This window comes from Streptomyces atratus, assembly GCF_014648655.1.
In the GTDB taxonomy this organism is placed as follows: Bacteria; Actinomycetota; Actinomycetes; order Streptomycetales; family Streptomycetaceae; genus Streptomyces; species Streptomyces atratus.
This window is the reverse complement of record NZ_BMRN01000013.1, coordinates 113,592-169,963: the sequence shown is the minus strand read 5'-3', so window position 1 is coordinate 169,963 and position 56,372 is coordinate 113,592. Positions and strand designations below refer to the sequence as shown.

The following is a 56,372-nucleotide window of genomic DNA, read 5'->3' as shown; positions in this document are numbered from 1 at the left end:
CCGGCGGCGATCACGATCAGAACGGGTACGGACCAGCCGCTCGCCGCGGCGACCACGACCAGCAGACAGCGCTCGGTCTTGCCGACGGGGCCGCCGTTGCGCCGGGGCGCGCCCGCCGCCGCGCCGGCCAGCGACACCCAGGACGGCAGCGTCGCCGCGAGCCCGGCCGCCGCCACCAGCCACAGCGGGGCGAGCGCCAGGAAACCGGCCAGCACGACCAGATCCGCCAGCCGGTCGCCGAGTTCGTTGAGCACCGCGCCGCGCCTGGTCGTCCGGCCCGTGTCGCGGGCCAGCGCCCCGTCCAGGTTGGCGAAGGCGAGCCGGGCCGCGAGCAGCACGGCGACCGGCAGGGCGGCGAGGCCGGTGGGCAGCCAGGCCAGTGCGGCGGCGGCACCGGCCGCCGAGACCACGCCGGCCGCGGTGAGGGTGTCGGGCGACACCTCGCGACGGACCAGCGAGGCGCGGACACCGGAGAGCCGGTCCGCGTACCAGGGCTTGAGGGCGTATAGGCCATTCATGGGCCCAACTCTCTTGCGACGCACCATTCTTCGACACGTGGCAGGTACTCAGATGGGGGCTGAGTACCTGATGGCTGCGGTGCCTGGGAGGCTGGAGTGCATGACTGAGCCGACCGAGCCGACTCTGCACACCGCGCACACCTGCCTGCTGACCCCGGCCGCCCTCGATGAGATCCGCACCTTCCTGGACACCGCCTTCGAAGGAGACTTCAGCGACGACGACTGGGACCACGGTCTCGGCGGCATCCACGCGTATGTACGGGACGGCAGCGGGCTTCTCGCCCACGGCAGCGTCGTCCAGCGCCGGGTGATCCACGAGGGCCGCTCGTACCGGATCGGCTACGTGGAGGCCGTGGCCGTCCGCGCCGACCGCCGCCGGGAAGGGCTCGGCGGGCGCGTGATGGCCATGCTGGAACAGGTCGTCGACGGGGCGTACGCCTTCGGGGCCCTGTCCGCATCGGCTGCCGGGGCCGCGCTCTACGCGGGGCGCGGCTGGCTGGTGTGGCCGGGGCGGATCGCGGTACTGGGACGGTACGGGGTGGAGCGGCTGCCGGACGAGGAGGGCAGCATCCGCATCCGCGGTGTGGCAGGCCCCGTGCTGCCGCCTGCGTCCGGGACGCTGATCTTCGACTGGCGGGACGGGGACGTGCTGTGAGCGGGCGGTGGGTGACCGGAGGACCGCAGCCGGGGGTGGGCCCTGATCCGGGAACCACTGAGGGCGGCCGTAAACCTCCGTCTCAGATAGTAGGAAGTCCGAGTAATTGTGGAGACAGACCGGCCGAGCTGTCCTAACTTTGTAGAAGCCGAACGTCTCGCTAGATCCAGCGACTGGCGGTCGTGAGTGTGCGCCCCTGTGCAGGCAACCCCTGCGGCGCCCGCTCCCCGCCCCTTCCGGCGCCTCGAAATCCTGATCTCGAAATCACGTTCACGATTTTTCGATCTCGAAATCCTCGCGATCTCAAGGAGTCGATCCACCATGGCCGAGACGACTGTCCGCCGAGTCCGTCACACCCACCGCCCGACCGAGTCGGAGCGCCAGAATGCCGCCGCCGCCCTGCAGCGGGCCCTCGACCGCAGGGACAACGGCGGCTCCACGGGCCACTGAGAACGGTCAGCCGCGGCCGATCTGGAAATGGTCGATGCGCTCGCCCGACTCGGCGAGTGCGGTGACCTTCATCCGGGCGTGCCGTCCGGGATCCGGGCGTGCCGTCCGGGCTGCAGGCGCCGGTCCAGCCGGCGCGTCTGCCTGCCGTCGCTGATCCCGAAGTTGGCCGGGATCTCGTACGAGACGTCATTGGCGTCGAGGGCGATGACCCCCACGTTGCCGTGCACGAACGAGTACGCACCGGGCTGGTTCCACCGGGTCCGGACCGTTGCCGGGCAGCGTCCAGCGGGCGTTCTGGCCGCCGTGGCCGTCCGGCGAGTACCAGGCCTCCATGTCGTGGTTGCCGGTGGTCACCATCCACGGCACGGTCTCCGTCCGGGCCAGGAACCGGTCCCAGGTGCGGGCGTCGTAGGTGAATGGATGAGCGATACACGCACAGCTCCCCATATGTCCGCATGGTGGACGTGACGTGTCATGGTGTGGGACGCGCAGTAAGGTGCGGACATGTCTCGCAGCATCAATCTCGCAGTGATCCCTGGTGACGGTATCGGCCAGGAGGTAGTGGCTCAGGGCCTCAAGGTCCTCAATGCTGTTCTCCCGCAGGATGTGAAGCTGGAGACCAAGGAGTTCGACTTCGGCGCCAAGCGCTACCACGCGACCGGTGAGACCCTCACCGACGCGGATGTCCAGGCGCTCAAGCAGCACGACGCAATCCTGCTCGGCGCGATCGGTGACCCCTCGGTTCCGTCCGGCGTCCTGGAGCGCGGCTTCCTGCTGAAGCTCCGTTTCCTCTTCGACCACCATGTGAACCTGCGGCCGTCGAAGCTCCTCCCGGGTGTCGCGACCCCGCTCAAGGGGCAGCCGGAGATCGACTTCGTGGTGGTCCGCGAGGGCACCGAGGGCCCGTACACCGGCAATGGCGGCTCGATCCGCACCGGCACCCCGCACGAGGTCGCCACCGAGGTCTCGGTCAACACCGCCTTCGGTGTCGAGCGTGTGGTCCGTGACGCCTTCGCCCGCGCCCAGGCCCGCCCGCGCAAGAAGCTGACGCTGGTCCACAAGAACAACGTGCTGACCTACGCCGGGCACCTGTGGACCAATATCTTCAACGAGGTCGCGGCCGAGTTCCCGGACGTCACCACCGACTACCTGCACGTGGACGCGGCGACGATCTTCCTCGTCACGCAGCCCGAGCGCTTCGACGTGATCGTCACCGACAACCTCTTCGGCGACATCATCACCGACCTCGCCGCGGCCGTCTCCGGCGGCATCGGCGTCGCGGCCTCGGGCAACATCAACCCGAGCGGCGAGTTCCCCTCGATGTTCGAGCCGGTCCACGGCTCCGCCCCGGACATCGCGGGCCAGGGCAAGGCCGACCCCACGGCCGCCATCCTCTCCGTCGCCCTTCTGCTGCGCCACCTCGGCTACGAGACCGAGGCCGTGCGCATCGAGGACGCCGTCTCCGCCGACCTCGCGGAGCGCGACAGCACGACGACTCGTACCACCGACCGGATCGGCGACGCGCTCGCGGTACGCGTAGCGAGCTGACCCGACGACTCCATTTTCGAAGCCGCCGGGTCGCAACCGCACCCGGCGGCTTCTCCTGCGCGGTCCCGGGTGCCACCATCGACCACTGGACCGCATTCACGTCATTTCGTGCACGGCCACCCGGGAGCGATAATCGAACGGGGCCGTGGCTCGCGGTGAAGCTCGGACGTCCTAGCACCTGTCTGACAGGAGCGGCGTGAGCGCGGTCCAACACACACAACCGGTGAAGGACACGCACACATGACGACGCCCACGATCGAGCTCAAGCCCTCCTCGAACCCGCTGTCCGACGCGGAGCGCGAGGCGATCCTGGTAAAGCCCGGATTCGGCCGCTACTTCACCGATCACATGGTGACGATCCGGTGGACCGAGGGCCGCGGCTGGCACGACGGCCAGCTCGTCCCCTACGGCCCGCTCTCCCTCGACCCCGCGACCACGGTCCTGCACTACGCGCAGGAGATCTTCGAGGGCCTCAAGGCCTACCGCCGGCCCGACGGCTCCGTCGCCACGTTCCGCCCCGAGGCGAACGCCAAGCGTTTCCAGGCATCGGCGCACCGGCTGGCCATGCCGGAACTGCCCGTCGAGACGTTCATCGAGGCGTGCGACGTGCTGGTCCAGCAGGACAAGGCATGGGTTCCGGCACACGGTGGCGAGGAGTCGCTCTACCTGCGCCCGTTCATGATCGCGACCGAGGTCGGCCTCGGTGTGAAGCCCGCCAACGAGTACCTCTTCGTCGTCATCGCCTCGCCCGCCGGTGCCTACTTCCCCGGTGGCGTCAAGCCGGTCTCCATCTGGCTCTCCGAGGACCGCGTCCGCGCCGTCCCCGGCGGCATGGGCGACGCCAAGACCGGCGGCAACTACGCGGCGTCCCTCCTCGCCCAGGCGGAGGCCGCGGCGAAGGGCTGCGACCAGGTCGCCTACCTCGACGCGGTCGAGCACAAGTGGGTCGAGGAACTCGGCGGCATGAACCTGTACTTCGTGTACGGGAACAAGATCATCACCCCGGCCCTGACCGGCTCCCTGCTCGCCGGCGTCACCCGTGACTCGCTGCTCAAGGTCGCCCGCGACCTCGGCTACGAGTCCGAGGAGGGCCGCGTCTCCATCGACCAGTGGCGGACCGACACCGCGAACGGCACCCTCACCGAGGTCTTCGCCTGCGGTACCGCAGCCGTCATCACCCCCGTCGGCACCGTCAAGTCCGCGGGCGGCGAGTGGACCCAGAGCGAGGGTGCGCCCGGCGAGGTCACGATGAAGCTGCGTGAGCGCCTGCTGGACATCCAGCGTGGCGTCGCCGAGGACACCCACGGTTGGATGCACCCGCTCGGCTGACGAGAGGCCTCAGGATCTCCTGGTCCGACCCTGTCGTATGCGCGAAGGCCGCGCCCGGTTTCTGCCGGGTGCGGCCTTTGTCGTGCTCCCGGACCGGCGGCGTGGTTGGAGCGTCGCTCAAAAGTGACGAAGTCGAGCTTTTGGTTACTGCTGATCCACGGTTAGAGTGCTGCTCTAAACAGGAGGTGTGCGGGCGTGCGACTGACCCCGACGGAACGTGACCGGCTGCTGCTCTTCGGCGCCGCCGAACTGGCCCGGGCCCGCCGCGCCCGAGGGCTGAAGCTCAATGTCCCCGAGGCGACCGCTCTGATCGCGGACACGGTCTGCGAGGCCGCCCGCGACGGGCGCAGACTCGCCGAGGCCATCGAGGCCGCACGGTCCGTGCTCGGTCCCGACGATGTCCTTCCGGGGGTCGCCGATGTGGTGACCGAAGTCCATGTGGAGGCCGTCTTCGATGACGGTTCGCGGCTCGCCGTGGTTTCCCGGCCGCTGGGCGGCGGGCTCGGCGACGACGCTCCCGGGGCCGTCGTCCCGGGTCCCGCCACGCCCGAGCCGGAACCGGCGGCGCGCCTCGCGGTCCGCAACACCGCGACCGTGCCGGTCTCAGTGACGTCGCACTTCCACTTCTTCGAGGCCAACCCGCGGCTCGACTTCGACCGGGCGGCGGCGTACGGGATGCGGCTCTGCGTCCCCGCCGGTTCCTCCGTCCGCTTCGGGCCGGGGGAGTCGGTCGAGGTGGGGCTGGTGCCCATCGGCGGAGACCGGATCGCCATCGGGTTCGCCGGGCTGGTCGACGGACCGCTCGACGCGCCCGGCGCACGCGACGAGGCCCTGCGGCGCGCGGTGGCATGCGGATACCTGGGAGCAGAGCGATGAGTATCGATCCGTACGAGTACGCCTCCGTCCACGGCCCGCGGGCCGGGGACCGGGTCAGGCTCGGTGACTCCGGGCTGACCGTCCGCGTCGAGTCGGACGCACAGCAGTACGGCGAGGAATTCCTCGCCGGATTCGGCAAGACCGCCCGCGACGGGCTGCATCTCAAGGCCGCCGCCGTCCGGGACACCTGCGATGTCGTCATCAGCAATGTGCTGGTCATCGACGCCGTGCAGGGCATCCGCAAGGTGTCGATCGGTATCCGCGAGGGCCGGATCTCGGCGATCGGGCGGGCCGGTAACCCGGACACCCTCGACGGCGTCGATGTCGTTGTCGGCACAGGGACGACGATCGTCTCCGGCGAGGGGATGATCGCGACGGCGGGCGCTGTCGACACCCATGTCCATCTGCTCTCGCCGCGGATCATGGAGGCATCGCTCGCCTCCGGTGTCACCACGATCATCGGCCAGGAGTTCGGCCCCGTCTGGGGTGTCGGCGTCAACTCGCCCTGGGCCCTGCGCCATGCGTTCAACGCGTTCGACGCCTGGCCGGTCAACATCGGCTTCCTGGGGCGCGGTTCGTCCTCCCACGAGGCGCCGTTGGTCGAGGCGCTCGCGGAGGGCGGGGCCTGCGGCTTCAAGGTCCACGAGGACATGGGCGCCCACACCCGCGCCCTGGACACCGCACTGCGGGTCGCCGAGGAACACGACGTCCAGGTCGCCCTGCACAGCGACGGGCTGAACGAGTGCCTGTCGGTCGAGGACACCCTGCGTGTCCTCGAAGGCCGCACGATCCACGCCTTCCACATCGAGGGCTGCGGCGGCGGACACGTCCCCAACGTCCTCAAGATGGCGGGCGTCGAGAACGTCATCGGCTCGTCCACCAACCCGACGCTGCCCTTCGGCAGGGACGCCGTCGCCGAGCACTACGGGATGATCGTCTCCGTACACGACCTCAAGACGGACCTGCCGGGCGACGCCGCCATGGCCCGCGACCGCATCCGCGCCGGGACGATGGGCGCCGAGGACGTCCTGCACGACCTGGGCGCCATCGGTATCACGTCCTCCGACGCGCAGGGCATGGGACGGGCCGGTGAGACGGTACGCCGCACCTTCGCGATGGCCGGGAAGATGAAGGCCGAACTCGGCCCGATGGACGGGGACGGCCCCGCGGACGACAACGCCCGGGTGCTGCGCTACATCGCCAAGCTCACCATCAACCCCGCCATCGCCCACGGCCTCGCGCACGAGATCGGCTCCATCGAGACCGGGAAGCTCGCCGACATCGTGCTGTGGCGGCCCGAGTTCTTCGGTGCGAAGCCGCAGCTCGTGCTGAAGTCCGGCTTCCCGGCGTACGGGGTCACGGGCGACCCGAACGCCGCCACCGACACCTGTGAACCCCTGGTCCTCGGACCGCAGTTCGGAGCGTACGGAGCCACCGCGGCCGATCTCTCCGTGGCCTTCGTCTCGCAGGCCGCGACCCAGCTCGGCGCGGACCTGATGCCCACGCGCCGGCGCCGTGTCGCAGTGCGCGGGACGCGCGGCATCGGCCCCGGCGACCTCGTCCACAACTCCCGTACCGGAGAAGTCGCGGTGGACGCCCACAGCGGTCTGGTCACCCTGGACGGCGACCCGCTGCGCTCCGAGCCGGCCGACTCCGTCTCCCTCAACCGCCTCTACTTCCTCTGACACCTTTCAAGGACGCTTCATGACCTTCCGCATGCCGCCCGAGTGGGCCCCGCACGAACGCACCTGGATGGCCTGGCCGGGCCCCAACCCCACCTTCGACACCGACGCCGAACTGGACGAGGCCCGCAGCGCCTGGGCCACCGTCGCCCGCGCCGTCCGCCGCTTCGAACCCGTCACGATGGTCGTCGGCCCGGGCCAGGAGGACAGCGCCCGCGCACTTCTCGGCCCGGACATCGAGCTGGCCGTCCGTCCGCTCGACGACGCCTGGATGCGCGACATCGGCCCCACCTTCGTCAGTGACGGGCGTCAACTGGCCGCCGTCGACTGGACGTTCAACGGCTGGGGCGCCCAGGGGTGGGCCCGCTGGGAGCATGACCAGCACATCGCCCGCGCCGTCGCCGGTCTCGCGGCCGTCCCCGTACACAGCTCGACGCTCGTCAACGAGGGCGGCGCCATCCATGTCGACGGCGAGGGCACCGTTCTGCTCACCGAAACCGTCCAGCTCGGCAAGGAACGCAACCCCGACTGGACCCACGAGCAGGTCGAGGCCGAGATCCACGCCAGGCTCGGCACCGAGAAGGCCATCTGGCTGCCCCGCGGACTGGCCGGTGACTACGGCACGTACGGCACCCTCGGTCATGTCGACATCGTCGCCGCCTTCGCCCGCCCCGGCACCGTCGTCGCCCATGTCCAGCCGGACCCGGCCCACCCCGACCACGAGATCACCCGTGAGACCGTCCGCATCCTGCGCGCCGCCACCGACGCCAGGGGCCGCTCCCTGAACGTGGTGGAGGTCCCCGCGCCCACCGTGCTGAAGGCCGACGGGGAGTGGGTCGACTACTCCTACATCAACCATTACCTCTGCAACGACGGCGTGGTTCTCTGCGCCTTCGACGACCCGCGCGACAAGGAGGCGGCGGCGATCTTCGGCGAGCTGTTCCCCGACCGTACGGTGACACTCGTCGACGCCCGTACGATCTTTGCCGGCGGTGGAGGCATCCACTGCATCACGCAGCAGCAGCCGAAGGTCTGAACCGTGCCCCCCGCTCCACGCCGTCGCAACACCGCCCCGCCCCGCGAGGAAGTGCTGGCCGCCGCCATGGCCACCATCGCCGAGCGGGGCCTCGACGGCCTCACCATGGCCGGGCTCGGCCGTGAGGTCGGCATGAGCAGCGGACACCTCCTCTACTACTTCCGCACCAAGGACGAGCTGCTGCTCCAGACCCTGGAGTGGAGCGAGGGCCGGCTCGGCGCACAGCGGCGCACCCTGCTGTCCGGTCGGGTGACGGTCCGCGAACGGCTCGACGCGTACATCGATCTGTACCTCCCCGACGGCCACCGCGATCCGCACTGGACGCTCTGGCTGGAGGTCTGGAACCGCTCGCAGAACGCCGACGACGACGCACGCGCCCGGCAGGCCGCGATCGAGGGCGCCTGGCACCGCGACCTGGTGGCGCTGCTGGCGGAAGGCGCCTCGCGCGGGGAGTTCCGTACCGTCGACGCCGAACGGTTCGCGACCCGGCTGCGCGCCCTGCTCGACGGGTTCAGCGTCCATGTCGCGGTCGGTATCCCCGGCACCGGCCGCTTCCAAGTCCTCGACCAGGTGCGGGAGTTCATCGACGACTCGCTTACCGCACCGGAGCGGCCCGTTCTGCCGTGAACTAAACGCACTCAAGTACGCCTGATCGTTGCCCGTTGCGGCCTTGTTGCGCTCCCGGCTGTTCGGGCACGGTGGCGGACCATGGGACGAGAGCAGTGGAAGAAAATCTGGGTCGGCTCCGCCGGCAACATGGTCGAGTGGTTCGACTGGTTCGTGTACGCGACCTTCGCGGTCTACTTCGCGGATTCGTTCTTCCCCGAAGGCAATGAGACCGCCAATCTCATGAACACCATGGGCATCTTCGCCGTCGGCTTCTTCATGCGGCCGGTCGGCGGCTGGCTGCTCGGCCGGATCGGTGACCGCAAGGGCCGCAAGGCCGCGCTCACCCTCACCGTCACCCTCATGTCGGCCTCCGCGGTCCTCATCGCCATCGCGCCGACGTACGACGTCGCGGGATACGGCGGTGTCGCCGTCCTGCTGGTGGCCCGGCTGCTGCAGGGCCTCAGCGTCGGGGGCGAGTACGCCGCCAGCGCCACCTATCTGACCGAGGCGTCCGCGCCCCACCGGCGCGGCTTCGCCTCCAGCTTCCAGTACGTGTCCATGACCGCGGGACAGCTCATCGGCCTCGGCCTCCAGATCATCCTGCAGCGCAACATGTCGGACGCGGCCCTGCACAGCTGGGGCTGGCGCATCCCGTTCATCGTCGGTGCGCTCGGTGCCGCGATCGTCTTCTATCTGCGCCGCTCGATGCTGGAGACCGAGGTGTACGCGGAGTCCGGCGCCGCCGAGCAGGAGGACCGCGGCACGCTGAAGGCGCTGTGGCAGCACAAGCGCGAGGCGTTCCTGGTGATGGCGCTGACCATGGGCGGGACCGTCGCGTACTACACGTACACGACCTATCTCACCAAGTTCCTCTCCAAGAGCGCCGGCATGGAGAAGTCCACCGCCTCGCTCGTCAGCTTCTGCGCCCTGTTCGTCTTCATGTGCATCCAGCCGCTGGCCGGACTGCTCTCCGACCGGATCGGCCGCCGCCCACTGCTGATCACCTTCGCCGTCGGCTCGACCTTCCTGACCGTGCCGATCATGACGATGCTCAAGCACGCGGGCACCTTCTGGCCCGCGTTCGGCCTGGCGCTCCTCGCACTGGTCGTCGTCACCGGCTACACCTCGATCAACGCCTGTGTGAAGGCCGAGCTCTTCCCGACCGGCATCCGCGCCCTGGGCGTCGCCCTCCCGTACGCCATCGCCAACGCGCTCTTCGGCGGAACCGCCGAGTACGTGGCGCTCTGGTTCAAGAAGTCGGGCGTCGAGTCCGGCTTCTACTGGTACGTGGCGGGCTGCGCGGCGGTTTCCCTGGTCGTCTACCTGACCATGCGCGAGACCCGCGGCATCGACCTCGGCCGGGTCGGTGCCGACCGCAGGACAGGGCAGGCGGCCCCGGCGGAGTCGTCCGGAGCGACGAGCGTCACGCCCGCATCCTGAGACGGGCCACGGCACGGAGGCAGCCCTGTGCAAGACTGCCTCCGTGCCCTCGTTCGTCATGATTATCGGCAACAGGCGCGCCGGTCCGCAGTGACCGTCCCGTACCACCATGTGCGGCACGGCCACCGTGCCCCAGACCCGCGCGCAGACCTCTCGCACCCGCGAGGGGTTTTTTCGTTTTCCGGCCCTCACCCCGGCCGGGGTGAGGTGCGCGGGATGATGGGGGCAAGTGGAGCCAGATCGTCCGGATCCACTCATCCGACAGGAGTTCAGACCAGCATGACCACCAAGGCCAAGGCCACCGACGACAGTTTCCATGTCTTCGACACCACACTGCGCGACGGGGCCCAGCGTGAAGGCATCAACCTGACGGTCGCGGACAAGCTGACCATCGCGCGGCACCTGGACAACTTCGGCGTGGGCTTCATCGAGGGCGGCTGGCCCGGCGCCAACCCCCGGGACACCGAGTTCTTCGCCCGCGCCCAGCAGGAGATCGAGTTCAAGAACGCCGAGCTGGTCGCCTTCGGCGCGACCCGCAGGGCCGGTGGCAAGGCCGCCGAGGACCACCAGGTCAAGGCGCTGCTGGACTCCGGTGCCCCCGTGATCACGCTGGTCGCCAAGTCCCACGACCGCCATGTGGAACTCGCCCTGCGCACCACCCTCGAAGAGAACCTGGAGATGGTCCGCGACACCGTCTCCTTCCTCCGTGAGCAGGGCCGCCGGGTCTTCGTGGATTGCGAGCACTTCTTCGACGGCTACCGCGCCAACCCCGAGTACGCCAAGGCCGTCGTCCGCGCCGCCTCCGAGGCCGGCGCCGATGTCGTCATCCTCTGCGACACCAACGGCGGGATGCTCCCGGCCCAGGTCCAGGCCGTCGTCTCCACCGTCCTCGCCGACACCGGCGCCCGGCTCGGCATCCACGCCCAGGACGACACCGGCTGCGCGGTCGCCAACACCCTGGCCGCCGTCGACGCGGGCGCCACCCACGTCCAGTGCACCGCCAACGGCTACGGCGAACGGGTCGGCAACGCCAACCTCTTCCCCGTCGTCGCCGCCCTGGAACTCAAGTACGGCAAGACCGTCCTGCCCGAGGGCGCACTCGCCGACATGACCCGCGTCTCGCACGCGATCGCCGAGGTCGTCAACCTGACGCCCTCCACCCACCAGCCCTATGTGGGTGTTTCCGCCTTCGCCCACAAGGCCGGACTGCACGCCTCCGCGATCAAGGTCGACCCCGACCTGTACCAGCACATCGACCCCGCGCTGGTCGGCAACACCATGCGGATGCTCGTCTCCGACATGGCGGGCCGCGCCTCCATCGAGCTCAAGGGCAAGGAGCTCGGCATCGACCTCGGAGGCGACCGCGAACTCGTCGGCCGGGTCGTCGAACGCGTCAAGGAGCGCGAGCTCAAGGGCTACACGTACGAGGCCGCCGACGCCTCCTTCGAACTGCTGTTGCGCGCCGAGGCCGAGGGCCGGGCACGCCGCTACTTCCGCACCGAGTCCTGGCGCGCCATCGTCGAGGACCGCCCCGACGGCACGCACGCCAACGAGGCGACCGTGAAGCTCTGGGCCAAGGGCGAGCGCATCGTCGCCACCGCCGAGGGCAACGGCCCGGTCAACGCACTCGACCGGGCGCTGCGCGTCGCGCTGGAGCGGATCTACCCGCAGCTCGCCAAGCTGGAACTGGTCGACTACAAGGTCCGCATCCTCGAAGGCCGCACCGGCACCGAGTCCACCACCCGCGTCCTCATCACCACGGGCGACGGCACCGGCGACTGGGCCACGGTCGGCGTCGCGGAGAACGTCATCGCGGCGTCCTGGCAGGCGCTGGAGGACGCCTACACGTACGGGCTGCTGCGTGCCGGGATCGAGCCGGCGGAGTAGTCGTCGCAGGCGGGCCCACCGCACGTTCGCCGTGGGCCCGCCGGACCGGTCGTGCCGCTCAGGCCAGAGAAGGACTACGGCATCCCGACCGTCATCACCGAGAACGGCGCCGCCTTCGACGACACCGTCCCCGAGGGGCCGGATCCACGACGCCGACCGCTGAAGGAGGCGTACCGGACCGGGTGGTGGCGCACAAGCCGCCCACCTGGGTTAGCTTCGATATATGCGGAACAGGCTGTTCCCGACCTTGTTGGCCGGCCTGCTGCTGATTCTCTCGGTGGCCGTGCTCGCCATGGCGCCCGCTGCGCCCACAGCGGTCGGTGCATCCACCATCAATGATGTCGCGCAGGCGCTGCGCAAGGGCCCGGTGTACGTCGACCCGGCCGCCGCCGACCAGCTCTCCCCGGGACAGGCGGCCGCCCTGACGAAGAAGATCAAGGACGCCGACAAGCCCGTTCTCGTGGCGGTGCTGCCGCGGACCTCGGCGTTCCCCGAGCAGAACCTGCTCACCACCCTGCGCACCGACACCGGCATCACCGGCGTCTACGCGGTCCGCCTCGGCAACGGGTTCAACGCGGGCGCCGACCCCACGGTGATGTCCACCCGGGCGGTCCAGAACCTCACCGCCGCCGTGAGGACACCCGGCACGGACACCGACGCCGCGACGCAGCTGAACGCCTTCGTCGACCGGGCCGTCGAACAGGCCCGGGGCAGCGCCCCCGCCTCCTGGGGCGGCTCCTTTGCGGGCGACGGATCATCGTCCACCGTCGGACTGATCACAGTCGGCGCGATCCTGGTGCTGGGCGCCGGCACGGCCTACACGATCTTCCGGCGCAACCGGAAGCGCAAGGAGGACGAGGAGCGGGCCGCACTCGACAAGCTCCGGGTCGTCGTGGACGAGGACATCACCGCGTACGGAGAAACCCTGGACCGGCTCGACTTCCACCCCGCCGAGGCGGGCGCCGACGACAGCATGCGCGCCGACTACGAGCGGGCACTCGACTCCTACGAGAGCGCCAAAATCCGCATGTCGAAGGCCCAGCACCCATCCGATGTGCGCGGGGTCACCCAGGCCCTGGAGGACGGCCGCTTCTCCCTCGCCGTCCTGGAGGCCCGACGCAAGGGCGGTGAACCGCCCGCCCGCCGCCCGCCGTGCTTCTTCGACCCGCGCCACGGCCCCTCGGTCGCCGACGTCCGGTGGTCCCCGTCCGGCGGAACGGCCCGTGAGGTCCCGGTCTGCGCGGCGGACGAGATCCGGCTGCGCGAGGGCGAGGAGCCGCTCGGCCGTACCGTCGACACGGGCGACGGCCGCCGCCGCCCGTACTGGGAGGCGGGCCCGGCGTACGGCCCCTGGGCGGGCGGTTACTTCGGCGGTGGTCTGCTCCCCGGCCTGCTGGTCGGCACACTGCTCGGCTCGGCGCTGTCGAGCCCGGCGTACGCGGCGGAGTACGGCGGCGGTGACTTCGACTCCGGCGGTGACTGGAGCGGCGGGGACTTCTCCGGCTCCGACTTCGACTCGTCGGGCTTCGACGGCGGCGGCTTCGGCGGCGGCGACCTCGGGGGCGGCGGATTCGACGGAGGCGGGTTCTGAGCCGCTGACCGGCTATCTCTCGGGCAGGTGCGATTCATGCTAGACCTGAAGTTATGTCTGGTATCGGCCGATTCCGGGCGGCGCTGCGACGCTCCGTCCGGCGACCACATCGGCACGATGGGGGGCGCTCGGGCCAAGCCACCCCCGCGCCGCCCGGCCGGGACATGAGCCACCGCTCCCCGGGCCGCGAACTGCTGTCCCTGTTCAGCCTGCGCACCGTGGCCGGCCAGGTCTTCTGCTTCGTTCTCGGGCTCGTACTCCTGCTCATCGCCGGCGGCGGGGTCGCGCTGGTGCTGCAGGGCCGCAGCGACAGCCTGCAGGAGGCCCGGCTGCGCACAATGAGCGTGGCCGAGACATTCGCCCACTCGCCCGGGATCCTGCCGGCACTGGACAGCAAGAATCCCACCGCCATCCTGCAGCCACGCGCGGAGCAGGTCCGTCGGCAGACACATGTCGATTACGTCGTCGTGGCCGGCCCCCAGGGCATCCGTTACACCCACCCCGACCCCGCGCTGATCGGCAAGCACCTCGTCGGCCCGTACAAGGAGGCACTGGCCGGCCACGGCTTCACCAAGAGCTTCTCCGGCAGTCAAGGGCCGTCGCTCAACTCGGTGGTGCCCGTCAAGCGGCTCGACGGTTCGGTCGCCGGCGTGGTGTCCGTCGGGCTCACCGACAAGTCCGTGAACAGCGTGGCTGCCCGGTCCATCCCGTTCAGCATTGCCGTCGGGGTGGTCGCCTTCGCGGTCACCGCGGGGGGCGCGGTGCTCTTGAGCAGACGGCTGAGCCGTCAGACACACGGGCTCGGACCGGTAGAGATGACCCGGATGTACGAGCACCACGACGCGGTGCTGCACGCGGTCCGCGAGGCCGTCCTCATCGTCGGGGCCGACCACCGGCTGACGCTGGTCAACGACGAGGCCCGCAGACTGCTCGCCCTTCCCCCGGATGCCGAGGGCCGCGCGTTGACGGACCTCGGACTGGCCCCGGAGACCGTGGAACTGCTCGCCTCCGGCCGGACCGTCACGGACGAGGTGCTGCGCGTCGGCAACCGGCTGCTGGCCGTCAACCTCCGTCCGGCGGGCGCGGGTGGCGGGCCGCCCGCCACCGTGGCGACCCTGCGGGACACCACCGAGCTCCGCAAGGTCACAGGCAAGGCGGAGTTCGTCCATGAACGCCTGCTGCTCCTCTACGAGGCCGGTGCCCGGATCGGCACCACCCTCGACGTCAGCCGGACGGCCCAGGAGCTGGCGGATGTGGCGACTCCCGGATTCGCCGACGTCACGAGCGTCGACCTCGCCGATCTCGCGCTCCCCGGGGATGAACCGACCACGCCGGACAGTGCCCCGCTGGACATGCGCCGTACCGCCGTCGCCGCCACGGACCCGGACCAGCCCCTGTACTCGATCGGCCGACTGGTCGGATTCGTTCCCTCCAGGATCCGGGCCATGCGCGTGAACATCGACGAGGTCGGACTGGGGCCCGAGGTGATCACGCAGCTGGGATGGCGGTACTGGGACCCCGAGCGGGCCTCGAAGATCCTGGACTACGGATTCCACTCGGTGCTCTCCGTGCCGCTGCACGCACGCGGCGTCATCCTGGGCCTGGCCAACTTCTGGCGCGCGGGCAATGCCGACCCGTTCGACGAGGACGACCAGTCCTTCGCCGAGGAACTGGTGGCCCGGGCGGCCGTCAACGTGGACAACGCCCGCAGGTACACACGCGAGCACGAAATGGCCGTGACGCTGCAACGCAGCCTGCTGCCTCGCGACCTGCCCGAGCAGAACGCCCTCGATGTCGCCCACCGCTATCTGCCGGCGCGGGCCGAGGTGGGCGGCGACTGGTTCGACGTGATCCCGCTGTCCGGCGCCCGGTTCGCACTGGTCGTCGGTGATGTGGTCGGACACGGGCTGCACGCCGCCGCCACCATGGGGCGGCTGCGCACCAGCATCCACAACTTCTCCGCGCTGGACTTCGCGCCCGACGAGCTTCTCGGACATCTCGACGAACTGGTCAGCCGGATCGACCAGGACGAGGCGGCCGGCGACGGCGCCGAGATCGCCGGAGCCGGCTGCCTGTACGCGATCTACGACGCGGTCTCCGGGAACTGCTCGGTGGCCCGGGCAGGCCACCCCGGGCCCCTGCTGGTCCTCCCGGACGGCAGCGTCGAGGTTCCCGAGGTTCCGGTGGGCCTGCCCCTCGGCATCGGTGGCATGCCCTTCGAGGCGGCCGAGTTCCACGTACCCGAAGGGAGCCGTCTGGTCCTCTACACGGACGGTCTCCTCGAAAGCCGCGACCGGGACATCGACGCCGGCCTGGAGCTGCTGCGCGCCACTCTCGCCGGTCGCGACCGGACACCGGAGCAGACCTGCGACGACGTGCTCGACGCGATGCTGTCCGGGCCGCCGACCGACGACGTCGCCATCCTGGTGGCCCGCACCCGCACGCTCGATCCGGACCAGGTCGCGCAATGGGCCGTGGCCACCGATCCGGCGGCCGTCGCCGGGGTCCGCAAGAACGTCGCCCAATGGCTCTCCGAGCGTGGCCTGGACGAGGAGGCGTTCACCACCGAGCTGATCCTGAGCGAACTGGTCACCAACGCGGTGCGCTACGCCACAGGACCGATCGAGGTCCGCCTGCTGTACGACCGCAACCTGATCTGCGAGGTGTCCGACACCAGCAACACCTCACCGCATCTGCGCTATGCGGCGACGACGGACGAGGGCGGCCGGGGCCTGTTCCTCGTCGCCCAGTTCGCCGAACGCTGGGGCACCCGTTACACCGAGACGGGCAAGGTGATCTGGTCGGAGCAGACGGTCGGCGAATCGGGGACGGAGGAGGACGCTTGAAGCGCGTTGCAGAAGGCTACGAGCGTCGTCGTCCGGAATGCCGACGGAGGGCTGCCGTGCCACGCTGAAACGGGGGTCTCGTCGGCCCCGGCATTGCTCGGCCGGACCGACGGCCCTACCACCCGAGGAGATCGAAATGGCCAGTGACATCACCGGAACCAAAGCGAGCTACAGGAACCCGAGCCCCTCGCACGCGCCGACATCCGGTACCACCCTCCTGGCAGCGGTCCTGTTGATCCTCGGCGGAGCGATGGCGATCTGCGAGGGGATCGCGGCCATCACGAAGGACCGTGTGTTCGTCGTGACGCGCCACTACGTGTTCGAGTTCAGCCTGACGGGCTGGGGCTGGGTCCACCTCATTCTGGGCATCGCCCTCGTCCTCGCCGGCTGTGCCGTGTTCAGCGGAGCCCTGTGGGCGCGGTTCTTCGGTGTCGCCGTTGCCGGCCTGGGCGCGATCGCCAACTTCCTGTGGCTGCCGTACTACCCCTTGTGGGCCTTGGTGCTGATCGCCGTCAACATCCTCGCCGTCTGGGCGCTGTGCATGGGCATGCACCGAGAAGCGGACGCGGGGCTGACGGCCTGACCCCACGCGTCTCGGGCCGCGATCGAGACCGCGCGAAGAACGCCGGCCAGGCGGCGTCCCGTCGACGAGCCGACTCAACTCCCGTGCTGCTCCGCGTGAGTGGGCACGCACCCCTGCCCCGGTTCACGGGTGGCCGCCGGGGCGCGGGCTCAAGGTCTGACGGCCTCGGAGAGTGCTGTCCGCAACTGCTCGTACATCGGAGCCAGTTGACGCAGCCCCGCCTCCAGGGTCCGGTCGTCCCCGGTGACGAGCGGGTGTTGCAGACCGCCGAGGATCCGGGACTGCCGGTTCAGTACGGCCGCGCAATCGGTCAGGCCGATCAGGTCCAGGCAGGCCGCCGCATCTCCGAGACGGCGCGCGCCGACGCGTACGCCGAACCCGGCCATCATGGCGCGGATGCCCGGCGCGAGTCCCTCGGCCACCTGTGAGGCAAGGGCCTCGACCGCAGCCGCTCCGCCGAGCGACCCGGGCGGCATCGCCAGGTCGTCGCGGCCGGCCAGCCACCGCAGGGCGTCGGGCAGCGAATCCCGCAGCGCTTCGGCGACCGTGACGTCGCGTTCCCGGGCGAAGCGGGTGCGCATCACGAACGGTGCGTCGGTGTACGTGACGCTCTTCGCCTCCCAGGCGGCAGCGAAGTCCGCGGTCGGCAGCGTCGCGTACGGGTGGCCGTGCGGGTCGTGGAGCAGCACGGTGTCGCCGTCGACGGCGAGGACCTGTACGAAGTGGTCGCCGCCGTCGGCGGCGGGGGTGCCGGGATGGTAGAGCAGCAGCCCCATGTCCAGGGGCCCGGCCAGGACGGGCCCGTGGGCGCAGGCAGCGCGCAGCTGGTCCAGTGCCTCGTCGGAGGTCCCTCCGTCGGTGCGCTCGCAGCGCATGCCGAGCAGGTCGATGGCGGCGTCCAGGCCCAGATCCGGATCCCAGCCGTACGGGTCGAAGAGCGGCAGGGTGCCCGCGATCAGCTGGACGCCGAAGGGCGAGCCGGTGAGCGTTTCGATGACCGAGGGGGCAGGGGCGTTCGGGCCGAGCGTCATCGCGAGGGAGTTGGTGAAGCAGTACGGGCCGGAGCCGATGTAGCCGGGCATGTGGATCGATCCCTTGTGTCGGTGACCGGGTGGGGCCTCAGTCCAGACCCTCACACCGTGACAAGGTCAAGAAATTGCCGCTCCGGCAAGTATCCTTGCCGATTTCATCGAAGGGGTCGTCCGGTCGGACCACGGCAGTGCACGGTCCCGCCGGACGACGAGCGCCCGCCTTCCGGCCCCAGGCGGGGGAGGGGGGAAGGCGGGCGCGCTCGGGTTCAGGCGTGAAGCAGCGGGAGGCGTCAGGCCTGCGCTGCTGCGGCCTTGATCGCGGAGATGTCGAAGTTGAGCTTGACCTTGTCACTGACCATCACGCCGCCGGTCTCCAGCGCCGCGTTCCAGGTCAGGCCCCAGTCGGAGCGCAGGATGTCCGCACTGCCCTCGAAGCCGACGCGCTCGTTGCCGTAGACGTCGGTGGCGGAGCCGTTGAACTCCAGGTCGATGGCGAGGGGACGCGTGACGTCCTTGATGGTGAGGTCGCCGGTGATGCGGTAGTTGTCGCCGCCGAGCTGTTCGGCGTGTGTGGAGCGGAAGGTCATGAGGGGGAACTTCTCGGCGTCGAAGAAGTCGCCGCTGACCAGGTGGCCGTCGCGGTCGGCGATGCCGGTGTCGATGCTGGCGATCTTGACGTCGATGGAGGCGGCGGAGTTCGCGGGGTTGTGACCGTCGAGCTTCAGGCTGCCCTCGTGCTCGCCGAAGGAGCCGCGCACATTGGTGACCATGGCGTGACGCACGGTGAATCCGATGCTGGTGTGCGCCGGGTCGATCGTGTACTCGCCGGTGAGGGCGGCCAGGGCCGGGTCCACGGCGGGGGCGGTGGCGACCGCGGTGGCGGACGGGGCGTTGTTGTTCTTGCGGTTGAACAGAGCCATGGCTCCTCCTCGGGGGACGTGATCGAGCGGCGGTCGAAGTTGTTGTTTAACCTTCAACGAGAATGACTCTAGCGGCATCTAGTTCAAAGTTCAACATCAGTGGTGCGGATTGTTGCAGGGGCGATTCGCCTGCCGTCATCCGCGCCCTTTGTCCTCTGGCGGACGCGCGTAGAACTCGGGCACTATCTCCCTGCCCCTTATTTGTCATGAGCAGGAGGAGTCCCCCATGGTGTCCCGTATGACACTGCGCCCTGTCCTGACCGCCCTCGCCCTCGTCCTCGGCGTCCTCTTCGCCCCCGGCGTCGGCGTTCTCGGCAGCGGTGCCACCCAGGCCCACGCCGTAACGAAGCTCACCCACGCCCAGGCCACCGCCCGGTTCAGCTCCTCCGGAATCACCTGGTCGTCCTCCGGCGGCTGCTCCAACCGCAACGTGGCCACCTGCACTTCGTTCGACCAGCTCAACCTGGCCACCGCCCAGGGTGCCCAGACCCTCAAGAGCGCCACGGGATGCGCGCTGAACATCACCGGTGGTACCGAGACCGGGCACGCCGGTGGCACGTACTCGCACTGGAACGGGTACAAGCTCGACTTCGGCAAGTCCACCTGCCTCACCAACTACGTGCACAACGTCTTCACCTACATAGGCGTGCGCGGTGACGGCGCCCCCCAGTACAAGGCGGGTTCCGGCAACATCTACGCCGACGAGGGCAACCACTGGGACGTGACGTACTACAACTGCGGCGGCTGCTGATCTCCGTACCGCGAGCGTCAGTTCGTGCGGGTGCCCTGTTCACCGGACGGGCACCCGCACGGGTGCGTGATCGCCTTGGCGGCAAGCCGACGGCGCATACCTCCCGGTCCGGGAAATGAGCCGGAAGCCGCTCTTTGGGAAGATGCCTCGCCGCCGGACACCGCGACATCGAGGAGGGCGAGATCATGGGTGGCCGCAGCGCTCCGACCGAACGGGCAAGGTGACTGCAGCTCGTGGGCCAACGGCCATGGTCACGCAGGGATGGTGGGAAAGTGACGCACAGCAGGGTTCACGCGTACTACCGCGAACAGCACGCAGACGAGCCGTCGGTAGTCCGGACTCCTCAGGATGTCGATGCGCTGATCGACGCCCTCGCCACGGGCCTCGAATTCGCGAACCTGGCTGTTCTGCACAGTGCGGAGCGTGAGTCTCTGCCGTCAGGATTTCCGGATCACGAGTTCATGGTTGGCGCCGACGGGGAGCGGCAGGTGGGAGTTCTGAGCTTCATGGACGAGAAGAACTATGTCTCGTTGGGCTCTTCGGGGAGCAACGGATCGACGGTTGTTTACCATGTGGCAGGGAATCCGACTGAGTTTCCCGCCACCGCAGAAGTCCCGCTTGCTCTGGTGCGACAGGCCACAAAGGAATTCCTCTCCTCCGGTGGGCGACGTCCGATGTGTGTCCAATGGCAGGAGCCAGAAGTTTGGTAATCGCCCTTCTTGTTCCTGCGTTTGGTGAAGAGAGGCTGCGCAATGGTCTGGCCTCCGGCCCTCACCTGTTGAACAGGCCGCCCGAAGCCTGAGCGGTGCCCTGGGGGCGAGCCGTGCCCTGCGGATCAGATCAGAGGGAAAGGCGTGGCCAAACCGCGATGCCGTGCCCGACGACCAGTGGGGGCCCATCTGGTCCGTCATGGGCCTGGGTGGTGAGGCCGTCCGTGATCCGCTGCACCGCGCCGTCCGGGAGTCGCGCCATGGTGTGCGTCTCGTCGCCGGTCAGGGTCAGGTCGATCGGCAGTGCGGTGACCAGAAGGTGAACTCGCAGAAGGACCAGGTGTGGCCGTAGCTGGCGTCGGTGGATGTCGCGAACGCCGGCTCGACCAGCGCGGGGCCGGGGTTGAGATAGAACGTGAGCGTGTCGTCGCGGACGAAGTAGACGCGGGCGCCGTACATCTGGGGGAGGGTGAGCACCACCGGTCCGCCGCCCGCCGCGTTCAGCGGGATGGCGCAGTCGACGGGCAGCGGGGTCTGCGGTGCGGCGGGGGAGTCGGGGCGGTAGACGCTGCCGTCGGCCCGCAGCAGCACCCAGCGGTCGGTGCCCTGCTCGTGGCCGGTGACATAGGCGTTGACCCTGCCCGGCAACGAGCGGTTCTCCAAGGCCAGTTCACAGGTTGCGGGGGCGGCGGACTCGCTCGGGCTCAGGGCGCTGCCCCAGACCGGGTAGGTGAGGGCGGTCGCGGTGGCGGCGGCGCCCATCAGTAACAGTCTGCGCGAAATCACGAGAGGACTCCCGGGGTGTGTGCGGGCCACGGACGGGGCGATCGTGCGGGGGTGAAGGCGGCGGGGCGTCCGCGGTGCGCTCCACTCTCGTGAGGGTCGCATCAGGCGTCGAGACTTATGACTGAGAGCGCTTTCAAGAATCTGAATCCTTCACAACTCGCATCTGTGGAAGCGATGTTGGAGATCAGTTCCGAACCCGCCCGAGACCTGCGAGCATCTGGGAGGTGTCCATTGCATGCCGGGCCTACGGGGGAGTGACCAGCGGATGAGAGAGCTGTTGCCTGCGGACCCCCGGGAGGTCGGTCCGTACCGGTTGCTCGCGCGGTTGGGCGCCGGAGGAATGGGTGAGGTGTTCCTCGGGCGTTCTCCCGGAGGGCGGACCGTCGCGGTGAAGGTGGTGCGGCAGGAACTCGCGGAGGACGTGCAGTTCCGGCTGCGTTTTAAGCGGGAGGTGGAGGCCGCCCGGCGCGTCGGCGGTTTCTACACCGCGCAGGTGGTGGACGCGGACACCGAGGCCGTGCCGCCGTGGCTGGTCACGTCCTACATCCCCGGCCCGTCCCTGCGGGAGGCGGTCGTCGAATGCGGACCCTTCTCCAGCGAGGCGCTCGCGGCACTCGGGGCGGGCCTCGCCGAAGGGCTGAAGGCCATCCACGAGTGCGGAGTGGTACACCGTGACCTCAAGCCCGGAAACGTGATCCTCGCCGACGACGGTCCCCGTGTCATCGACTTCGGCATTGCACGGGCCCTCGACGCCACCTCCCAGCTCACCCGGACCGGCGCGATCGGCACCCCCGCCTACATGTCGCCCGAGCAGATCCGGGGCCAGGAGGCCGGGCCGGCGAGCGACGTCTTCTGTCTCGCCGCCGTACTGGCCTACGCCGCCACCGGCAAGGGGCCTTTCGGGGACGGCCCCACCGAAGCCGTGATCTACCGCGTCGTTCACGACGAGCCCGACCTGTCACGTATCCCGGCGGACCTCGCCCCGCTGGTCGCGGCGGGGCTCGCCAAGGCGCCCGACGAACGGCCTGGCATCACCGAATTCCTCGGCCGGTGCGCCGCACTCGCCGGACCGGACGGGCTCCGGCTCCCGGACGGTGTCACCGAGCTGATCAAGGAGCGGACGGCGCGGACCAAGGCGCTGACCGCTCGGTCGGTCCCGCCCCCGCCGATGCGCCTGCCGATGTCCCCAGAGGAGCCCCCGGCCCCGGTCCGGATCGTCCAGCAGGTCCGGGCGACCGGGCAGAAGACCGCGCTGGGGTACACACCCGTGGCCCTGCCCTGGCTTCCGGGGAAGACGGCCGGAGCGCGGAGAGCGAGGATCGTCCGCTGGCACAAGCAGGTGGGTGACGACGTCGCCGTGGACGAGCCGCTGATCGATGTCTCGTCGGTCCGGGGCGACACCGTGATCACCTCGCCGGCCAACGGCACACTCCTGGCCGTCTACCGCAACAACGGCACGTCGGCCCGTATCGGTTCCGTCGTCGCAGGGATCGGCACCCCGGGAGCGAAGGTGCCGCGCGTACGCCGGATACGTACTGATCGGCTCGCTCTGCTGGGCCTCGGCTGCGCTCTCGCCGTGACCCTCGTCGTCGGGCTGGTCGGCGCGCAGAGCTCGCTCTTCATGGGGGGCATCGACGCGGCGCGCGAAGGGGACTGCGTCGCCCAGGAGTACCCCGAGGGCAACAGGAACGCGGACTGGTTCACGCAGCCGTGCGTCTTCATGGAGCTGCGCGCGTTCCTGAGCGACAGCAGTGAAGACAAGTACTACTCGAAGGTGCTGTACCGCGACCCGCCCGTGAAGTGCTCCGAGTCCGCGAAGGGGTGGTCCGAGAGTGATGACCACGAGGCGGAGGTCGGAGACATGGTCCTGTGCCTGGAGCCGCTCTGAAGGGCGGGGCGGCGTTGGTGTGTCTCAGACCGTGGCTTCGAGGAAGGCGGTCCAAGCGGCGGGGGGAACGGTGAGGACGGGGCCGTCGGTGACCTTGGAGTCGCGGATGTGCACGGCGGCGGGGTGAGTGGCTACCTCGACGCAGTCGCCGCCCTGGCTGCCGCTGTAGCTGGACTTGCGCCAGTCGTAGGCGACTTCGAGGCAGTCGCCGCCCTGGTCGCTGCTGTAGCTGGACTTGAACCAGGCGAGGGCGGTGATACGTGCGTGGGTCATGTCTCTCCAAGCAGGTCGTCCAGTAGGCGTGCGCTCGCCTCGACGGAAAGCGCCTGCGAACGCAGCATCCCATATTTCTGCTGGAGCACACTGACGTCATCTGGATCCTCGTGCAGGTAGCTGGTCAGCTGCCCCTCCACGTAGACGAGGTGGTCGTGATCGGGGGTCTCCAGCAGCACCATCGGCCCCGCCAGTCCGGCATGCTTCGGGAGTTTCATCGGCATGATCTGGAGCCCCAGGAACGGGAGTTCCATGCACTGGCGCAGATGTCGGATCTGCTCCCGCAGCACGGCCGGGTCGCCGATCTGGCTGCGCAGAATGCTCTCCTCCAGCAGGAAGTGAAGCATGGGGCGGGGTTTACGGCTGAGCAGCTTCTGTCGATCGAGTCGGTCTGCCACCCACTCCTCCTGCTCGTCCACCTCCAGGGGCGGGTAGAGGCAGGAGAAGACGAACCGGATGTATTCCTCGGTCTGGAGCAGGCCCGGTACTACCTGGTTCTGGTACGAGAGCAGCGTCACCGCTTCCTGCTCGTAGTCCACGAAGTCCTGTACGAACGCCGAGAATCGCTCCTTCTGCGGCACCTTCGACACCGCGACCTGCAACGCCCCCTTTGTGTCCAGCAGTTCGTCCAGCAGGACCGCGAAGTCCCACTGCAGCGCTCTACGGCCCTGCTCGATCGACGCGATCGTGTCCTCGCCCACGGAGCACCGCTCGGCCAGGGCCGCCTGCGTCATTCGGGCCGCCTTGCGGAACATCGCCAGCTGGGCGCCGATCAGGTGCCATGACGTGATCCGCTTGCTCTTCTTCTTTGCCGGTTGCATGAACTGCCTCTCCCCGTCACGAACCCCGGATGACCCGTCAGACGTCGTACATCTCCGTTGTACGACCCGACGCGCTGCCCAACGGTAGTGACTTTGTGTGACGTTGGAAGCGTGAACGAGACAACTCAACTCCCCTACTTCCGCGAGGTGTTCCATCGCCGGGAACGCCGATCCGTCCCGCTCGTACGGCAGTTCGTGCGCGAGACTCTCGTCGACTGGGCGTGCGAGGCCCGCGCCGACGATGTGTTGCTCTGTGTGAGCGAACTCGTCACCAACGCCGTGCTGCACGGCGTCCCGCCCGGTCGTGGTTTCCGGCTCCACCTCTACATGGAGCCGGCCGACGGCACCCTGCGCGTCGAAGTTCACGACAGCGGTGACGGGGAGGTCCGGCCCGCCGATTCCTGGGCGGACTCCGGCGAAGAAGGGGGTCGTGGGCTGCTGCTGGTGGCGGCACTCGCCGACAAGTGGGGGGTGGGGGAGCGGAACCCCGGCAAGGTGGTGTGGTGCGAGTTCGAGGTGTCGGCGGGGGTGGGGCGCGGCATGTCGACGAGATAGCCCCGGGGGGCGAGATAGTAGATCGGCGGGGTCTACCGGTTCCGGCCGCGCGTGGGCTATCCCTGGAACGGCGGCCCTCGACGGGGTCGCATCCCGTGGAAGTGGAAGGAGCCCTGCCATGGCCGACTGGTACGTGGACGACCGCTGCACCAACTGCGACGTTGCCCGACAGTTCGCACCCGAGCTGATCGGAGAGGAAGAAGGGACGTCGCGGATCCTGCGGCAGCCGAGCGACGAGGCGGAGACCCGGCGCTTACACGCCGCCGTCTTCGCCTGCCACACCCGCTCGATCCGCCCGGCTTCCGGGCAGCCGGACCCGGCGCTCGACCCGTTCCCGATGGCGCTGGACGACGGCGTGCTGGTCTGCGGGCACAACTCCCGGCAGACCGCCGGCGCCAACTCCTATCTGCTGCGGCGCCCGTCCGGCACGGTCATGATGATCGACACCCCGCGCTGGAGCCCCGCACTGGCCGAGCGGTACGTGGCGGCCACGGGGCCCGTCACCGATGTGCTGCTCACCCACCGCGACCATGTCGCGCACGGGCGCCGTTACGCCGACCACTTCGGTGCCCGGCTGTGGATCCACGAAGGGGACCTCGACGCGGCGCCGGACGCGGACCAGGTGATCCGGGGGCTCGACCCGGTGGAGATCGGCGAGGGTGTCACCGCCCATCCGCTGCCCGGCCACACCCGGGGCAGCGTGCTCTACCTCGCGGACGACCGGTACTGCTTCAGCGGCGACAGCTTCTACTGGTCGCGTACGACAGGTGATCTCGAAGTCGCGGAGAGCGTGACCTGGTACTCCGTCGAGGAGTTGGCCGCCTCCCTGGCGCGGACGGCGGGGCATCTGCGGTTCGAGTGGGTGCTGCCCGGCCACGGTGACCGGCAGCGCCGGGACGCCGAGGAGATGTCCCGGCGGCTGCACGCCCTTACGGAACGTACGGCGCTTCTGCGGCCTCAGCCGATCGACTTCACGGCCGTCCGCTGGTGACGTATCGCGGATACCCATCGACAGAGCGCCTGCCGGTCGGCGTCGAGCCGGTCCGGCAGGCGCTCGGCCGGTGAGGCGAAACCGTGGTCAGCCCATCGCCATGACGACCGGCTTCTCCGCGGCCATCAGCATGTACGGGGCCTCCGGATCGGCGTTCACCCTTCCGACCCACCGGTTGTAGAACGCGGTACCGGATTTCGCGGTCGAGCCTGAGTTGACCTCGAACAAGGCGAATGCCCAGACGTTCGAGCAGATCAGAACGAACTCCTGAGCAGTGACACCACGAAGGGCGGCAGCGGCCGCTTTGGACCAGCGTCGATCGTTCTCGGCGAGGTTCTCGCCGATGAAAGCCCGGAGATCATCACGTGACGTCTGGTTGCGCTTGAAGACGTGACGGGTGAACTGCCCTTGCACGCGCTGTGAGTTGAAGGGGTAAGGGACCCACATCCAGCTCCACCCCGGCCCGGTCCCGTTCCACTCGGCTTCCGCATCCGGATAGTCGTGGTTGGAGATCACGGATTGGAAAGAATTACCCGGAGCGTCCAGCTTGAGCATGCTGCCCCCTGATGTCATCCGTCGGTGAGCCGCGGCAGCGGACGTGCACCGCCCCCACCGCGTGCTCGTCATTCGGTAGCAGGCTACGTGGAGGGCTTCCGGGTGAGGGCCGGCTTCGGGGAACTTTTCCACTGTTCCTGCACACGCCCGTGGTCGAAGGAGCAATCCCGGCCTGCTCAAGGCCTGTTCACCACTGTCCGCCCCGATCCGGCCCGCCTCGCGCGCGGGTCCGGTAGGCGCGTGGTGTGGTGCCCGTCAGCCGGGCGAAGTGGTGGCGCAGGCTGGCCGGAGAGGTGAAGCCGCACCGGGCCGCCACCCGCTCCACGCCCTCGTCGGTGTCCTCCAGCAGTTCGCGGGCCCGCTCCAGTCTCCGCCGCAGCAGGTACTGGGGCGGGGTGGCGCCGGTCTGGGCCTGGAAGCGACGGTTGAGGCTGCTGAGACTGATCCCCGCGTGCGCGGCCATGTCCGCCGGGGTCAGGGGGAGGTGCAGGCGGGCCTCAAGCCAGCGCAGCGTCGGTTCGATGCCCGCGCTCTCGGTGAGTTCACGGTCGATGGTCTCCTGGACGCGGTCGCCGTGCGACAGGAGCGGGGTGAGGAGTTCCCGGGAGGTCTCACCGGCCACCCGCTCGCCGTGGTCCTGGGCCAGCAGACGCAGGCAGACGTCCAGGCCGCCGAAGATCCCGGCCGAGGTGAGGAACCGGCCGTCCGTCACGACCGTGCCGACCGGATCGACCTCGATACGGGGGTGGCGGCGGGCCAGCTCCTCGGTGTGGCGCCAGCCGGTCGTGGCGCGGCGGGCGTCGAGGAGTCCGGTGGCCGCGAGGGTGAAGACCCCCGTGCCGATCGCGCCGATGCGGCAGCCGCGTGCGGCCGCGGCCCGCAGCGCCGCGAGCACCTCGGGCGCGGGCTCGTCGCGGGGGCCGTCGGCGTCCTGGCCGGGGATCAGGACGACGTCCGCGTCGGCGAGGCCGTCGAGCCCCCACGGGACGGAGATCCGGAGCGGGGCGGGTGCGCCCGTGGCGGTGAGGCCGGGGGCGGCGCAGAGCCGTACCTCGTAGTCGGCGCCGGGGTGGCCGGTCGTCGCCGTCCCGAAGACCAGCCCGGGGGTGGTCAGCTGGTGTCCGGGGAGCCTGTCGGGCACAAGAACGGCGATCACGGACATATTCAGAATCTATCCGAGAGTAGGGGCGGGGAGGGGAGGGGAGGGGAGGGGGACGGGGGAGCTGCGGTGGTCAGGGTGTACTCGGACGTACCCGGGTGGGCCGCGGACGGTCCGCCCGCCCGGGTACGTGTCGCGTCAGCGGTGCGCGTGGATGGTCTTGTCGATCCACTTGGAGTACGCGGGAACGTTGGTGTACATGCCGGGGCCGGTGCCGCAGGTCGGGTCGGTGTCGCCGTCGCCCGACGTGGCGCCGACCAGTTCCCAGCGTCCGTCCCGGCCGCGCTGTATCTGCGGGCCGCCGGAGTCGCCGAAGCAGGCCATGGCGCCCGGCGTCTTGCTGATCGTGCAGATCCGGGTCTTGTCGGCGCGGCCGGGCGAGCACTCGTTCACGGCGCCGATGCGGGTGTCCAGCTGCTTGAGCTTGTCCGGGAACACCGCGTCGGGGAGGTTGTGGGTGTCCAGGACGGTGCCGAAGCCGAGCAGGCGCGTCGGGGTGCCGGGAGCGCCCACCTTCTTGGCGATGCGGATGGGCTGCTCCGAGACCGGGCGGTCCAGCTCGACGAGCGCGATGTCGTTCGTGCTGGGCTCGGACTCGACGTCGTAGGCGGGATGGACGACGGTCCGCTTGATGTGGCGCACGGTGCCGCCGGACTCGCGGTCGTTGGAGCCGATGCGGACGATGCCGTCCAGCGCCTTCGGGTTGACGCAGTGCGCCGCCGTCACCAGCCAGCGCGAGTTGATCAGTGACGCGCCGCACTGGGCGTGCACGTCGCCGGCCCACTGCGGAAGCGTGGCCATGAACGGGTAACGCTGCGTGGCCTCCTGCCCGTTGACGATGGCGTTGGCGCTGCCGGACATCGCCGTGACGCAGGCCGTCGCGGCCAGGGCGACGGCGGCGAACCGTCCCGCACGGCGGGAGCGGGACTTACGGGACCGGGATGGAGCGGCGGACGGCGAGCTGCGTGTGAACACGGGTGATTCCTTCGTTCCGATGCGCGTCGTGCGCGTGGTGGATGTGCGGGCCGACTGCCGGGCGTTGTCTCGCTTCCGGTGCCGCGCAACATCCATCCTGCGTACCGGGCCCGTCCGGAAAAAGCGGTCCTGATGTCACCCTCGGCTAAATTCTGGACATGCCAGTGATCGCCGTCCTCGTGCTCGACGGGGTGCCGGGCCATGAACTCACCGGGCCCGGAATGTGCTTCGGCACAGCCGCCCGGCACCACCCGCATGTCGCGTACGAGCTGCGGTACTGCACCGCTCCCGGCTTTCGCGGGACCGGCTCCCCGGCGCCCTTCGCCATCGACACGCCCTGGGGCCTGGACGGGCTGGCGGACGCCGACACCGTACTGCTGCCCGGTCACGCCGGTTTCCGCGACGAGCCGGAACCCGGGGTCGCCGACGCCCTGCGGGCCGCCGCGCACCGGGGAGCCCGCATCGGCGCGTTCGGTACCGGGACGTTCACCCTCGCCGCCACCGGGCTTCTCGACGGACGCCGGGCGGCCACCGGGCGACAGTACGCGGCGGAGCTGGCCCGGCGCCATCCCCTGATCGATGTCGATCCGGAGGGGGCCGTCGTGGACGCGGACCCGTTCCACAGCGCGGCCGGAGTGCTCGGCGGCCTCGATCTCTGCCTCCACCTGATCACCCTGGACCAGGGCGCACCGGTCGCCATCGAGACGGAGCGGCAGGTCTTCATGCAGCTCCACGCACCCGCCGACCCCCACGCCGCCGCCGACGCCGAGGAGGCCCCTGCCGCCGCGCCCCGGCACCGGGCCGGCCCGCACTCCCTCGGGCCCACCACCCGGTGGATGGAGGCCCACCTCGACCACCCGCTGACGCTGAGCGACATCGCCGACCACGCGGGGCTCACCGTGCGCGGCCTGAACCGGCGCTTCCGGGCCGAGACCGGGCTCTCCCCGCTCCAGTACCTGCTGCGCGCCCGCGTCCAGGCGGCGCAGCGGCTGCTGGAGCGCGGGGACGAGCCGGTGGAGCGCATCGCCGCACGCACCGGCTTCGGCACACCCGCCAACCTGCGCCACCACTTCCAGCACCACACGGGCACCGGTCCCCGTATCTACCGCACCGCCTTCCGCTCGATGGTGGCTGCCCTGACCTGGGCGGACGGCAAGAACGCCGAAGCGGCGGAGCCCGCTGCGTCCGGCGGCGCCGACGACCCCGGTGCCGAGAGACGCCGCCGCTGACGGCGTCGCCGCGTAACCCGAGGCACCCGCGCCGGACAACCGGGGCGCCGAATTGCGGACACGTACCGTCCACTTGGACTTACGCAAAGCGGTTGTTGGACTGGAGGGCCCCCAGGGGCCGCACGTCGTTGACGCTGTCCAGTCACGGGGACTACTCAGAGCACATGTCGCGAAGATTCACTTCGGCGGGCGCTGTCGCCGCCGCCTCAGCCGCCGTCCTGGCGCTGGTGGGGACCGCGCTCCCCGCCACAGCCGCCGCCCCCTCACCTGCCGCGGTCGAGTCGGCCGTACCCGCGGACGCCACCGTCATCCGGTCCGCGCAGCTCTCGGTCGCCGTCGCCGACGACTTCCCGCGCGTCCTGGCGTACACCGACAAGGCGAGCGGCGATCAGCTGCTCGGCAGTACGCAGCCGGTCACCGCCGTCACTCTCAACGGCACCGCACACCCCGTGAAGCTCAAGGGAGCACCCGAGGTCACCGCCTCGACCGCTCGTTACACGCTGACCTTCTCCGATCTGCCCGGCATCGAGATCGACGCCTCGCTCTCCGTCTCCGGCCGCGCCACCACCTTCAAGGTCACGGCCGTCCGCGACACCGAGGCGTTCCGCGTCGGCACCATCGACATCCCCGGCCACGACCTGGTCTCCGTCGGCTCCACGGACACCGGTGGCGCCACCGCCTTCACCCGGCTGGACAACGACTCGACGAAGACCGCCGACGTCTTCTCGAAGGTCACCGCGGACACCGCCGCCGACAAGGCGCCGGTCGGTGCCTCGTACGCCATCGTCAACACCGGTTCGCTCGCCGCGGCCGTGGAGTCCAACTCCTCGTACGACAAGCCGTCCGGCGCCACCGGCGGCGACGACGCCCGGTTCTGGCACCAGGCCCGCAAGGCCGACGACGGCAGCGTCCGGGTCGGCGTCTGGTCCGGGCAGTGGACCTACCGCGGCGACGGCGCGTCGCAGCCGGAGAGCGGGGACAACCTCCCCTGGGCGAAGGTCGTCGTCACTCCCGACGCCAACGGCGACAAGTCGGTCGACTGGCAGGACGGAGCCGTCGCGTTCCGCTCGATCGGCATCACGGCGCCCGGCAGCAAGGACACCCCGGACCGGGTCATCACCCACATCCCGTTCAACTTCGCCAGCCAGGCCACCCACCCCTTCCTGCGCACCCTGGACGACGTCAAGCGGATCTCGCTCGCCACCGACGGCCTCGGGCAGATGGCGCTCCTCAAGGGATACGCCTCCGAGGGCCACGACTCCGCCCACCCCGACTACGGCGGCAACTACAACAAGCGCGCCGGCGGGCTGAAGGATCTCAACGAGCTCCTCAAGGACGGCAAGAAGTGGGGCGCCACCTTCGGCGTCCACGTCAACGCCACCGAGGCGTACCCGGATGCCAAGGCCTTCGACGAGAAGCTCGTCGACAAGACCAAGCCGGGCTGGAACTGGCTGGGCCAGAGCTACTACATCGACCAGCGCCGCGACATCAACAGCGGTGACCTGGCCAAGCGCTTCCAGCAGCTGCGCGACGAGACCGACCCGAACCTCAGCCTGCTCTACATCGACGTCTACTACACGCACGGCTGGATCGCGGACAAGACCCTCCGGTCCGTGCAGAAGCAGGGCTGGAACGTCGCCACCGAATGGGCCGACAAATTCGAGCGCGGCTCGCTCTGGTCGCACTGGGCCAATGACCTCGACTACGGCGGCGCCACCAACAAGGGCCTCAACTCGAAGATCATCCGGTTCATCCGCAACGACGAGAAGGACGTCTGGAACAACGATCCGGTCCTCGGCCAGACCGCCATCGAGGAGTTCGAGGGCTGGACCAACGAGACCGACTGGAACGCCTTCTACGACAACATCTGGCAGCGCGACCTGCCCGCCAAGTACCTCCAGCAGCAGAAGATCACCCGCTGGGACGGCAACGACATCACCTTCACCGGCGATGTCCGGGGCACGGTCGAGGACAGCAAGCGGACCTTCTACGACCACGGCCGCAAGGTTCTGAGCGGCACCGACTACCTGCTGCCGTGGGACGGCGGCAAGAAGCTGTACCACTACAGCAGGTCCGGCGGTACGAGCAGTTGGGCGGTGCCGTCCAAGGGCGCGTACACCGTCTACGAGCTCACGGACAACGGCCGGGTCAAGGCCGGCACGGTCAAGCCCGTCGACGGGAAGATCACGCTGACGGCAAAAGCCGGTCAGCCGTACGTCCTCTACCCGGACCGCGCGCCGGAGGCCGCCGACCCCAAGTGGGGCGAGGGCACCCCGGTCGACGATCCGGGCTTCAACGACAACGGGCTCAGCGCCTGGTCGAAGACCGGAACCGTCGCCCGTGACACCGACGGCCAGGGCCGCAACAGCGCCGAGCTCTCCGGCACCGGCACGGCGGCACTCTCGCAGAGCATCCACGGCCTCACGCCCGGCAAGCGCTACACCGCGTCCGCGCTCATCGAGGTCCAGCCCGGAAAGACCCGGCACACGACACTCTCGATCGGCGGGAAGTCCGTCGCCGTGGACCGCTCCACCGCCGAGGACTACGTCGCCGCGTCCGACTGGCACGGTACGTACTTCCAACGGGCGAAGGTGAACTTCACCGCCCCCGCGAACGGCCGCGCCACGCTCCGTATCGAAGCGGCCGACGGCAGCGCGGCGAGCGTCCGGGCCGATGACGTACGGATCGTCGCGAGCGCCCCGGCGACCAGGAAGAACACCGTCGTGCACGAGGACTTCGAGGACGTCGACCAGGGCTGGGGCCCCTTCCTCAAGGGCGACGCGGGCGGCTCCACCGACCCCCGGACCGTCATCTCCCAGCTGCACACCCCCTACACCCAGGCCGGCTGGAACGGAAAGCTCGTCGACGACGTCATCGGCGGCAAGGAGTCCCTCAAGGCCCACGAGGAGAACACCGGCCTCGTCTACCGCACCGCCCCCTGGACCGTGCCGATGGCCGACGGCCACCGCTACAAGGTCGAGTACGACTACCAGTCCAGTCACGCCGGCGCCTATGAATGGGTCGACGGCTACGACCGGATCACCGCAGAAGGAAACCCCGACTCGATCGAGACCCGGACCACCTCCATCGGACAGCAGCGCACCACCGGCCACTTCAGCGAGACCGTCACCGCGGGCTGCGGCGACACCTGGACCGGACTGCGCAAGCGCGGCGACGCACCCGACGGCGCCGACTTCGTCCTCGACGCGTTCACCGTGACCGACCTCGGCCCGGCCCCCGCCTCCGAGCAGGCCGCCTGCGGCACGCTCACCGTCGACCCGGCCGCCGAGACCCTGGAGCCGGGCACGGCCAACACCGTCAAGGCGAGCTTCACCAACTACGAGGCCACCGCGGCGACCGGTGTCGCGCTGAGCCTGACCGTCCCCGAGGGCTGGAAGGCGGAGCCCGCGGGCGCCGTCACCTTCGACTCGGTCGCGGCAGGCGCCAAGGTCACCGGCAGCTGGCAGGTCACCCCGCCGGTGGACGCCAAGTACCAGACGTACAGCCTGAGTTCCGAGACGGCGTACACGGCCGGCGGCGCACGGCGCACACTCGGCGCGCAGACCTCCGTACGGACCCTGCCGCCGCCGCCCACCACGGACAGCTGGGCCAGCGACCTCGACTGGACTGCCTCCGAGAACGGCTGGGGGCCCGTCGAGCGGGACCTTTCCAACGGAGAGCAGGGCAGTGGCGACGGCACCCCGCTGAAGATCGGCGGCACCGCCTACACCAAGGGCCTCGGCAGCCACGCCCCGGCGAAGATCCGCTACTACCTGGGCGGCCGGTGCACCTCCTTCACCGCCCAGGTCGGCGTGGACGACGCACAGACCTCGCGAGGCAGCGTGCAGTTCAGCGTCACGGCCGACGGCACCGAGAAGGTGAAGTCTCCGGTCCTGAAGGCCGCCGACAACGCCTGGTCGCTCACGGCGGACACCACCGGCGCCAAGTACGTCGAACTGGTCGTCGGCGACGGCGGGGACGGCAACGGCAACGACCACGCGGACTGGGGTGACGCACGCTTCCATTGCGGTAGTTGAGAGCGCAGGATGCGGGACGGGTGCCCATGGTGGCACCCGTCCCGCACCTGCATGCGATGGCCTTCCCCCCCCGACGAACCGGAGCCGTACATGCCGAACCCGCCCGTATGGTCACGCCGTACCCTGCTGGCCCTCTCGACCGCCACCGCCCTGGCGGTCTCCCTCCCCGGTTCCGCGACGGCCGCGGCGGCCGCCGAGGCCGACGAGTTTGACACCCTCCGTCTGCGCTGGACCGGGATCGCGCTCGGCGCCGGCTTCGACGCGACCGCCGAACCGTACGCCTCCCGCCTCGCCGAAACCGGCACGCTCGCCCGGGGGTTCCGCTCCACGATGAGCCCGGCCGCCGACTCGCTGTGGCCCGGCATCACGTACAACCCGCCGTCCGGCATCACCCAGGGATACAGCCGCCTGTGGACGATGACCCAGGCCTACGCCCAGCCCGGCACCGGATCGACCGGCGACGCCGCCCTGCTCGCCGACATCATCCGCGGCTACGACCACCTCGCCCGGACGGCCTACCACTCCTCCGTCACCCCGTACGGCAACTGGTGGGAGTGGCAGATCGGCAGCCCGCGCATCCTCATGGACATCACGTCCGTCCTGTACGAGCACCTGGGCGCGGCCCGCGTCGAGGCCGCCTGCGCCGCCGTCGACCACTTCATCCCCGACGCCGTGCTCCGTGACTACAGCGGCACCTCCACCGGCGCCAACCGCGTCGACCTGTGCCGCTCCGTCGCCCTGCGCGGCGTCCTCGGTAGGGCGCCCGCGAAGGTCGCACTGGCCAGGGACGCGCTGTCACCCGTCTTCCCGTACGTCACCGGGGGAGACGGCCTGTACGCGGACGGGTCGTTCATCCAGCACACCACCGTCGCCTACTCCGGCACCTACGGCCAGGTCATGCTCGACGGCCTCGGCCGCCTCTTCGCACTGCTCGCCGGATCGACCTGGGCCGTCACCGATCCCAACCGGCAGATCATCCTGGACAGCGTCGAGCGCGCGTACGCGCCGCTGATCTACAACGGCCTGGTCATGGACAGCGTCAACGGCCGTGCCATCAGCCGCGGTTACCTGAAGAGCGACGAGCTTCGGGTGATGCGCGGCGACCACTTCCACGGGCAGGGCATCATCGCCGGGATCGCCCTGCTCGCCGAGGGTGCCTCGGCGGCCGAGCGCGACCGGTGGCACGGCATGATCAAGGGCTGGATCGCCCGCGACCGGACCAGCCCGATCCTCACCGCCCGCCAGTTCGGCATCGCGGACCTGGCCCGGCTGCACGCGGTCCAGGCCGCCGCCGTGCCGGCCGCGCCCGAGCGGGTGGGCCACCACCTCTTCGCCGAGATGGCTCGCGCCGTGCACCGCCGCCCGGACTGGGCCGCGGGCATCTCCATGGCCTCGGAGCGGATCTCGCACTACGAGTGCGGCAACGGCGAGAATCCGCGCGGCTGGCACACCGGCGCCGGGATGCTCTACTGGTGGCCGGGCGGGAAGGAGAACGACCAGTACACCGACTGGTTCTGGCCGACCGTCGACTTCTACCGCCTGCCCGGAACGACCGTGTCCACCAAACGGCTCGCCGACAAGGCGGGTGGCGAATGGGGTGCCCCGAAACCCGCGGTGAAGTGGGTCGGCGGCGCCACGGACGGCGAATTCGGCGCGGTGGGCCAGCACCTCAAGGGCCTCGGCTCGACCCTGGACGCCCGCAAGTCATGGTTCTGCGTCGCCGACACGGTCATCTGCCTCGGCGCCGGAATCACCAGCACCGACAAGGTCCCCGTCGAGACGATCGTCGACAACCGCATGCTCGGCGAGGACGGCACGGCCCCCCTCACCGTCGACGACCGCACCGGCCCCCGCTGGGCCCACCTCGCGGGTCACGGCGGCTGGGTCTTCCCCGACGGCGCCGACCTGCGCACCCTGCGCGAGGACCGCACCGGCGCCTGGTCCGACATCAACACCACCAGCTCCACCGAGCGCCGGACCCGCCGCTACCAGACCCTCTGGCTCGACCACGGCACCGACCCGGTCGACGCCGAGTACGCCTACCTGCTGATGCCCGGCGCCTCCCGCAGAACCGTCGCCGCCCGGGCGGCCGACCGGCACTGGCTGACCGTGCACGCCAACACCGCCGCCGCACAGGCGGTCGCCGTCCGCTCGCTGGGGGTGACCGCCGCCAATTTCTGGCAGCCGGGTGCGGCCGGTCCGCTCTCCGTCACGGCCGCGGCGAGCGTGCTCGTACGGGAGGGGCGGCGTTCCACGACCGTGTGCGTCAGCGGGCCCGACCGGACCGGTGCGCCGGTGGACGTGGTCTGGGAGCGGCCGGTACGGGAGGTCGTCTCGGCGGACCCGGGGATCGAGGTGCGTGCCACCGGCCGACGGCTGGTGCTGAGGGTCGAGCCGGGAACGGAGGGAGGCACACTGCGGTGCGAGGTCCGGTAGACGCCGGGGCTCAGGAGGAGTGAGGAGCGGGGACGCGGGGCCGGGGTATTCTCGCGGAACCCCGCCGTGCGTCCCGCTCCGGTGACCGGCGCGGGAGCGGGACGGGACCGGCCGGATGCCGTCCGCGAGGGCCCGGACCCCCCGACCGGACCACACTCCGAGGCTGACATGAGTGTGCGGCAGACCACAGTCACCCTTTGTCGGACCCACACAAAGACGGACCCATAAGGGCTGGTACTTCGCCTGCATGTCCCCAAGGTTCTGTCAGGCTCCACCAGGAAACCGGTCAGGAGACTGTACGGAGTCGACGGCAGGATTTACTTGCCCGGCTTCGTAGGGTCGGTACATGACCGTTGTGGACGAAACCCCGGGCGAGCCGAGTGACACCCGTGGCCGTGTGGCCGAACTGCTGGCGCTGCGCGAGCAGGCCCGGCGCGGACCGAGTGACCGGGCGACCGAGGCGCAGCACGCCAAGGGCAAGCTGACGGCGCGTGAGCGAATCGAGCTGCTGGTCGACCCGGGTTCGTTCAAGGAGGTCGAGCAGCTTCGCCGGCACCGGGCGACCGGCTTCGGCCTGGAGCAGAAGAAGCCGTACACCGACGGTGTCATCACCGGCTGGGGCACGGTCGACGGCCGCACGGTCTTCGTCTACGCGCACGACTTCCGGATCTTCGGCGGTGCGCTGGGCGAGGCCCATGCCACCAAGATCCACAAGATCATGGACATGGCCATCTCGGCCGGTGCCCCGCTGGTCTCGCTGAACGACGGCGCGGGCGCCCGTATCCAGGAGGGCGTCAGCGCGCTCGCCGGATACGGCGGGATCTTCCAGCGCAACACCCGGGCCTCCGGTGTCATCCCGCAGATCAGCGTGATGCTCGGCCCGTGCGCGGGTGGCGCGGCCTACTCCCCGGCGCTCACCGACTTCGTGTTCATGGTCCGCGAGACCTCCCAGATGTTCATCACCGGACCGGACGTCGTGAAGGCGGTCACCGGTGAGGAGATCAGCCAGAACGGCCTCGGCGGCGCCGATGTGCACGCCGAGACCTCGGGCGTCGCGCACTTCGCGTACGACGACGAGGAGACCTGCATCGCCGAGGTCCGCTACCTGATCGGGATGCTGCCGTCCAACAACCGGGAGAACCCGCCCACCGTGGCGAGCGACGACCCGGCCGACCGGCGCGGTGACGTCCTGCTCGACCTGGTGCCGGCCGACGGCAACCGCCCGTACGACATGCACAAGGTCATCGAGGAGCTCGTCGACGACGGCGACTACCTGGAGATCCACGAGCGCTGGGCCCGCAACATCATCTGCGCCCTGGCCCGTCTGGACGGCCAGGTCGTCGGCATCGTCGCCAACCAGCCGCAGTCCCTCGCCGGTGTCCTGGACATCGAGGCGTCGGAGAAGGCGGCCCGGTTCGTCCAGATGTGTGATGCATTCAACATTCCCATCATCACTCTTTTGGACGTACCCGGCTTTCTGCCCGGGGTGGATCAGGAGCACGGTGGAATCATTCGGCACGGTGCGAAGCTGCTCTACGCGTACTGCAACGCCACTGTGCCGAGGATCTCGCTGATCCTGCGCAAGGCCTACGGCGGTGCGTACATCGTGATGGACAGCCAGTCCATCGGTGCGGATCTGACCTACGCCTGGCCGACCAACGAGATCGCGGTGATGGGCGCCGAAGGTGCCGCCAACGTCATCTTCCGTCGGCAGATCGCCGACGCCGAGGACCCGGAGGCCATGCGGACCCGCATGGTCAAGGAGTACAAGGCCGAACTGATGCACCCGTACTACGCCGCCGAGCGCGGCCTGGTCGACGACGTCATCGACCCGGCCGAGACCCGCGAGGTGCTGATCGCCTCGCTCGCCATGCTCCGCTCCAAGCACGCCGACCTGCCGTCCCGCAAGCACGGCAACCCCCCGCAGTAGTCCGCAGCGTCGCAGCCACCCTGCCGAGACCGCGAAGACCTGCCGAGAAGACGGAGAAACCACCCATGAGCACTGCCGCCGAGTCCGTGCTGCGTGTCGAGAAGGGTCTTGCCGACCCCGAGGAGCTGGCCGCCATAACCGCGGTCCTGCTCGCCCGCGCCGCCGCCCAGCCCGCAGCGACCCCCGCCCACCGTGGCCGCAGCACCGCCGGATGGCGCCGCCTGGAGCGCACCCCGGGCTTCCGCGCCCCGCACTCCTGGCAGGGCTGACAGACGCTCTCATGCGTGAGGCCCCGCACTCCTCCGGGAGTGCGGGGCCTCACGCATTGCGCGACTTTCGGCCACGCTCTGTCCTCGAACGCCGGACAGGCTCGAAAATCGAGCCTGTCCGGCGTTCGAGGACAGGACGGCTGCCGGACGACCCGGCGAACCGCTACCGCAACCGAGCCATCAGCGCATGCTCCACCAGCGTGATCAGAGCACTCTTCGCATCCGCACGGTGCCGCGCGTCCGTCGTGAGAATCGGGGTGTCGGGTCCGATCTGGAGCGCTTCGCGGACCTCGTCGGGGGTGTAGGGCTGGTGTCCGTCGAAGCCGTTGAGGGCGATGACGAAGGGGAGTCCGCTGTTCTCGAAGTAGTCGACGGCGGGGAAGCAGTCGGCGAGGCGGCGGGTGTCGACGAGGACGACGGCGCCGATGGCGCCGCGGACCAGGTCGTCCCACATGAACCAGAAGCGGTCCTGTCCCGGCGTACCGAAGAGGTACAGGATCAGGTCCTGGTCCAGGGTGATGCGGCCGAAGTCCATGGCGACGGTCGTCGTCGTCTTGCCGCCGGTGTGCGTCAGATCGTCGATGCCCGCGGAGGCGGACGTCATCACGGCTTCCGTACGCAACGGGTTGATCTCCGAAACGGCACCGACGAACGTGGTCTTACCCACGCCGAAGCCCCCCGCCACCACGATCTTCGCGGAGGTGGTGGCGCGGGCCGCACCGCCGCTAGAGCTTGCGAAGTCCACTGAGCACCCTTTCGAGCAGCGTCACATCCGGCGCGCCGCCGGCCTCTCCATTGCCCGGCTGGTGGATGGCCACCATGCCGGCTTCCGCCAGGTCCGCGACAAGAATCCGGGCCACACCGAGCGGCATCGACAGCAGCGCCGAGACCTCGGCCACCGACTTGACCTCACGGCAGAGGTGGCAGATCCGCTGGTGCTCGGGGAGCAGCGTCCCCAGGTGCGCGGGGTCGGCCGTGGTGGAGACCAGCGCCTCGATCGCGAGTTGGTAGCGCGGTCGGGTCCGGCCGCCGGTCATGGCATACGGACGGACCAGCGGCTGGTCGCCTTCACTGTCGTACGACGCGTGGTGCAGTGCGCCGTACGGATCGGGTGAGGCGGGTGGCGGGGTCATGAATCCTCCGGGCGTGACAGCAAGGGGTCGGTTTGCCGTCTGAAGGGGCCGGTGGGGGGCTCTAAGCGGCCGAACGGGCTGGGGATGGGGGCGTTACCTGGGTCAATCGAGTCTGTCATCGATCCACGGCCGCCTAGTGGAGCAGGCTGCCCTGGAGCTCGGCACGGAGGTCCGGGGTGAGGACGGTGCCCGCACGGTCGACCAGGAGGGCCATTTCGTACCCGACCAGACCGATGTCGGCGTCCGGGTGGGCGAGCACGGCCAGCGAGGAGCCGTCCGAAATGGACATCAGGAAGAGGAACCCGCGTTCCATCTCCACCACGGTCTGGCTGACTGCGCCGCCTTCGAAGATCCGGGAGGCGCCCGCGGTCAGCGAGGTCAGACCGGAGGCGACAGCCGCCAGTTGGTCCGCGCGGTCGCGCGGGAAACCTTCGGACATGGCCAGCAGCAGTCCGTCGGCGGAGACCACCACCGTGTGCGACACCCCGGGGGTGTTGTCCACGAAGTTGGTGATCAACCAGTTCAGATTCTGCGCGGCCTGACTCATCGGGCTCAACTAACGCTCCTGCTGGTGAGTGGGGCCGAGGGGAAAACTTCCGGTCGACTGGCTGTTGTTGGCCTGCCGTCCCTGCTGGATGCCCCGGCGGAGATTGGTCAACCGCCCGCGCACATCATCGGGCGCACGCGACACCTGAGGACCGGACTGGTGGTTCTGCTGCTGGGCGGTGCCCGGCACCAGATTGGCGCGAGGTACCCGGCGAGGCAGTCCGGAGGTGGTCACTCCGCCTGCCGCGGGCTTCTTGGCCCGCTCCGCCTGCCGTACGAGTTCGTCGTTCGGCGAGGGGCGCCAGGAGTTTGTGGTGGCGCCCGTGTCGCCTCCGCCGCGGCGCGGCGCGGCGGGAGCGGGGCGCTCCTGGGCCGACTGCTGCGGGAAGCCGGGCGCCTGAGGCTCGGCGGGCGGCTGCTGGCCGCCCTGCTGCGGGCCGTGGAACCAGTTCGTCTCCAGGGTGTCGTACAGCGGCGTACGACCGTCCCCGGGCCCGGCCGGAGGCAGCGCCTCGGACTGCGGCTGCTGCGGCAGGACCGGGCGGTACTGCGCGTCACCGTTGGGCACGGCGGGCGGACGCGGGGCACCGAAGTCCCCGTTGTCCCGGCCGCGCTGAAGCGGTGCCGACAGGTCCTGGTCCTGCGCCCGAGCGGGCTGCGGCTGTCCGAAGTCGGGGCGGGCGAACTGCGCGGTGCTCGCCGGGTCCTGCGGGGACTGAGACTGCGGGGCCGGGGCCGAGAAGTCCGGGCGGGCGAACTCGGCGGTGGAGCCGGGGCCCTGCCGGTCGTCCATGGGCGGCCGCGGGGTGAGCGGCGGGCTCATCGGCCGCTGGAACCGGCCGGTGGACTCGGGCTCCTCGTGGCCGCGCGGGGCGTCCAGCGGAGCACGCCGCGGCGCGGACGGTTCCTCGGTGCCCCAGCTGGTGGTCTGCGGGCGCTGCGGCTGCGGGTTGCCACCGGGCAGCTCGGCACGCGGGCCGCCGACCGGGGGCAGCTGACGACCGGGGTCGACCGGGCCGCCGGGCTGCTGGAAGCCGCCCTGGCCGCCCGGGTTCTGCCGGGCCTGCTGCGGCTGCGGGGACTGCCAGGGGCTCGGGCCGTTCGACCGGCCCTGCTGGTCGCCGAGGTCCTGGCGGCTCTGGTCCTGGCGGTGCTGGTCCTGGCGGCTCTGGCCGAACATGTCGGGCTGGGACGAGTCCGCACGGCCCGATCCGTCGCCCTGGCCGCGGGCGCCGAGCCGGGCACCGTTGCCGAAGGCACCGGCGAGGCCGCCGCCCTGACGCTGCGGCTCCGGGCGCGAGGCGCCCTGCGGGCCGGTGTTGGACAGCCCGGCGGACTGGAAGCCGGCGTTCTGCTGACCCGGCTGACCCTGCTGGTTCTGCGGCTGGCGGGGGCCGCCGTCACGCGAGGGCAGCGCGGCACGCGGACCGGAGCCCGCACCGACCTGACCGCGCGCGGCACCCGGGCCCGCGGCGAGCCGGCCGGCCGGGGCCGACGGAGCGCCTCCGAGACCGGGACGGGAGCCGTTGCCCGCGCCCGTGCCGCTGCCACCGCCGAGCAGACCGCCGGGGGCGGAGGGCTGCTGCCCCGGTCCCGGCTTGGGGGCCGACTGCTTGCCGCCGTGCGCGACATCGACGGGGAGCATGACCAGCGCGGTCGTACCACCGGAGTCCGAGGGCCGCAGCTGGATCCGGATGCCGTGACGCAGGGACAGCCGGCCGACCACGAACAGACCCATGCGGCGGGAGACCGAGACGTCCACGGTGGGCGGCGAGGCGAGCCGCTCGTTGATCGCCGCGAGATCCTCGGGGGAGAGGCCGATGCCGGTGTCGTGGATCTCGACCAGCACCCGCCCGTCCGGCAGCGCGTGGCCGGTGACCCGGACCTTCGTCTGCGGCGAGGAGAACGACGTGGCGTTCTCCAGCAGCTCGGCGAGCAGGTGCACGAGGTCGTTGACGACGCGGCCGGCGACCTCGGTGGCGGGCACCGCGGCCAGTTCGATGCGCTCGTACTGCTCCACCTCGGAGGCGGCGGCACGGAGCACGTCGACCAGCGGGACGGGGCGGGTCCACCGGCGGCCCGGCTCCTCGCCCGCGAGAACAAGGAGGTTCTCGCCGTTACGGCGCATGCGGGTCGCGAGGTGGTCGAGCTTGAAGAGCGAGGACAGCTGGTCCGGGTCGGCCTCGCGCGACTCCAGTTCGGAGATGAGCGAGAGCTGACGCTGGATGAGGCCCTGGCTGCGGCGCGAGAGGTTGGTGAACATCGCGTTGACGTTGCCCCGCAGGAGGGCCTGCTCGGCGGCGAGACGGACGGCCTCGCGGTGCACGTCGTCGAAGGCCGCGGCCACCTTGCCGATCTCGTCCCGGGAGTGCACACCGACCGACTCGACCGAGGTGTCGACGTCCTGCGGGTCGGCCTCGGAGAGCTGCTTGACGAGCTCGGGCAGCCGGTCCTGGGCGACGCGCGTAGCTGTGTCCTGCAGTCGCCGCAGCGAGCGGATCATCGACCGGGCGACGACGAAGGCACCGACCAGCGAGACGCCGAGCACCAGCAGGATGAGCGCACCGCTGATGATCGCTTCGCGCTTCGACTCGTCGCGGAGCTCGCGAGCCTTGCCCTCCATGTCGCTGAGGAGGGTTTCCTCGATGGTCTTCATCGCCTGGATCTTGGTGGAGCTCTGGTCGTACCAGTCCAGGTAGGAACGCCGAGGCATGCCCTTCATGCCCGAGGGGCTGTCCAGGACCTTCTTCGCATAGGTCTCGGAGGCCTTGATCTCCGGGTTGCCCTCCTTCAGCGTGGCGATCAGCTCTTCGGCGTTGTTGCCGGTCGCCTCGTAGACCGATGTGAAGGAGCGGAGCGCAGAGTCTTCCTTGCGCAGCGCGGCGCGGCCGAACTGCTGGTCGTTCTGGTCGAGGTGCGACTGCTTGTCGTTGCCGCCGGGCAGCGACGCGGCGATGACCGCCCGCTGGATCGAGGCGTACTCCTTGGCGGAGGAGAAGGCCGCCAGTGCTCGGGTCCGCTTGATCATCTCCGAGCTGCTGGTCGACTGCGCCATGTCCTGCGAGAGGCTCAGCAGCGAGGTGATCAGCTGGCTGTACTGGTCGACGGTCTGGAGGCTGGGGGTGCCCTTGGCGTACGCCGTCTTGCGGATGTCGCGGATCGAGGCCAGCTGGCTGGCGATCTGCTGGACGCTCGAGTAGATGCCCTCGAGGGCCTCGTCGCCCGACGGGTCGCCGATCGAGTTCGTCGCGTCCAAGAAGGCCGTCTTCGCCCGGTCGGTCTTCTTGCGGGGCTCGGTGACCTTGAAGTCGTCGGCCTTCACCCCGTTGGACAGCGGACCGGCCGAGCGGTCGCGCTCCTCCTGGAGCGCCTGGGCGAGCGTGGTCGCCTGCTTGGTCATCTTGGTCAGCAGCTGCATGTGATCCAGCTGCTGGATGTCGTTCATGGAGTCGTTGATCCGCAGTCCGCCCAGGGTGGTCGCGGCGACTACGGGAAGGGCGAGCAGGGAGACCAGACGCGTGCTGATCCGCCAGTTGCGAAGAGCTACTCGTGAGCCGGTGCTGACGGGGGCCCGAGGCTTGAGCGACGAGATCGGATCGGTGCCGCTGCCCGCCGTGGCACCGGGGTTCCGGTCGCGGTCACCGCTGTCGCCGGCCGAGGCCGGTCCGGGGTTCTGGGCGTGCTGGGGCGAGGAACCGCGGTCGGTCCCGCCGTGCGGCTCCTGTTCCGCCGCAGCGCTGCCATCCCTCTTGAAACGTCCCTGCACTAGCGTCGCAACCTCTGGACCAGGCGTCCCTCCGCGCGAAGCGGGTGGGACGGTGTCGGCGTCGTGGGGCGTCGTGTCCGCCCCCTGGTGGTCGTGAGTGACCGGCGCTCTTCCCCTTCCCGCCGCCACTCGGCGCTGCGTTGCGCCCCTGCGCGCCGGCCCTGAAACCTGCGGCGGTGCGTGGAATTCCAGCACAGTGCCGGATCTCCAACAAGGGCCCCGCACCGGGCCGTGACCTGGGTGACGCGTTGTGACGAATGAGTAACAAACCGTGGAGCGTGTTCGCGGGCAAAGTGGATCATTAAGGGTGAATCGGTAGGGGGTGAAGGGTGTCCCAGTCGACATGATCAGGAGCGGAATGGCTCATTCAGTGGCGCAATGTCCGTTTCTGTCAGAGTGATCGGCCGCCCGGAATGAGGCAATTGTCGACGTGGTCGTGAGGAAACTCACATGATGATCGCCGTCTCATCCGGGCTCTCGAAGGGAATTGGATGTTTAGCCTGACGCTTTACAGGGATGGCAAATCCGACAACCGGCGCCCCTCCGGGCGGCGCCCGAACCGACAGGGTCCGAACGGCAGATGAAGACGACGATGATGTTCCGCAACATTGCCAACCCCCGGCGCACCACGCTGGCGCACCTCAAGGACGCCGACGAGCTGCAGACGCCGGAACTGCCGGAGCGCACCGTCGAGCTGCCCACCCAGACGGCCAACCCCCGCCGCACCATCCTCATGGAAGCCCCGGTCACGGCCCCGGCCGCAGCGGCCGAGTAATGCGCGGTTGTCCCCCCTCACCCGCGTTAGCCTGGAGCGTCAGTCTTCAGCCAGCCAGCAAGTGAGGGGCGACAGCATCCCGTGCGCATCGCCAGGTTCTCCATCGACGGCAATGTCGCCTTCGGCGCCGTCGAGGGCGAGGGGCCCGATGGTCTCGTCCTCGACATCATCAAAGGCATCCCGTACGCCGAGTTCGAGCTCTCCGGCACCAAGGTCCCGCTGAGCAAGGTCCGCCTCCTGCCGCCCGTGCTCCCCAACAAGGTCGTGGCCATCGGCCGCAACTACGCGGAGCACGCCGCGGAACTCGGCAACGAGGTACCGGATGTCCCCGTCGCCTTCTTCAAGCCCACCACCTCGGTGATCGGCTCCGGCGACGCCATCGAGTACCCCTCCTTCTCCAACGAACTCCACCACGAGGCCGAACTGGCCGTGGTCATCGGTCGTATGTGCCGTGAAGTGCCGCGTGAGCGCGTGAAGGACGTCATCTTCGGCTACACCTGCGCCAATGACGTCACCGCCCGCGATGCCCAGAAGCGCGAGAAGCAGTGGGCCCGGGCCAAGGGCTTCGACACGTCCTGCCCGCTCGGCCCCTGGGTGGAGACCGACCTCGACCCCAGCGACCTGACCATTCAGGCCACGGTCAACGGTGAGCAACGCCAACTGGGCCGTACGAGCGACATGATCCGCTCCATCGAGGATCTGGTCGTCCACATCACGGAAGCCATGACGCTGCTCCCGGGCGATGTGATCCTCACCGGCACTCCCGCAGGGGTCGGACCCCTCCATGTCGGCGACGAGGTCGCCGTCACCATCGAAGGCATCGGCACTCTCACCAACAAGGTGATCAAGCGTGGTTAACGCACCTGTACGCGTACGTTTCTGTCCCTCCCCGACCGGCAACCCCCACGTGGGTCTGGTCCGCACCGCCCTCTTCAACTGGGCCTTCGCCCGCCACCACGGCGGCACCCTGGTCTTCCGCATCGAGGACACCGACGCGGCCCGCGACTCCGAGGAGTCCTACAACCAGCTCCTGGAGTCGATGCGCTGGCTCGGCTTCGACTGGGACGAGGGCCCCGAGGTCGGCGGCCCGCACGCCCCGTACCGCCAGTCGCAGCGCATGGACATCTACAAGGATGTCGCCGAGAAGCTTCTCGCAGGCGGGTACGCGTACCACTGCTACTGCACCACCGAGGAGCTCGACACCCGCCGCGACGCCGCCCGTGCCGCCGGCAAGCCGTCCGGCTACGACGGCCACTGCCGCGAGCTCACGGCCGAGCAGATCGCCGGGTACGAGGCCGAGGGCCGCACCTCCATCGTCCGCTTCCGGATGCCCGACGAGGCGCTGACCTTCACCGACCTGGTCCGCGGCGAGCTGACCTTCCAGCCGGAGAACGTGCCGGACTACGGCATCGTCCGTGCCAACGGCGCCCCTCTCTACACGCTGGTCAACCCGGTCGACGACGCGCTGATGGAGATCACCCACGTCCTGCGCGGCGAGGACCTGCTCTCCTCCACCCCGCGTCAGATCGCCCTCTACAAGGCGCTCATCGAGCTGGGCATCGCCAAGGGCACCCCCGCGTTCGGCCACCTCCCGTACGTCATGGGCGAGGGCAACAAGAAGCTCTCCAAGCGCGACCCGCAGGCCTCGCTCAACCTCTACCGCGAGCGAGGCTTCCTGCCCGAGGGGCTGCTCAACTACCTCTCCCTGCTGGGCTGGTCCATCGCCGAGGACCGCGACATCTTCTCCATCGAGGAGATGGTGGCCGCGTTCGACATCAAGGACGTCAACGCCAACCCGGCGCGCTTCGACCTGAAGAAGTGCGAGCACATCAACGCCGAGCACATCCGCAAGCTGGATGTGAAGACGTTCACCGAGGCGTGCGGCCCCTGGCTGAAGGCGCCGTTCGCCCCGTGGGCCCCGGAGTCCTTCGACGCGGAGCAGTTCGCGGCGATCGCCCCGCACGCCCAGACCCGTGTCACGGTCCTTTCGGAGATCACGGCCAACGTCGACTTCCTCTTCCTCGACGAGCCGGCCACCGACGAGGCGTCCTGGGCCAAGGCGATGAAGGAGGGCTCCGACGCCCTGCTCGTCACGGCCCGCGCCAAGCTGGCCGACGCCGAGTGGAACGCGGACGCCCTGAAGAACGCCATCCTCACCGCCGGCGAGGAGCACGGCCTGAAGCTCGGCAAGGCCCAGGCCCCGGTCCGCGTCGCGGTCACCGGCCGCACGATCGGCCTGCCGCTCTTCGAGTCCCTGGAGATCCTGGGCCGGGAGAAGACCCTGGGCCGCATCGACGCGGCACTGGCGAAGCTGACCGCGTAATCGTCCAGGTCACGCCCTGAGGGGGCGGCCCCCGGTTCATTCCGGGGGTCACGCCCCCTCTGCCGTTTCTCGGCGGCTCTTCCGCCGGCACCCGCATGCGGGCCGCCCAGCGCAAATGATTCGGCTCTGAGGACATCGACGACCTGAAGATTGTCTTCATCGGCCTGCAGAGCACCGCGAGCCCGGCGCGCCCGCCGCGTAGGAACCTAGGCTGGGCCCCATGACGATCCGCGCGGTCCTCTGGGACATCGACGACACGATCTTCGACTACACCCACGCCGACCGCGTCGGCATGAGCAAGCATCTCGAACACGAGGGCCTGCCCGACGGATACGACTCCGTCGAGCGGGCCCTCGCTGCGTGGCGGGCGATCACCGATGTGCACTGGGCGCGGTTCGCCGCCGGGGAGACGGACTTCCAGGGGCAGCGCCGGGACCGGGTCCGGGAGTTCCTCTCGCGGGCGCTGGAGGATGCCGAGGCCGACGACTGGTTCGGCCGGCACGTGGCCCATTACGAGGCCGCATGGTCGCTCTTCCCCGATGTGCTGCCCGTACTGGATGTGCTGGCGGACGGGTTCCGGCACGGGGTGCTGTCGAACTCCAGCATTCACAACCAGGACCGCAAGCTGCGCACGCTCGGTGTGCGGGAGCGGTTCGAGGCCGTGGTGTGCGCTGTTGAGCTGGGCGTCTCCAAGCCCGAGGCCGGCGCATTCCACGCCGCCTGCGACGCGCTGGCGCTGGAGCCGGAGGAGGTCGCGTACGTGGGGGACGAGCCGGACATCGACGCGGGCGGCGCGGTTGCCGCGGGGCTGATGGGGATCTGGCTGGACCGGGGCGGACGGGGCGGGCGGCCCGAGCTCGTCCGTATCAGCGGGCTCGATCAGCTGCCCGGTCTGCTGGGGCCTGTCCGACCCTGATCCGCCGGACAGGCCTGGCGGGCAATACCCGTTTTGGAGCGCCGGACACCTTCGGGTAATGTTCTTCCTGCGCCGCCCGAGCGGGACGGAAGATCCGAACGGGAAGCGCAAACCGAACAAAACCCTTGATCAGGGTTGAGTTTTGGTGGGCTATGGTGTAATTGGCAACACTACGGTTTCTGGTACCGTCATTCTAGGTTCGAGTCCTGGTAGCCCAGCGCAGAAATGCAACAGCAGTAACAAGCCCCCGTTGTGTAGCGGCCTAGCACGCTGCCCTCTCACGGCAGTAGCGCCGGTTCGAATCCGGTCGGGGGTACAGATCCTTCCCGCGAGATCATCTGGGTCGCACCCACGCTCTCGATGCAGGATCGCTAGGGCCCCCGTTGTGTAGCGGCCTAGCACGCTGCCCTCTCACGGCAGTAGCGCCGGTTCGAATCCGGTCGGGGGTACTTCACCATGGGCTATGGTGTAATTGGCAACACTACGGTTTCTGGTACCGTCATTCTAGGTTCGAGTCCTGGTAGCCCAGCGCAGAAATGCAACAGCAGTAACAAGCCCCCGTTGTGTAGCGGCCTAGCACGCTGCCCTCTCACGGCAGTAGCGCCGGTTCGAATCCGGTCGGGGGTACAACAGAGCGACAGAGAAGGGCCCTTCACCTCGGTGAAGGGCCCTTCTCTGTCACTCCCTCAGATCCCGTACCGCCGGGCCGACTCCTCCTCCTGAGCCATCCTGCGCAGCGACATCAGCAACGGTTCATAGAGCACAGCCGAGGCGACCGCCGTCTCCACCTGCTCCGCCTCCGTGGGGTACGTCTCCATCATGTCCAGGTCCTGGACGGCGACTTGGTGCATGAGGCGGGCCTGCTCGGCCAGATATTCGACATCGCAGGGATAGCCGAGCCGGATGAGGGTGGCCACTGACGACACCAGCGCGCGATGGGCGGGGGACAGGGAGCCGAGCTCCTGCGAGGTCGCCCAGCCGAGCCGGTCCAGCAGCCGTTCGACCTCCTCGCGGGCGGCCGCCGTCTCCGGCGCCTCCTCGTCGGGGTCCGGACCGTGCGGGAGCGACCACAGTGCGGCGCCCAGGCGGATCGTGCGGCCCAGGGACTCGTCGTCGACATGGGAGAGGACCTCGCGGGCCGTCGCCACGGGGAGACGGCCGACCTGGATCAGGGCCCGCACCAGACGCAGCCGGCGCAGATGACTCTCGTCGTACTCGGCCTGCGTCGCGCTGACCCGGTGGCCCGGCCGCAGCAGCCCCTCGCGCAGGTAGTACTTGATCGTCGCGGTCTTGACGCCGCTCTTCTCGCTCAGTTCCGAGAGTCGCATGTTCCGTGCCTTCCCTTGCGCCACCTCTTGGGCAGTGCCACTATCCAACCATTGGATAGTGGCACTCTCCAAGAGGAGAAGGGGGTACGGCCATGTTCGCGAAGCCGATTCCGGGGCGGACGACCGCCGCAGCCGAGGGGGAGGTGGTCGTCCTGCTCATCGGGATGCGCATCAACCACTTCTGGGGCGTGCACCATTGGCTGCCCGTGCTGGTGGCAATGCCGCGCATGCTGCGGGAGTTGAGCAAGGACAAGAGCCGCGGTCTGCTCGGCTGCACGCTGCTGTCCGGCTCGCCGCGGACGTACTACGTCGTCCAGTACTGGGAGTCGAAGGAGAAGCTGTACGCGTACGCGAGCGCTCCCGACATGTTCCACCGCAAGGCCTGGGCGATGATGAACCGCAAGGAGAAGAAGTCCCGGCAGCATGTGGGGCTGTGGCACGAGACATACATAGTGCCCGAGGGCGGCTACGAATCGATCTACGCCGATATGCCGGCCTACGGACTGGCCGCGGTGACCGGCGTACTGCCGATCGAGGGGCGGGGTCGCCGGGCGGCGGACCGTCTCGCGCACCGCTCGTCCGCGAAGTGAGGTTCTGAGAAGGGGCCGCCACGACGCCGGGGCGGCCGGAAGGTATTTCCTGCGTACGTCAGCCGTTGCGGCGCAGGGCCTCGCTGAGCCTGGCCGCCGAGTCGATGACCGCCTGGGCGTGCATCCGGCCCGGGTGCCGGGTCAGCCGCTCGATAGGTCCGGAGACCGAGACGGCGGCGACCACCCGGTTCGAGGGGCCACGCACCGGCGCCGAGACCGAGGCGACGCCCGGCTCGCGCTCGCCGATCGACTGGGCCCAGCCCCTGCGCCGTACGCCCGAGAGCGCCGTCGCCGTGAAACGGGCGCCCTGGAGGCCGCGGTGCAGGCGCTCCGGCTCCTCCCAGGCCATCAGGATCTGGGCCGACGAGCCGGCCTTCATGGTGAGCGTGGAGCCGACCGGCACGGTGTCCCGCAGACCGGACAGCCGCTCCGCCGCCGCCACGCAGATCCGCATGTCGCCCTGTCGCCGGTAGAGCTGCGCGCTCTCGCCGGTGATGTCGCGGAGGTGAGTGAGCACCGGTCCCGCCGTGGCCAGCAAGCGGTCCTCGCCTGCCGCCGCCGCCAGTTCCGCCAGCCGGGGGCCGAGAATGAAACGGCCCTGCATGTCCCTCGCCACCATGCGGTGGTGTTCGAGCGCCACGGCCAGTCGATGTGCCGTGGGTCGTGCGAGCCCGGTCGCCGCGACCAGCCCGGCGAGGGTGGCCGGACCGGACTCCAGGGCGCTCAATACCAGAGCTGCCTTGTCGAGAACGCCGACGCCGCTAGAGTTGTCCATACGACGATACTCCCGTCTCACTCTGTGAAACGCAAGTTCAATTTTCGGCGGAAGTTGCGAACCTGTAGGGGCGGCCACACAACGGCCCGCAGCCACCGCCCCGCACGGGGGTCCGGACGGCGGCGCACCGAATCTCTAGTTGGGCCGGCGAAGACGCCGGCCGGAGGGAAAGCGATGGGTAGGACACTCGCGGAGAAGGTCTGGGACGACCATGTCGTCCGGCGCGCCGATGGTGAGCCCGACCTCCTCTTCATCGATCTGCACCTGCTGCACGAGGTGACCAGCCCCCAGGCCTTCGACGGCCTCCGTCAGGCCGGACGCCGGGTGCGGCGCCTCGACCTCACCATCGCCACCGAGGATCACAACACCCCGACCCTCGACATCGACAAGCCCATCGCCGACCCGGTCTCCCGTGCCCAGTTGGAGACGCTGCGCAAGAACTGTGCGGAGTTCGGTGTACGTCTGCACCCGCTGGGTGACGTCGAGCAGGGCGTCGTGCACGTGGTCGGCCCACAGCTGGGGCTGACCCAGCCCGGCACCACGGTCGTCTGCGGTGACTCCCACACCTCCACGCACGGCGCGTTCGGCGCGCTGGCGTTCGGCATCGGCACCAGCCAGGTCGAGCACGTGCTGGCCACCCAGACGCTGCCGATGGCCCGCCCGAGGACGATGGCGATCACCATCGACGGCGAACTGCCCGACGGCGTCACGGCCAAGGACCTGATCCTCGCGATCATCGCCCGGATCGGCACCGGCGGCGGCCAGGGCTACATCCTCGAATACCGCGGCCCGGCCATTGAGAAGCTCTCGATGGAAGCCCGGATGACCATCTGCAACATGTCGATCGAGGCCGGCGCCCGGGCAGGCATGATCGCCCCGGACGAGACCACGTTCGACTACCTGAAGGGCCGCGACCATGCCCCGCAGGGCGAGGACTGGGACGCCGCCGTCGCGTACTGGAAGACGCTGCGCACGGACGACGACGCGGTCTTCGACGCCGAGGTCGTCATCGACGCCGCGGAACTGGCCCCGTTCGTCACCTGGGGCACCAACCCCGGCCAGGGCGCGCCCCTGTCGGCCAACGTCCCCGACCCGGCTTCGTACGAGGACGCCTCGGAGCGCAACGCCGCCGAAAAGGCCCTGGAATACATGGGGTTGACCGCCGGCCAGCCGCTGCGCGAGATCAACGTGGACACCGTCTTCGTAGGCTCCTGCACCAACGGCCGGATCGAGGACCTGCGTAACGCCGCCGCGATCCTGGACGGCCGCAAAGTCGCGAGAGGCGTACGGATGCTGGTCGTCCCGGGCTCGGTCCGGGTCGCCCTGCAGGCCGTCGAGGAGGGCCTGGACAAGGTCTTCACCGCCGCAGGCGCCGAATGGCGGCACGCGGGCTGCTCGATGTGTCTCGGCATGAACCCCGACCAGCTGGCCCCCGGCGAGCGCTCCGCCTCCACCTCGAACCGCAACTTCGAGGGACGGCAGGGCAAGGGCGGCCGTACGCACCTGGTCTCCCCGCAGGTCGCCGCCGCCACCGCCGTGCTGGGCCACCTGGCCTCGCCGGCCGACCTGTCCGACGCCCGTACGCCCGCCGGAGTCTGAGAATCATGGAAGCTTTCACCACACACACCGGCCGGGCCGTCCCGCTGCGCCGGAGCAACGTCGACACCGACCAGATCATCCCCGCCCACTGGCTGAAGAAGGTCACCCGCGACGGTTTCGAGGACGGACTCTTCGAGGCCTGGCGCAAGGACGAGAACTTCGTCCTCAACCGCCCGGAGCGCAGCGGCGCCACGGTGCTGGTGGCCGGTCCCGACTTCGGCACCGGATCGTCCCGCGAACACGCCGTGTGGGCGCTGCAGAACTACGGTTTCAAGGCCGTCATCTCCTCCCGGTTCGCCGACATCTTCCGGGGCAACTCGCTGAAGAACGGCCTGTTGACCGTCGTCCTCGACCAGAAGGTCGTCGACGCGCTCTGGGAACTGACCGAGGCCGATCCGACCGTCGAGATCACCGTCGACCTGGAGGCGCGCCAGGTCCGTGCCGAGGGCATCACGGCCGACTTCGAGCTCGACGAGAACGCCCGCTGGCGACTGCTGAACGGGCTGGACGACATCAGTCTCACCCTTCAGAACGAAGCGGACATCGCGACGTATGAGGTGGCAAGACCGACCTTCAAGCCGCGTACAATTAACGCCTGAGCAGCGCGTTTCCAGGACTGCGCCCCTTGCCATCTGGTAGGGGGCGCAGTCGCTTGTTGAGACCCCGTCGGGCGACAACTCGCCCCAGATGGCACAATCGGTGCATGGAACGCGACAGCCAACTCAAGCTTTACGGCCAAGTCGCCGACCGATTGAAGGAAGCGCACACAAGAGTGCGCGCACTGCAAGTCCCGGAGGGCGTAAGGATGGCGCTGTCCCGGAAGCTGTTGGTCATCACGGCCGCGGCTAAGCACGATCTCCCGGATGCGGCAAGGCGTCTGGACCGGTTGATGAAGGACCTCGATGAGGGCCGATTCCCCGAAGGTGACTGACTCTGCGGAACTGTGCAGCGGTCGACTTCGTTGCGGCACTAGGGTGATTAGCCCGTTTCGTGTTTGATTTGCGGTATATATCTGCCTAACGTGCGAAAACGCTTGAACACTTTCGTTCTGGCAATGTCTCCGAAGGGGAAGACGTGAACAAGGCGCAGCTCGTAGAAGCGATTGCCGACAAGGTCGGCGGCCGTCAGCAGGCCGCAGACGCCGTCGACGCGGTGCTCGACGCGATCGTCCGTGCGGTTGTCGCAGGGGACCGTGTCTCGGTCACCGGCTTCGGCTCGTTCGAGAAGGTCGACCGCCCCGCCCGCTACGCCCGCAACCCGCAGACGGGTGAGCGCGTGCGGGTCAAGAAGACCTCGGTGCCCCGCTTCCGCGCGGGACAGGGCTTCAAGGACCTGGTGAGCGGCTCGAAGAAGCTCCCCAAGCACGATGTGGCCGTGAAGAAGGCGCCCAAGGGCAGCCTCACGGGCGGTGTTGCCCGTGCGACGACCAAGGCCGCGGCCAAGAAGGCCGCCGCCAAGAAGGCCGTTGCGAAGAAGGTCACCGCCAAGAAGGCCGTGGCCGCGGCGAAGACCACCGCGGCCAAGAAGACCACCGCGAAGAAGACCACCGCGGCGGCCAAGAAGACCACGGCGGCAGCCGCGAAGAAGACCACCGCCGCGGCGGCGAAGAAGACGACGGCCGCCAAGAAGGCCGTCGCCGGCAAGACCGCGCCCGCCAAGAAGGCCACGGCGAAGAAGGCGCCCGCGAAGAAGGCCACGGCACGCAAGACCACGGCGAAGAAGGCCACTGCACGGAAGAAGTGAGGCCGAGCAGCGCAGGGCCACTCACGCGCCGGGCCGGGCTCCTCTTGGGGAGCCCGGCCCGCGGGCTGTTGTGGGCAGTGCGCGGAGCCGTTCAGAACGTCTGCAGCGTCACCAGCGTGATCCGTAGATCCGCGCCCTCGCCGGTGACCTCGATGCGCACCCGCTGCCCCGGACGCAGCAGCCGCAGACCGCCGGCGTCGAAGGCCCGGGCGTCGAATTCCACCGGGGTGCCGTCGTCGAGCAGCACACTGCCGGTGCGGGTCTCGGGGTCGTACGTGTACGAGGTCGCCTGCATGAACGGCAGCCTATCGGTCCCCGAGGGGCGCTCCGGCGGCCCAGCGCCCCGCCGTGTGCGGGCCGACGCCCAGGGCCAGGGCCGCCCGCAGATCGTCGCCGGTGTCCACGTCCTGGCGGACCGAATCGATGCCGGTCAGGCTGATCTCCACCGCTCCGGAGTCCAGATGCCGGGCCCGGGAAGAACCGCCGAAAGCGGGTCGCAATTCCACTCCCGGCGCAGCCGAAAGAAATGTTGTACCGATTCCCGCCGCATCGGTGACAAATGCGCGGGGAAATGCGGCGGAAAAATTGAGTACCCGGGACAATTCTCCGGGGCGCAGCGCGGGCAGGTCCGCATTGAGAGCGGCGAGAGCCGCCCCTGGCCGCTCGGCCCGCACGGTCCGCTCACCGTGCGCGAGGGCGGCATTGAGACCGTGGTCCGGTTCGTCGGGAACGATTCGCGCCCCGAGCGCCGCGAGAGCCGCCCCGGCCTCCGTGTCGTCCGTGACGACCACCACATCCCGTACGGCCGGGCAGGACAGGGCGGCGGCCACGGTGTCCCGGGCGAAGGCGAGGGCGAGCCGCGGGCGCAGTGCGGCGCCCGTCGCAGGCGCGAGCCTGCTCTTGGCCCGTGCCAAGGGCTTCAACGGGACGACCAGTGACCAAGGACCGGCCGGGTCGGTGTTCGTGGCGATCTGCCTCTCGATGTGCATCGCCGCTTATTCTCGCCTGCCGGTGCGAGAACCCGGGGGTTCGGTCCCGAAGGCGGGGCGTACGGTGTTCTCGACAGAGCAGGGGCCTGGGGCGAGACTTGACCGTCGGTAGCCAGGCAGCAGTCAGGTCCTTAGAGGAAGGTGTCCGAGTGTCCCGCCGCAGAATCGGCTTCTGGTACCGCCTGGCGGCGGTCATCGCGAAACCGCCGTTGGTGGTTCTGTTCAAGCGTGACTGGCGGGGGATGGAACACATTCCGGCCGACGGCGGATTCATCACTGCGGTCAATCACAACTCGTATCTGGACCCGCTTTCCTACGGTCACTTCCAGTACAACACCGGACGGGTGCCGCGGCTTCTCGCGAAGGCGGGCCTCTTCAAGACCCCCTTTGTCGGAATGATGCTGCGCGGCACCGGACAGATCCCCGTATACCGCGAGACGACCAATGCGCTGGACGCCTTCAGGGCCGCAGTCGACGCCATCGAGCGCGGTGAATGCGTCGCCTTCTATCCGGAGGGCACCCTCACCCGCGACCCCGACATGTGGCCGATGGCCGGCAAGACCGGTGCGGCCCGCGTCGCGTTGATGACGAAGGCTCCGGTCATCCCGGTCGCCCAGTGGGGCGCCAACCTGGCAATGCCGCCGTACGCCAAGGAGAACAAGCTCCGGCTCCTCCCCCGCAAGACCCTTCAGGTGCAGGCCGGACCGCCCGTCGACCTCTCCCGGTTCTACGACAAGGAACCGACGCCGGACGTCCTGCGCGAGGCGACCGAGGCCATCATGGCGGCGGTGACCGCGCAGCTGGAGATCGTGCGGGGCGAGAAGGCGCCCACGGAGCCGTACGACCACCGCAAGGCCCGTGCAGAACAGCGGCGCAAGGCCGAAGGAAAGGGACCCAAGTGACGCACCCCGCAAAGGCAGCCGTCTTCGGAACCGGCTCATGGGGTACGGCCTTCGGCATGGTTCTCGCCGACGCCGGCTGCGAGGTCACCCTCTGGGGCCGTCGCGCCGAAGTTGCCGAGGCCGTCAACACGACCCGTACCAACCCGGACTATCTGCCGGGAATTGAACTCCCCGCGTCGATCCGGGCCACCACTGACGCCGCAGAGGCGCTGCACGGCGCCGACTTTGCCGTGCTCGTGGTGCCCTCGCAGACACTGCGCGCCAATCTCGCCGACTGGGCCCCGCACCTCGGCTCCGACACCGTCCTCGTCTCGCTGATGAAAGGCGTCGAACTCGGCACCGCGAAGCGGATGAGCGAGGTCATCGAGGACGTCACCAAGGTCTCCGCGGACCGCGTCGCCGTCATCACCGGCCCCAACCTGGCCAAGGAGATCGCCGAACGCCGCCCCGCCGCGGCCGTCGTCGCCTGCCAGGACGAGTCGGTGGCCCGTCGCCTCCAGTCCGCCTGCCACACCTCGTACTTCCGCCCTTACACCATCACCGATGTGGTCGGCGCCGAACTCGGCGGCGCGGTCAAGAACGTCATCGGTCTCGCTGTCGGCATCGCCGACGGGATGGGCC

Annotated in this window: 50 protein-coding genes, 5 tRNA genes and 2 pseudogenes (2 of these 57 cut by a window edge); 39 read left to right on the top strand and 18 right to left on the bottom strand. The window is 69.6% G+C overall.

The genetic code is table 11. The features are described from left to right. A protein-coding gene (locus tag IEZ15_RS22610; RefSeq protein ID WP_189279109.1) for a CDP-alcohol phosphatidyltransferase family protein crosses the window boundary here: on the bottom strand, positions 1–518 show its 5' portion. The gene continues 55 nt to the left of window position 1, outside the view; only the first 518 of its 573 coding nucleotides appear in the window; its start codon is at positions 516–518; its stop codon lies beyond the left edge, outside the window. Positions 519–618: 100 nt separating this feature from the next. Here IEZ15_RS22610 and IEZ15_RS22605 point away from each other — a divergent pair, with 100 nt between their 5' ends. Next, the gene (locus tag IEZ15_RS22605) at positions 619–1,173 is read left to right on the top strand and encodes a GNAT family N-acetyltransferase (RefSeq protein WP_189279108.1); all 555 of its coding nucleotides are present in this window, start codon (positions 619–621) and stop codon (positions 1,171–1,173) included. Positions 1,174–1,494: 321 nt separating this feature from the next. Further along, entirely contained in the window at positions 1,495–1,623 is a 129-nt protein-coding gene (locus tag IEZ15_RS46430; protein ID WP_093772350.1) for a hypothetical protein, read from the top strand. A 113-nt stretch (positions 1,624–1,736) separates the two neighbouring features. On the opposite strand, the pseudogene IEZ15_RS22600 reads toward IEZ15_RS46430, so the two are convergent. Continuing rightward, positions 1,737–2,037: pseudogene (locus IEZ15_RS22600) on the bottom strand (phosphoesterase); the annotation flags it as partial. Positions 2,038–2,127: 90 nt separating this feature from the next. Between IEZ15_RS22600 and IEZ15_RS22595 the strand changes: the two are divergent. The 11 genes from IEZ15_RS22595 (at position 2,128) to IEZ15_RS22545 (ending at position 17,050) form a co-directional block, all read left to right on the top strand. Further along, a complete protein-coding gene (locus tag IEZ15_RS22595) occupies positions 2,128–3,171 on the top strand; it encodes a 3-isopropylmalate dehydrogenase (protein ID WP_189279107.1) in 1,044 nt (347 codons plus the stop codon). A 240-nt stretch (positions 3,172–3,411) separates the two neighbouring features. After that, entirely contained in the window at positions 3,412–4,500 is a 1,089-nt protein-coding gene (locus IEZ15_RS22590) for a branched-chain amino acid aminotransferase (RefSeq protein ID WP_114246833.1), read from the top strand. Between the two features lie 195 nt (positions 4,501–4,695). Beyond that, positions 4,696–5,376 (top strand): urease subunit gamma, encoded by a 681-nt coding sequence (gene ureA, locus IEZ15_RS22585; protein ID WP_114246834.1) that lies wholly within the window; start codon positions 4,696–4,698, stop codon positions 5,374–5,376. Continuing rightward, positions 5,373–7,061, top strand: coding sequence for an urease subunit alpha (locus tag IEZ15_RS22580; RefSeq protein WP_189279106.1), 1,689 nt, complete (start codon positions 5,373–5,375; stop codon positions 7,059–7,061). The genes ureA and IEZ15_RS22580 overlap by 4 nt, the downstream gene beginning before the upstream one ends. Before the next feature lie 19 nt (positions 7,062–7,080). After that, positions 7,081–8,094 (top strand): agmatine deiminase family protein, encoded by a 1,014-nt coding sequence (locus IEZ15_RS22575; RefSeq protein ID WP_189279105.1) that lies wholly within the window; start codon positions 7,081–7,083, stop codon positions 8,092–8,094. Positions 8,095–8,097: 3 nt separating this feature from the next. Then, a complete protein-coding gene (locus IEZ15_RS22570; protein ID WP_189279104.1) occupies positions 8,098–8,721 on the top strand; it encodes a TetR/AcrR family transcriptional regulator in 624 nt (207 codons plus the stop codon). Positions 8,722–8,802: 81 nt separating this feature from the next. After that, entirely contained in the window at positions 8,803–10,143 is a 1,341-nt protein-coding gene (locus IEZ15_RS22565; protein ID WP_189279103.1) for an MFS transporter, read from the top strand. Positions 10,144–10,422: 279 nt separating this feature from the next. After that, positions 10,423–12,030: a citramalate synthase gene (cimA, locus tag IEZ15_RS22560; protein WP_189279102.1), complete on the top strand. Its 1,608-nt coding sequence runs from the start codon at positions 10,423–10,425 to the stop codon at positions 12,028–12,030. A 223-nt stretch (positions 12,031–12,253) separates the two neighbouring features. Beyond that, a complete protein-coding gene (locus IEZ15_RS22555; protein WP_189279101.1) occupies positions 12,254–13,621 on the top strand; it encodes a hypothetical protein in 1,368 nt (455 codons plus the stop codon). Positions 13,622–13,785: 164 nt separating this feature from the next. Further along, on the top strand, positions 13,786–16,467 hold the full coding sequence (locus IEZ15_RS22550; RefSeq protein ID WP_229846045.1) for a SpoIIE family protein phosphatase: 2,682 nt from the start codon (positions 13,786–13,788) through the stop codon (positions 16,465–16,467). Positions 16,468–16,603: 136 nt separating this feature from the next. Next, positions 16,604–17,050: a DUF7144 family membrane protein gene (locus IEZ15_RS22545; RefSeq protein ID WP_189279099.1), complete on the top strand. Its 447-nt coding sequence runs from the start codon at positions 16,604–16,606 to the stop codon at positions 17,048–17,050. 149 nt (positions 17,051–17,199) lie between these two features. On the opposite strand, the gene IEZ15_RS22540 is transcribed toward IEZ15_RS22545, so the two are convergent. After that, positions 17,200–18,132, bottom strand: coding sequence for a YobF C-terminal domain-containing protein (locus tag IEZ15_RS22540; RefSeq protein ID WP_189279098.1), 933 nt, complete (start codon positions 18,130–18,132; stop codon positions 17,200–17,202). Between the two features lie 239 nt (positions 18,133–18,371). Then, positions 18,372–19,001: a YceI family protein gene (locus tag IEZ15_RS22535; protein ID WP_189279097.1), complete on the bottom strand. Its 630-nt coding sequence runs from the start codon at positions 18,999–19,001 to the stop codon at positions 18,372–18,374. Positions 19,002–19,227: 226 nt separating this feature from the next. Between IEZ15_RS22535 and IEZ15_RS22530 the strand changes: the two genes are divergently transcribed. Both IEZ15_RS22530 and IEZ15_RS22525 read left to right on the top strand, forming a co-directional pair. Further along, the gene (locus tag IEZ15_RS22530; protein ID WP_114246845.1) at positions 19,228–19,752 is read left to right on the top strand and encodes a hypothetical protein; all 525 of its coding nucleotides are present in this window, start codon (positions 19,228–19,230) and stop codon (positions 19,750–19,752) included. A gap of 272 nt (positions 19,753–20,024) precedes the next feature. Next, the gene (locus IEZ15_RS22525; protein WP_189279096.1) at positions 20,025–20,462 is read left to right on the top strand and encodes an Imm1 family immunity protein; all 438 of its coding nucleotides are present in this window, start codon (positions 20,025–20,027) and stop codon (positions 20,460–20,462) included. A gap of 178 nt (positions 20,463–20,640) precedes the next feature. Here the strand turns inward: IEZ15_RS22525 and IEZ15_RS22520 are convergent. Continuing rightward, a pseudogene (locus IEZ15_RS22520) lies at positions 20,641–21,224 on the bottom strand (beta-1,3-glucanase family protein); the annotation flags it as partial. A 289-nt stretch (positions 21,225–21,513) separates the two neighbouring features. Here IEZ15_RS22520 and IEZ15_RS22515 point away from each other — a divergent pair. Next, a complete protein-coding gene (locus IEZ15_RS22515) occupies positions 21,514–23,136 on the top strand; it encodes a serine/threonine-protein kinase (RefSeq protein ID WP_189279095.1) in 1,623 nt (540 codons plus the stop codon). A gap of 24 nt (positions 23,137–23,160) precedes the next feature. On the opposite strand, the gene IEZ15_RS22510 is transcribed toward IEZ15_RS22515, so the two are convergent. Continuing rightward, a complete protein-coding gene (locus tag IEZ15_RS22510) occupies positions 23,161–23,409 on the bottom strand; it encodes a DUF397 domain-containing protein (RefSeq protein ID WP_189279094.1) in 249 nt (82 codons plus the stop codon). Next, positions 23,406–24,230, bottom strand: a complete 825-nt coding sequence (locus IEZ15_RS22505; protein WP_189279093.1) for a helix-turn-helix domain-containing protein — start codon at positions 24,228–24,230, stop codon at positions 23,406–23,408. Before IEZ15_RS22505 ends, IEZ15_RS22510 begins: the two co-directional genes overlap by 4 nt. A gap of 111 nt (positions 24,231–24,341) precedes the next feature. On the opposite strand from IEZ15_RS22505, the gene IEZ15_RS22500 reads away from it, so the two are divergent. Continuing rightward, complete coding sequence (locus tag IEZ15_RS22500) at positions 24,342–24,785, top strand: ATP-binding protein (RefSeq protein ID WP_189279092.1); 444 nt, start codon at positions 24,342–24,344, stop codon at positions 24,783–24,785. Positions 24,786–24,903: 118 nt separating this feature from the next. Continuing rightward, entirely contained in the window at positions 24,904–25,776 is an 873-nt protein-coding gene (locus IEZ15_RS22495; RefSeq protein WP_189279091.1) for an MBL fold metallo-hydrolase, read from the top strand. 87 nt (positions 25,777–25,863) lie between these two features. On the opposite strand, the gene IEZ15_RS22490 is transcribed toward IEZ15_RS22495, so the two are convergent. The 3 genes from IEZ15_RS22490 to IEZ15_RS22480 all read right to left on the bottom strand — a co-directional run bounded on the left by IEZ15_RS22490 (position 25,864) and on the right by IEZ15_RS22480 (position 28,465). After that, positions 25,864–26,331 (bottom strand): hypothetical protein, encoded by a 468-nt coding sequence (locus tag IEZ15_RS22490; protein ID WP_189279090.1) that lies wholly within the window; start codon positions 26,329–26,331, stop codon positions 25,864–25,866. 187 nt (positions 26,332–26,518) lie between these two features. After that, positions 26,519–27,493, bottom strand: coding sequence for a GlxA family transcriptional regulator (locus IEZ15_RS22485; RefSeq protein ID WP_229846044.1), 975 nt, complete (start codon positions 27,491–27,493; stop codon positions 26,519–26,521). 135 nt (positions 27,494–27,628) lie between these two features. Beyond that, complete coding sequence (locus IEZ15_RS22480) at positions 27,629–28,465, bottom strand: S1 family peptidase (protein WP_229846043.1); 837 nt, start codon at positions 28,463–28,465, stop codon at positions 27,629–27,631. 158 nt (positions 28,466–28,623) lie between these two features. On the opposite strand from IEZ15_RS22480, the gene IEZ15_RS22475 reads away from it, so the two are divergent. From IEZ15_RS22475 to IEZ15_RS22455, 5 genes are all read left to right on the top strand, one after another. Beyond that, positions 28,624–29,694 (top strand): GlxA family transcriptional regulator, encoded by a 1,071-nt coding sequence (locus IEZ15_RS22475; RefSeq protein WP_229846042.1) that lies wholly within the window; start codon positions 28,624–28,626, stop codon positions 29,692–29,694. 164 nt (positions 29,695–29,858) lie between these two features. Beyond that, positions 29,859–33,731 (top strand): endo-alpha-N-acetylgalactosaminidase family protein, encoded by a 3,873-nt coding sequence (locus IEZ15_RS22470; protein WP_189279089.1) that lies wholly within the window; start codon positions 29,859–29,861, stop codon positions 33,729–33,731. A 90-nt stretch (positions 33,732–33,821) separates the two neighbouring features. After that, the gene (locus tag IEZ15_RS22465) at positions 33,822–36,167 is read left to right on the top strand and encodes a polysaccharide lyase 8 family protein (RefSeq protein WP_189279088.1); all 2,346 of its coding nucleotides are present in this window, start codon (positions 33,822–33,824) and stop codon (positions 36,165–36,167) included. Positions 36,168–36,513: 346 nt separating this feature from the next. Then, positions 36,514–38,097 carry an acyl-CoA carboxylase subunit beta gene (locus IEZ15_RS22460; RefSeq protein WP_114246860.1) on the top strand — a complete coding sequence of 528 codons (1,584 nt, stop codon included), beginning with the start codon at positions 36,514–36,516 and terminating at the stop codon, positions 38,095–38,097. Positions 38,098–38,162: 65 nt separating this feature from the next. Then, positions 38,163–38,366 carry an acyl-CoA carboxylase subunit epsilon gene (locus IEZ15_RS22455; protein ID WP_093897832.1) on the top strand — a complete coding sequence of 68 codons (204 nt, stop codon included), beginning with the start codon at positions 38,163–38,165 and terminating at the stop codon, positions 38,364–38,366. Positions 38,367–38,529: 163 nt separating this feature from the next. Here IEZ15_RS22455 and IEZ15_RS22450 read toward each other — a convergent pair whose 3' ends face one another. The 4 genes from IEZ15_RS22450 to IEZ15_RS22435 all read right to left on the bottom strand — a co-directional run bounded on the left by IEZ15_RS22450 (position 38,530) and on the right by IEZ15_RS22435 (position 43,811). Beyond that, positions 38,530–39,111, bottom strand: a complete 582-nt coding sequence (locus tag IEZ15_RS22450) for a GTP-binding protein (RefSeq protein WP_189279087.1) — start codon at positions 39,109–39,111, stop codon at positions 38,530–38,532. Next, a complete protein-coding gene (locus IEZ15_RS22445; RefSeq protein WP_114246864.1) occupies positions 39,092–39,499 on the bottom strand; it encodes a DUF742 domain-containing protein in 408 nt (135 codons plus the stop codon). The genes IEZ15_RS22450 and IEZ15_RS22445 overlap by 20 nt, the downstream gene beginning before the upstream one ends. A 133-nt stretch (positions 39,500–39,632) precedes the next feature. After that, positions 39,633–40,055, bottom strand: a complete 423-nt coding sequence (locus tag IEZ15_RS22440) for a roadblock/LC7 domain-containing protein (protein ID WP_003966009.1) — start codon at positions 40,053–40,055, stop codon at positions 39,633–39,635. Then, complete coding sequence (locus IEZ15_RS22435) at positions 40,056–43,811, bottom strand: sensor histidine kinase (RefSeq protein ID WP_189279086.1); 3,756 nt, start codon at positions 43,809–43,811, stop codon at positions 40,056–40,058. It abuts the gene before it with no gap. A 580-nt stretch (positions 43,812–44,391) separates the two neighbouring features. On the opposite strand from IEZ15_RS22435, the gene IEZ15_RS22430 reads away from it, so the two are divergent. The 9 genes from IEZ15_RS22430 (at position 44,392) to IEZ15_RS22390 (ending at position 48,452) form a co-directional block, all read left to right on the top strand. Continuing rightward, entirely contained in the window at positions 44,392–44,586 is a 195-nt protein-coding gene (locus IEZ15_RS22430; RefSeq protein ID WP_114246866.1) for a hypothetical protein, read from the top strand. An 81-nt stretch (positions 44,587–44,667) separates the two neighbouring features. Further along, on the top strand, positions 44,668–45,444 hold the full coding sequence (locus IEZ15_RS22425; RefSeq protein WP_114246867.1) for a fumarylacetoacetate hydrolase family protein: 777 nt from the start codon (positions 44,668–44,670) through the stop codon (positions 45,442–45,444). Continuing rightward, positions 45,437–46,909, top strand: a complete 1,473-nt coding sequence (gene gltX / locus IEZ15_RS22420; protein ID WP_189279085.1) for a glutamate--tRNA ligase — start codon at positions 45,437–45,439, stop codon at positions 46,907–46,909. Before IEZ15_RS22425 ends, gltX begins: the two co-directional genes overlap by 8 nt. A gap of 220 nt (positions 46,910–47,129) precedes the next feature. Next, positions 47,130–47,825, top strand: a complete 696-nt coding sequence (locus IEZ15_RS22415; RefSeq protein ID WP_114246869.1) for an HAD family hydrolase — start codon at positions 47,130–47,132, stop codon at positions 47,823–47,825. A gap of 146 nt (positions 47,826–47,971) precedes the next feature. Next, positions 47,972–48,043 (top strand) — tRNA-Gln (locus IEZ15_RS22410). 25 nt (positions 48,044–48,068) lie between these two features. Then, positions 48,069–48,141 (top strand) — tRNA-Glu (locus IEZ15_RS22405). Between the two features lie 60 nt (positions 48,142–48,201). Further along, positions 48,202–48,274 (top strand) — tRNA-Glu (locus tag IEZ15_RS22400). An 8-nt stretch (positions 48,275–48,282) separates the two neighbouring features. Next, positions 48,283–48,354, top strand: a tRNA-Gln gene (locus tag IEZ15_RS22395). Between the two features lie 25 nt (positions 48,355–48,379). Continuing rightward, positions 48,380–48,452 (top strand) — tRNA-Glu (locus tag IEZ15_RS22390). 59 nt (positions 48,453–48,511) lie between these two features. On the opposite strand, the gene IEZ15_RS22385 is transcribed toward IEZ15_RS22390, so the two are convergent. Next, positions 48,512–49,153 carry a MerR family transcriptional regulator gene (locus tag IEZ15_RS22385; RefSeq protein ID WP_114246870.1) on the bottom strand — a complete coding sequence of 214 codons (642 nt, stop codon included), beginning with the start codon at positions 49,151–49,153 and terminating at the stop codon, positions 48,512–48,514. A 92-nt stretch (positions 49,154–49,245) separates the two neighbouring features. Here IEZ15_RS22385 and IEZ15_RS22380 point away from each other — a divergent pair, with 92 nt between their 5' ends. Beyond that, positions 49,246–49,743, top strand: coding sequence for a DUF4188 domain-containing protein (locus IEZ15_RS22380; protein WP_189279084.1), 498 nt, complete (start codon positions 49,246–49,248; stop codon positions 49,741–49,743). A 58-nt stretch (positions 49,744–49,801) separates the two neighbouring features. On the opposite strand, the gene ndgR is transcribed toward IEZ15_RS22380, so the two are convergent. Beyond that, on the bottom strand, positions 49,802–50,518 hold the full coding sequence (gene ndgR, locus IEZ15_RS22375) for an IclR family transcriptional regulator NdgR (protein WP_030928691.1): 717 nt from the start codon (positions 50,516–50,518) through the stop codon (positions 49,802–49,804). Positions 50,519–50,692: 174 nt separating this feature from the next. On the opposite strand from ndgR, the gene leuC reads away from it, so the two are divergent. The 4 genes from leuC (at position 50,693) to IEZ15_RS22355 (ending at position 53,860) form a co-directional block, all read left to right on the top strand. Beyond that, positions 50,693–52,117 (top strand): 3-isopropylmalate dehydratase large subunit, encoded by a 1,425-nt coding sequence (gene leuC / locus IEZ15_RS22370; protein WP_114246872.1) that lies wholly within the window; start codon positions 50,693–50,695, stop codon positions 52,115–52,117. 5 nt (positions 52,118–52,122) lie between these two features. Continuing rightward, positions 52,123–52,716 carry a 3-isopropylmalate dehydratase small subunit gene (gene leuD / locus IEZ15_RS22365; protein ID WP_114246873.1) on the top strand — a complete coding sequence of 198 codons (594 nt, stop codon included), beginning with the start codon at positions 52,123–52,125 and terminating at the stop codon, positions 52,714–52,716. 104 nt (positions 52,717–52,820) lie between these two features. After that, a complete protein-coding gene (locus tag IEZ15_RS22360) occupies positions 52,821–53,048 on the top strand; it encodes an SCO5555 family protein (protein ID WP_072487271.1) in 228 nt (75 codons plus the stop codon). 143 nt (positions 53,049–53,191) lie between these two features. Further along, positions 53,192–53,860 carry an HU family DNA-binding protein gene (locus IEZ15_RS22355; RefSeq protein WP_189279083.1) on the top strand — a complete coding sequence of 223 codons (669 nt, stop codon included), beginning with the start codon at positions 53,192–53,194 and terminating at the stop codon, positions 53,858–53,860. A 91-nt stretch (positions 53,861–53,951) separates the two neighbouring features. Here IEZ15_RS22355 and IEZ15_RS22350 read toward each other — a convergent pair whose 3' ends face one another. Together IEZ15_RS22350 and cofC are read right to left on the bottom strand one after the other, a co-directional pair. Continuing rightward, entirely contained in the window at positions 53,952–54,155 is a 204-nt protein-coding gene (locus tag IEZ15_RS22350; protein WP_093899138.1) for a hypothetical protein, read from the bottom strand. Between the two features lie 10 nt (positions 54,156–54,165). Then, positions 54,166–54,849 carry a 2-phospho-L-lactate guanylyltransferase gene (gene cofC / locus IEZ15_RS22345; RefSeq protein WP_114246876.1) on the bottom strand — a complete coding sequence of 228 codons (684 nt, stop codon included), beginning with the start codon at positions 54,847–54,849 and terminating at the stop codon, positions 54,166–54,168. 149 nt (positions 54,850–54,998) lie between these two features. Between cofC and IEZ15_RS22340 the strand changes: the two genes are divergently transcribed. Together IEZ15_RS22340 and IEZ15_RS22335 are read left to right on the top strand one after the other, a co-directional pair. Beyond that, on the top strand, positions 54,999–55,751 hold the full coding sequence (locus IEZ15_RS22340; protein WP_189279082.1) for a lysophospholipid acyltransferase family protein: 753 nt from the start codon (positions 54,999–55,001) through the stop codon (positions 55,749–55,751). Beyond that, positions 55,748–56,372, top strand: partial view of an NAD(P)H-dependent glycerol-3-phosphate dehydrogenase gene (locus IEZ15_RS22335; RefSeq protein ID WP_189279081.1) — the 5' portion only. The gene runs 386 nt beyond the window's last position; the window shows 625 of its 1,011 coding nt (coding positions 1–625); the start codon lies at positions 55,748–55,750; its stop codon lies off the right edge, out of view. Before IEZ15_RS22340 ends, IEZ15_RS22335 begins: the two co-directional genes overlap by 4 nt.

What these genes read in the sequence shown, in the direction of transcription:
- IEZ15_RS22605 (WP_189279108.1), top strand. Translation starts at nt 619, where the DNA reads ATGACTGAGCCGACCGAGCCGACTCTGCACACCGCGCACACCTGCCTG.
- IEZ15_RS46430 (WP_093772350.1), top strand. Translation starts at nt 1,495, where the DNA reads ATGGCCGAGACGACTGTCCGCCGAGTCCGTCACACCCACCGCCCGACC.
- IEZ15_RS22595 (WP_189279107.1), top strand. Translation starts at nt 2,128, where the DNA reads ATGTCTCGCAGCATCAATCTCGCAGTGATCCCTGGTGACGGTATCGGC.
- IEZ15_RS22590 (WP_114246833.1), top strand. Translation starts at nt 3,412, where the DNA reads ATGACGACGCCCACGATCGAGCTCAAGCCCTCCTCGAACCCGCTGTCC.
- IEZ15_RS22580 (WP_189279106.1), top strand. Translation starts at nt 5,373, where the DNA reads ATGAGTATCGATCCGTACGAGTACGCCTCCGTCCACGGCCCGCGGGCC.
- IEZ15_RS22575 (WP_189279105.1), top strand. Translation starts at nt 7,081, where the DNA reads ATGACCTTCCGCATGCCGCCCGAGTGGGCCCCGCACGAACGCACCTGG.
- IEZ15_RS22565 (WP_189279103.1), top strand. Translation starts at nt 8,803, where the DNA reads ATGGGACGAGAGCAGTGGAAGAAAATCTGGGTCGGCTCCGCCGGCAAC.
- cimA (WP_189279102.1), top strand. Translation starts at nt 10,423, where the DNA reads ATGACCACCAAGGCCAAGGCCACCGACGACAGTTTCCATGTCTTCGAC.
- IEZ15_RS22555 (WP_189279101.1), top strand. Translation starts at nt 12,254, where the DNA reads ATGCGGAACAGGCTGTTCCCGACCTTGTTGGCCGGCCTGCTGCTGATT.
- IEZ15_RS22550 (WP_229846045.1), top strand. Translation starts at nt 13,786, where the DNA reads ATGAGCCACCGCTCCCCGGGCCGCGAACTGCTGTCCCTGTTCAGCCTG.
- IEZ15_RS22545 (WP_189279099.1), top strand. Translation starts at nt 16,604, where the DNA reads ATGGCCAGTGACATCACCGGAACCAAAGCGAGCTACAGGAACCCGAGC.
- IEZ15_RS22540 (WP_189279098.1), bottom strand. Translation starts at nt 18,132, where the DNA reads ATGCCCGGCTACATCGGCTCCGGCCCGTACTGCTTCACCAACTCCCTC.
- IEZ15_RS22535 (WP_189279097.1), bottom strand. Translation starts at nt 19,001, where the DNA reads ATGGCTCTGTTCAACCGCAAGAACAACAACGCCCCGTCCGCCACCGCG.
- IEZ15_RS22530 (WP_114246845.1), top strand. Translation starts at nt 19,228, where the DNA reads ATGGTGTCCCGTATGACACTGCGCCCTGTCCTGACCGCCCTCGCCCTC.
- IEZ15_RS22515 (WP_189279095.1), top strand. Translation starts at nt 21,514, where the DNA reads ATGAGAGAGCTGTTGCCTGCGGACCCCCGGGAGGTCGGTCCGTACCGG.
- IEZ15_RS22510 (WP_189279094.1), bottom strand. Translation starts at nt 23,409, where the DNA reads ATGACCCACGCACGTATCACCGCCCTCGCCTGGTTCAAGTCCAGCTAC.
- IEZ15_RS22505 (WP_189279093.1), bottom strand. Translation starts at nt 24,230, where the DNA reads ATGCAACCGGCAAAGAAGAAGAGCAAGCGGATCACGTCATGGCACCTG.
- IEZ15_RS22495 (WP_189279091.1), top strand. Translation starts at nt 24,904, where the DNA reads ATGGCCGACTGGTACGTGGACGACCGCTGCACCAACTGCGACGTTGCC.
- IEZ15_RS22490 (WP_189279090.1), bottom strand. Translation starts at nt 26,331, where the DNA reads ATGCTCAAGCTGGACGCTCCGGGTAATTCTTTCCAATCCGTGATCTCC.
- IEZ15_RS22485 (WP_229846044.1), bottom strand. Translation starts at nt 27,493, where the DNA reads ATGTCCGTGATCGCCGTTCTTGTGCCCGACAGGCTCCCCGGACACCAG.
- IEZ15_RS22475 (WP_229846042.1), top strand. Translation starts at nt 28,624, where the DNA reads ATGCCAGTGATCGCCGTCCTCGTGCTCGACGGGGTGCCGGGCCATGAA.
- IEZ15_RS22470 (WP_189279089.1), top strand. Translation starts at nt 29,859, where the DNA reads ATGTCGCGAAGATTCACTTCGGCGGGCGCTGTCGCCGCCGCCTCAGCC.
- IEZ15_RS22465 (WP_189279088.1), top strand. Translation starts at nt 33,822, where the DNA reads ATGCCGAACCCGCCCGTATGGTCACGCCGTACCCTGCTGGCCCTCTCG.
- IEZ15_RS22460 (WP_114246860.1), top strand. Translation starts at nt 36,514, where the DNA reads ATGACCGTTGTGGACGAAACCCCGGGCGAGCCGAGTGACACCCGTGGC.
- IEZ15_RS22455 (WP_093897832.1), top strand. Translation starts at nt 38,163, where the DNA reads ATGAGCACTGCCGCCGAGTCCGTGCTGCGTGTCGAGAAGGGTCTTGCC.
- IEZ15_RS22445 (WP_114246864.1), bottom strand. Translation starts at nt 39,499, where the DNA reads ATGACCCCGCCACCCGCCTCACCCGATCCGTACGGCGCACTGCACCAC.
- IEZ15_RS22430 (WP_114246866.1), top strand. Translation starts at nt 44,392, where the DNA reads ATGAAGACGACGATGATGTTCCGCAACATTGCCAACCCCCGGCGCACC.
- IEZ15_RS22415 (WP_114246869.1), top strand. Translation starts at nt 47,130, where the DNA reads ATGACGATCCGCGCGGTCCTCTGGGACATCGACGACACGATCTTCGAC.
- IEZ15_RS22385 (WP_114246870.1), bottom strand. Translation starts at nt 49,153, where the DNA reads ATGCGACTCTCGGAACTGAGCGAGAAGAGCGGCGTCAAGACCGCGACG.
- IEZ15_RS22380 (WP_189279084.1), top strand. Translation starts at nt 49,246, where the DNA reads ATGTTCGCGAAGCCGATTCCGGGGCGGACGACCGCCGCAGCCGAGGGG.
- ndgR (WP_030928691.1), bottom strand. Translation starts at nt 50,518, where the DNA reads ATGGACAACTCTAGCGGCGTCGGCGTTCTCGACAAGGCAGCTCTGGTA.
- leuC (WP_114246872.1), top strand. Translation starts at nt 50,693, where the DNA reads ATGGGTAGGACACTCGCGGAGAAGGTCTGGGACGACCATGTCGTCCGG.
- leuD (WP_114246873.1), top strand. Translation starts at nt 52,123, where the DNA reads ATGGAAGCTTTCACCACACACACCGGCCGGGCCGTCCCGCTGCGCCGG.
- IEZ15_RS22360 (WP_072487271.1), top strand. Translation starts at nt 52,821, where the DNA reads ATGGAACGCGACAGCCAACTCAAGCTTTACGGCCAAGTCGCCGACCGA.
- IEZ15_RS22350 (WP_093899138.1), bottom strand. Translation starts at nt 54,155, where the DNA reads ATGCAGGCGACCTCGTACACGTACGACCCCGAGACCCGCACCGGCAGT.
- cofC (WP_114246876.1), bottom strand. Translation starts at nt 54,849, where the DNA reads ATGCACATCGAGAGGCAGATCGCCACGAACACCGACCCGGCCGGTCCT.